Source organism: Streptomyces sp. JL2001 (genome assembly GCF_050917515.1).
Classification (GTDB): Bacteria; Actinomycetota; Actinomycetes; order Streptomycetales; family Streptomycetaceae; genus Streptomyces.
In genome coordinates, this window is the sequence record NZ_CP169421.1 from 3,739,392 (window position 1) to 3,795,112 (window position 55,721).

The following is a 55,721-nucleotide window of genomic DNA, read 5'->3' on the forward strand; positions in this document are numbered from 1 at the left end:
CCGCAACCGCACCGGCTCCCGTGTCGACGGCGGAGGCTTCGGCCTGGACAACAACGTGTCCGACTCCGTGCTCCAGTACAACCTGGCCTACGGCAACGACGGCCCGGGCTTCCTGGTGTACTCGGGCGAGCCGACCAACGCGCACAAGGACAACGTCGTCCGGTTCAACTACAGCTGGGACGACGCCCGCAAGCTGCCCTTCTACGGCGGCATCGTGGCCTACGGCACCCGCCTGCGGAACCTGGACATCCACAACAACACCGTGGTGCAGCGGTCCCCCGAGGGCGGCGAGCGGCCTCCGGCGCTGCGCCTGCGGGCCGGCATCAGCAACATCGGCGTCCGCAACAACATCTTCGTCACCGACGGCGCCGCGGTGGTGGACTCCGACACCCCGTTCACCCAGACCAAGGTCCGGCTCCAGGGGAACGACTACTTCACCACCGGCGACTGGAAGCTCGTCTGGGGCGACGCGTCGTACACCAGCCTGGCCGACTGGCGGCGCAGGGCCGGGCAGGAGCAGCACGCCTCCGCTCCCACCGGCACCAGCGCCGACCCCTGCCTCGTCGACCTGGCGGCCCCGGTCACCGACCGGGCCGGAGCCGCCAATCTCGTCTCGACCTGCGCCGACATGGCGGGCGCCCTCCCGCTGCGCTCCGTCGGCGTCGACCCGGGTCCGGTCGACTACTTCGGTGAGCGGCTGAGCACCGCGCCCTCGGTGGGCGCCGCCGCCCCGCCGCGGTCGGCACCCTGACCCAGACCGCCCCGCTGGGGTCCGGGCACCAGGGCGGGCGACGGCCGGCCCAGCGCCCGGACCGTCCAGCCCGACGCGCGCCACAGGCCCGCGTCGAGATGGTTGCGGGCGTCGACGAGCCGCGGGCAGCGGACCACCCGGGCCAGCTTCACCGGGTCGAGCTCGCGGTAGTCGCTCCACTCGGTCAGGTGCAGCACCACGTCCGCGCCGGTGCAGGCGGTCGCCGGCTCGGCCTCGTAGCGCAGTTCGGGGTGGGCCCGGCGGGCGTTGTGCAGGCCCTCGGGGTCGTGGACCCGTACCTCGGCCCCCTCGCGGTGGATCGCGGCGGCCACGGCGAGGGCCGGCGAGTCGCGGACGTCGTCGCTGTTCGGCTTGAAGGTGGCGCCGAGCACCGCGATCCGCCGCCCCGTGAAGTCGCCGCCGACGAGATCGCGGGCGATGTCGACGGTACGGCGCCGCTGACGCAGGTTGATCTCGTCCACCCGGCCCAGGAAGCCGACCGCCTCCTCGACGCCCAGTTCGCGGGCCCGCGCGGTGAACGCCCGGATGTCCTTGGGCAGGCACCCGCCGCCGAAGCCGAGGCCCGCGTGCAGGAAGCGGCGCCCGATGCGGGTGTCGTGGCCCAGCGCGTCGGCGAGGGTGACGACGTCGGCACCGGCCGCGTCGCAGACCTCCGCCATCGCGTTGATGAAAGAGATCTTGGTGGCGAGGAAGGAGTTGGCCGAGACCTTGACCAGCTCGGCGGTGGCCGGGTCGGTGCTGAGGTACGGGACCCCGGCCGCCAGCATCGGCGCGTACACGTCGCGCAGCGTGCGGTCGGCGCGCGGCGAGGTCACTCCCACGACGATCCGGTCCGGCCGCAGGGTGTCCTCGACGGCGAAGCCCTCGCGCAGGAACTCCGGGTTCCAGGCGATCTCGGCCTCGGCGCCGGGACGGGCGAGCGCGCGCAGGCGGGCGGCCAGGCGCGGGGTCGTGCCCACCGGGACGGTGGACTTGCCCACGATCAGGCAGGGGCTCGTCAGATGGGCGGCGAGACCGTCGACGACGGCGTCGACGTACCGCAGGTCGGCGGCGTCCGAACCGACCTGCTGCGGGGTGCCCACGCACACGAAGTGCACCTCGCCGAAGGCCGCCGCCTCGCTGAGCGAGGTGGTGAAGCGGAGCCGCCCCGAGGCCATGGCCCGGGTCAGCACCTCGTCGAGTCCGGGCTCGAAGAACGGTGGTCGCCCTTCGGCGAGAGCCCTGATCTTCTCGGCGTCGACGTCGACGCCCAGTACCTCGTGACCGATGTCGGCCATGCACGCGGCGTGCACGGCTCCGAGGTATCCCGTCCCGATGACGGTCATGCGCATGGGGGGTCTCCTGTCCTGCGAAGCTGCGAAGGGGTCGAAGGGAACGTCCGGGGGGCCGACGGGCCCGGGGGGACGGGAAGCCGGACCGGACCCGGCGGGCCGCCGCCGGGGTCGGTACGGCGAGGGTGGGGTCAGCCGGCCTCGTAGCCCGCGGGATTGAGCTCCTGGAAGCGCCAGGCGTCCTCGCACATCGCCGCCAGGTCGCGCGTCGCCGTCCAGCCCCAGGCCGCGGCCACCGCCCCGGCATCGGCGACCAGCTCGGCGACGTCGCCGGGCCGGCGTCCGGTCACCTCGTAGGGGATCGGCCGGCCGGAAGCGCGCTCGAAGGCGCGGACGAGGTCGAGGACCGAGGAGCCCACGCCCGTGCCCAGGTTGAAGACGCGCATCCCGCTCGCGTCCCCGAGGTGCTCCAGCGCTCGCCGGTGCCCCTCGGCCACGTCCACCACGTGGATGTAGTCGCGGACGCCGGTGCCGTCGGGCGTCGGGTAGTCGTCGCCGAAGACCGTCAGACCCTCGCGACGGCCCACGGCGACCTGCGCCAGGTACGGCATGATGTTGTTCGGGACGCCCCGCGGGTCCTCGCCCAGCAGCCCGGAGGGGTGCGCGCCGACCGGGTTGAAGTAGCGGAGCGCCAGCACGCTCAGCTCCGGCAGCCGGCGGCACGTGTCGGCCAGCACCTGCTCGCAGATCCACTTCGTCGTGGCGTACGGGTTGGTCGGGGCGGCCGGATCCCCTTCCGTCAGCGGCACCTTGGTCGCGTCGCCGTAGATCGAGCACGACGAGGAGAACACCAGCCGGTGCACGCCGTGCGCGTGCATGGCCGACAGCAGGGCGGTCGTCCCGCCGACGTTGATGTCGTAGTAGGCGATCGGGATCTCGACGGACTCGCCCACCGCCTTCTTCGCGGCGAAGTGGATCACCGCGTCCACCGGATGCGCCTCGAAGACGGCGTCCAGCGCGCGGCGGTCCCGCAGGTCCGCGCGGTGCACGGCCGTGAGCGGCCGCCCGGCGATCTTGGCGACCCGCTCCAGGGCCTCCGGTGAGCTGTTCGAGTGGTCGTCGACGACGACGACCTCGTAGCCGTTCTCCAGGAGTTCGACGCAGGTGTGGCTGCCGATGAAGCCGGCACCACCGGTGACCAGGACCGTCGTGGGGGGCATGAGGGGAGTCCCTTCCGTGGGTGGCTGTGGGGGTGGGGGTCTGACGGGCCGGCCGGGTCACCAGCCGAAGAGGCCCCTGGCGTAGACGGGGAAGAGGCCGACCGCCAGGGAGAGCGGCAGCAGGGCGAGCGTGCCGAGGAGGAGCGGCAGGCGCGCGGTCACCAGGGCCCTGAACCGCGACACCCCCGCGGCCCGCGCCATCCCGCCGACGTGCAGTCCGGCGACGGCCAGGGTGACCAGCGCGTACGAGCACGCGCCGAGGATGCAGAGGAAGACGTAGCCGGCCGCGGGGCCGGTGAGCTCGCCGATCACCGCGCAGGAGGACAGCGTGGTGGTGATGAGCAGGTAGGGCGCGACCAGTCGCAGCGGAAGCGGCTCCAGCCCGTCCGTCGACTTGGGCGTCACCTTGAAGACCACCGGACGGGGCCGCAGCTTCTGCCACAGCGCCGCGCCCACCCCCCAGGCGACGAAGGGCCAGCGCGCCAGGGCGAACAGCCAGCTCTCCCAGCTCAGGATGGGCGCCTTCGCCGGGCGGAGCAGACCGTGCCGGCGCACCAGCGCGATGAGCAGGATCATCCACACGGACAGTGCCCAGTAGTGGCCGAGGAACGAGGCGTAGTTGACGTTGATCCAGGGCAGGCCGGTGACGGCCGCGATCGGCGGCAGCGCGAGTCCGGCGGTCGTGGTCACGGCGAGCAGGGGGTAGTAGGACAGGGCGAACGCGAACCGCAGCCGCAGCGCCCCGTTCATCCGGCCGAGGTGGCGTGGGAGCAGGCCGAGCAGCATCACGGCGAGGCTGCGGGACCACTGGAACTCCTGGGTGGCCATGGCGGCGAAGGTGATCGGGCCGTCGCCGTGCGCCTCGGCGTCGATCGCGAACGATCCGTGCCAGCCGGCCGAGTTCATGAGGAAGGTGGTCGAGAAGTCCTCGGCGAGCTCGGGGCCGATGCCGCCGATGTCCCGGACCGCCTCGGTGCGCACCGCGTAGTGGGAGCCGATGCACATGGGGGCGAGCCCGGCGGTGTGGCCCAGCTGCACCGCCCCGTGGAAGACGGCCTCGCGGTGCAGCCGGCCGCGCACGGACCAGGAGACGTCGGCGTTGGCGTCGCACACGCTGGGGGCGGCGACGTAGCCGATGGCCGGATCGGCGAACGGTCGCACCATCTCGGTCAGATACGTCGGGGCGGGCACGTGGTCGCAGTCCAGCTGTGCGACGACGTCGTAGCGCTCGTAGCCCCAGTGGTCGTAGAAGAAGGCGAGGTTGCCCTCCTTGCAGCGGGTGCGGCGCGGCCACGTCCTGCGGTGGTAGTCGGGCCGGTCCCGCCGGCAGGAGACGCTGACGCCGTGGGCGGCGCACCAGTCGAGGATCACGTCGGTCGGATCCTCGTCGCACAGCCAGACGTCGTAGGCGTGCGGGAAGTCCTGCCGGAGCATCGCCTCCAGGGTGGTGCGGGCGACGTCCCAGGGTTCCGAGGGGGCGCGGGTGACCACGAAGGCCGTCCGCAGGGCGGGTACCGGGATGCGCGGGTTGAAGCGGCGCAGGCGGACGACCGCGAGGAAGAAGTAGAGGGGGAGCAGCGCGAGGTAGAGGAGCAGTGCGCTGTTCACGGCCAGGCCCACCCAGCCGATCCGGTGGTCGGGCTGGAGCCACCAGATCCAGAACCAGATCAGGCTTGCCACCCACGCGAGCGTGAGGAACGCGACCTTCATCCGGTCGGCCTTGCCGAACTGGCGGACGAAGCTCTCGGGGCGGGTCTTCAGCAGGCGGCGCGGGTGGGCGAACACGGGCCCGTCGGAGGGAATCTCGGCGACGCTGCCGCGGGAGAGTTCACGGATCTGGTCCTTGAGCGGGACCTGGGCTCCCGCCGGGCTCGGGATGAGCCGGTCGGGCGCGACGGCCTCGCCTACGAGCCCTGGCTCGATCGGGGTCATGTGAGCGTGCTCCGGGGTGTTCTCGGTGTGGCGGTCGCGAGGGCCTCACGACCGCCCCGGCGGGGACGGGCCGGCGGGGAAGGGGCGCCGGGGACGCCCGGTCCCCCGCCGGGGGAGAAGGGAAGGGTGGGGAAGGGGCCGGAGCGGGACGGCGCCCGGGGCGGTCTCAGGCCGGTGCGGCGGCGGGTTCCGGAGCGTCGGCACGGGTCTCCGGCCGGGTCGCCGCCCAGGTCCCGGGGAGCGCGGCGGCGGGGATGCCGGTGCGTGCCTCGTCGGCGGAGGCACGCCCGTCACCGGTGGCCGGGGCGTCGGCCCGAGTGTCGGGCACGGCGGCGAGGTACCCGCTCGGCAGCGGGGTCCCCTCCTCCTGGCCGCCGCGGATCGCCGCGGCCGCGGTGGAGAGTTCGGCGGGCCGGGAGGCGAACCAGTCGGCCGTCCTGCGCAGGCCCTCGTCGATGTCGACCTCGGGCGCCCAGCCGAGCGTGTCCCGTGCGCGGGTGATCACCGGGCGCCGGCGGCACGGGTCGTCGACCGGCAGCGGGTGGTACTGGATCTGCGACGGCGAGCCGGTGAGCTCCAGGACCCGCTCGGCCAGCTCGGTGACCGTCCGTTCCACCGGGTTGCCCAGGTTGAACGGACCGGGCTCGGCCGAGTCGATGAGCGCGACGAGGCCCCGGATCAGGTCGTCGACGTAGCAGAAACTGCGGGTCTGCTTTCCGTCGCCGTAAATGGTCAGGGGCTCTCCGGTGAGGGCCTGGGTGATGAAGCTGGACACCACCCGTCCGTCGTGCGGCCGCATGCGCGGGCCGTAGGTGTTGAAGATGCGGGCGATGCCGACGTCGACGCCGTGGGTGCGGCGGTAGGCGACGGAGATCGCCTCGGCGAACCGTTTCGCCTCGTCATAGACACTGCGCGGACCGACCGAATTGACGTTGCCCCAGTAGTCCTCGTCCTGCGGGTGGACCAGGGGGTCGCCGTAGATCTCGCTGGTCGACGCGAGAATGAACCGGGCGCCGTTCCGCAGCGCGAGACGGAGGGCGTTCTCCGTACCTCTGCTGCCGACGGCGAGCGTCTCCAGCGGCTGTCGCAGGTAGTCGGGCGGCGACGCGGGACTGGCCAGGTGGGCGACGGCGTCGACGGCGCCGGGAACCTCCACGGCGACAGTGACGTCGGCGCGAATGAATTCGAATGCCGGGTGGGTGAGCAGGTGTTCGATGTTTCTGGGGTCGCCCGTCGAGAAGTTGTCCAGACAGACCACGGAATCCCCACGTCTCAGCAGGGCTTCGCACAGGTGGGACCCGAGAAAGCCACTGCCACCGGTGACCGCAACACGCATGCGATTCTCCAGGAATCGGGAACGGAAAAGCCTCGCGCCTATTCCGGTGCGGCCGGTGAACGCGGCGGACGGAAGCGGGAAGGCTCACGGGAAAACGCATGGCAAGCATATGGAAATAGGTGGGATTTTCCGTGGATCGCAATTCGGGGCTACGCCGATCGGACGCCATTACCGGGTGCCCGCCCGGCCCCCGCCCCGGCGGCGCCGCCTCCACGCGCCGATCGGCGGGGAAGTCCGACTCACTCGCCCGTGTGACTCTCGGCCGCGCGTGCCAGGGTCGGACGGGGTGTTCGAGACCACCGAACCGGAAAAACGTGCGACGGGACCGATGAGTCGGGCGGCCGGGTCCGGTCTCCTTCACAGCGGGCCGGCACGGTACGGCCCGCCCACCGGACCAGGCCCACGAGCCCGGCCCGGCCCAGCCCAGCCCAGCCCAGCCCAGCCCAGCCGAACGAGAGGTGCCGCACATGTCCGAGGTCGTCAAGGGTCCCGCCAGCTACTTCCCCTCCATCGAGAAGAAGTACGGCCGTCCGGTCTCGGAGTGGCAGGACCTCATCCGCCACTCCCCGCTGACCAGGCACATGGAGCTCGTCGCCTGGCTGAAGACCGAGCACGGCCTGGGCCACGGGCACGCCAACGCGCTCGTCGCCCACACCCTCGCCGAGAAGAGCGGGGACTGAACGCTCCACGACGCGGAGGAGGAGCGGGCACGCGGCCCGCTCCCCCTCCTCCCCCGTACCGCGGCCGGCGGGCCGCGGATCCTCAGGCCGCCAGCGCGTGCTCCGCGCGGCGGGCGACCCGTGCCCCGAGGGCGAGCGTCCCGCCCGCGGCCAGCACCCCGCCGGCCAGCGCCGTCCACCACAGCGGCGCCGGCCCGACCGTCGTGTAGAGCGCCACGCCGAGGGTGAGCGCGCAGAAGCGGGCCACTCCCCAGGTCCAGCTGAAGGCGCCCTGGTAGCGGCCACGGGCGTGGGCGGGCGCCAGATCGGCGACGACCGCGGCGGCGATGCCCGCCACGCAGACCTCGCCCAGCGACCAGACGACCACGGAGACCGTGTAGCCGACGACACCGTCCGCGACCCCGGTCAGCGCCACGCCCACCGCGATCAGGACACTGCCCGCGGACTGCACCGGCAGGCGCGGCAGTCCGGCCAGCCGGGCCGTCGCGAACGGCTGCAGGAGGACCACCAGGAGGGCGTTGACCGCCGCCATCGCGCCGTACACCGCGGGGGACAGCCCGCTGTCGTGGATGGCGAGCGGCAGGGCGACCTCCGTCAGCGAGTAGACGAAGAGCTGGACGCCGAAGAGCGGCAGCAGCACGAGCGCCAGCCGGTCCCGGAGCACGACGCCGTAGCCGAGGCCGCCGCCCGCATCCGTCTCCTTCGCGCGGGGCGGCTCGCCGAGCCGGGTCGCGACCACGGCGGCGTACGCGACCATCGTGCCCGCGTCGACCGCGAAGAGCAGCCAGTACCCTCGCGCGGCGAGGAAGCCGCCGAGGACGCCCGCCACCGCGGTGCCGATGTTGATGCCCCAGCCGAGCAGGGCGTACGCACGCTGCCGGTGCTCCGCCCCCACGGTGTCGGCCATCAGCGCGTACGCGGCGGGCGAGACCATCATTCCGGTCGCGCTGATGAGCAGCGCCGCTGCGGCCATCGTCCACACCCCCGGCGCGGCGAACAGCGCGCCCTGGGCCCCGGCCGAGCCGAGCAGGCCGATCAGCATCGTGGGACGGCGGCCGACACGGTCGGCGAGCACCCCGCCGAGCGCCGGTCCGATCAGGTTTCCGGCGCCCAGCGCGCCGAGGACGTACGTGGTCTCGGCGCCCGTGACCCCTCGCGCGGCCAGGAAGAACACCAGGAAGGGCGTGACCATGAAGCCCAGCCGGTTGACGACGGTTCCGGCGAACACGGTCCAGACGGTGCGCGGGAGTCCGCGGAAGGTGGAGAGCATGCGAGGAGCGTGCTCCCCGTCCGCCACGGGGCTCCATTGATTAAGCTCAGACCGAATCCATCGACGACACGACGGGGGCGGCGACGTATGGAGTCCGGACTCAGCTTCTCCGCCGCCGACCTGGCGCAGACCCGCTTCGCGGTCTCCCCCATGTGGGAGGTCGTGACCAGCTTCCGCCTGTTGCGCGGCGACGACGCCGGTGTCCTCCACCGGCGTTGGACCGCCCAGGTCCGGCCGCGGATCGCCGGCGCCGGACTCGACCGCGGCTGGCTCGCCGACCTGGTCCCGGACCGCGGCTACCTCGCGGACTTCCTCAACCCCACCCCCGCCACTCCCTTCCCCACCCTCGCCGCCGAACTCGACGCGATCCGCGCCACCCCCGCCGACCGCGTCCGGACCGACCTGGCGATGCTCGGCGCCGAACGCACCACCCCGCGCCCGGCCCGGCTCCGACTGCTCGCCGAGGCGCCCGAAGCGGCCCTGGAGAAGGTCGCCGCCGAGATCGAGTACTACTGGGAACTCGCCCTCGCCCCCTACTGGGCACGCATCAGAGGACTCCTCGAAGCCGACGTCTTCCACCGGGCCCGGCAGGTCGCCGAGCACGGCTCGGCACGCGTCCTGAGCGAACTCCACGAGACCGTGCGGTGGGACGACGGCACCCTCCACCTCGTCCGCCGGCACTGCGCCCTGACCCGCGACGAGGCCGGCTCGGGGCTGCTGCTCGTCCCCTCGGTCTTCGCGTGGCCCCGGGTGATGACCCGCTCCGTGCCGCCCGAGCCACCCCAACTCGCCTACCCAGCGCGCGGTATCGGCAGCCTCTGGGAGCCGCGGCCCACCACCGCCACCGACGCGGTCGCCGCCGTCCTCGGCCGCTCCCGCGCCCTGCTCCTCGCCGAACTCGACACCCCCGCCTCGACGACCCGGCTCGCCGAGCGGTGCGGTCTGTCCGCCCCCGGCGTCTCCCAGCACCTCATCGCCCTGCGCAACGCCGGCCTCGTCACGGCCCACCGCAGCGGCCGGTCCGTCCTCTACGCCCGCACGTCCGTCGCCGACGCCCTGCTCACCCCCACCGGAGAAGCCACGTGACCCCGCCTCCCAGGACCGACGGGACCCCGACGCCCGCCGCGGCCCCCGCACCGAACCCCGTTCCGGCGGACCGCACTTCACCGGCCGCCGGCTCCCCCGCCTCCCCGGAGGCCACCGCCCCGTGGACCGCGCGCACGGTCACGCGCGACGGCGTCCGGCTCTCCTGCCGGGACTGGGGCGGCCCCGGGCGCCCCGTCGTCCTGCTGCACGGCCTCGCGGGGCACGCCGGCGAGTGGGACACGACCGCGCGCCTCCTGCACGCCGCCGGCCACCGCGTCGTCGCCGTCGACCAGCGCGGCCACGGGCACTCCGAACGCCTCCCCGAGGACACCTCCCGGGCCGCCCACGTCGCCGACGTCGTCGCCGTGCTCGACCGGCTCGGCCTCGAACGCCCCGTCCTTGCCGGTCAGTCGCTCGGCGGTCACACCGCCCTGCTCACCGCGGCCGCGCACCCCGGCCTGCTGGGCGGCCTCGTCGTGGTCGAGGCCGGTCCCGCCGGCTCGAACCCGGACGTCGTACGCGAGATCGGCGGCTGGTTCGACACGTGGCCGGTGCCGTTCGCCTCCCGGGAGGCGGCGGTGGCGTTCCTCGGCGGCGGAGCCGTCGGCGAGGGCTGGGCGGCCGGACTGGAGGAGCGGGACGGCGGCCTGTGGCCGCGGTTCGACCCCGGCGTGATGCTGCGGTCGCTGGCCGGGAGCACGGACCGCTCCTGGTGGGCCGAGTGGGAGGCGGTCGACTGCCCGACCCTCGCGGTCGTGGCCCAGCACGGGATCGTCGGGGCCGCCGAGATCGACGGGATGCTCCGCCGTCGCCCCGAGGTCCGGGCCGCGAGCGTCCCCGGCGCCGGCCACGACGTGCACCTGGAGCAGCCCCGGGTCCTCCACCGCCTCCTGACGGACTTCCTCGCTTGCCTTGGAGTCCGCTCCAACTCCTAGAGTGCGCGCCCAGGGAGGTCACCATGCGCTATCGCGTACTCGGCGGGACCGGCATCGAAGTGAGTGCCTACTGCCTCGGCACCATGATGTTCGGCTCCGTCGGCAATCCGGACCACGACGACTCCGTCCGCGTCATCCACGCCGCACTGGACCAGGGCGTCAACTTCGTGGACACGGCCGACATGTACTCCGCCGGCGAGTCGGAGGAGATCGTCGGCAAGGCGCTCCGCGGCGCCCGGCGGGACGACGTCGTCCTCGCCACCAAGGTCCACTTCCAGATGGGCGAGGGACGCGGCCGCAGCGGCAACTCCCGCCGCTGGATCACCCGCGCCGTGGAGGAGAGCCTGCGCCGGCTCGGCACGGAGTGGATCGACCTCTACCAGGTCCACCGCCCCGACCACCGCACGGACGTCGAGGAGACGCTCTCCGTCCTCGGCGACCTCATGACCCAGGGCAAGATCCGCGCGTTCGGCTGCTCCACCTTCCCCGCCGAGGAGATCGTCGAGGCGCACGCCGTCGCGGACCGGCGCGGACTGCGCCGCTTCCGGTCGGAGCAGCCCCCGTACTCGCTCCTCGCGCGCGGGATCGAGGCGTCGGTCCTCCCGGTGGCGCAGCGCTACGGCATGGGCGTGCTGACCTGGAGTCCGCTGGCGTCCGGATTCCTCACCGGCAGGTACCGCAAGGGGCAGCCGATCGACCTGACCAGCGGGCGGGCCGCGCTGACCCCGCACCGCTTCGACCCCTCGCTGCCGGTCAACGCGGCCAAGCTCGACGCCGTCGAGCGACTCGTCGCCCTGGCCGAGGAGATCGGCTGCTCACTGCCCGAGCTGGCGGTCGCCTTCGCGGCGGCGCACCCGGCCGTGACCTCGGTGATCATCGGACCGCGGACCATGGAACAGCTGGAGGGCCTGCTGAAGGGCGCGCCCCTGGTCCTCGACGACGACGTCCTCGACCGGATCGACGAGATCGTCCCGCCGGGCACCGACCTGTACCGGCCGGACGGCGTGTGGCGCCCGGCGGCCGTGACGGACGCGTCCCTGCGGCGGCGGCCGGTGGGCGAGCGGGCCGCGGGCTGACCCGTGGGGCGCCCCGCTGTCGGTACGAGGCGCGATGCTTGGCCGTATGGCTGACACGCGACGTGTGATCACGGGGGACGAGCGCAGGGCCCGGCTGGGCGTACGGCACCGCCTGGCCGCGTCGGCCCGGGCGGCGGACGCCGAGGAGGTGACCGACGCGCTGGTCGCGCTGCACGCCACCGACCCGGCGAGCGTCTTCCTGAGCGTGGGGGCGCGGCTGCGCGAGGTCGAGGGGGCCGCGGACCCCGTGACCGGCCTGGAGCGGGCCCTGTACGAGGACCGGACGCTGACCCGGATGCACGGCATGCGGCACACGATCTTCGTCTTCCCCACCGGGCTCACCCCCGCCGTCCACGCCTCGACCACCCGCGACGTCGCCGCCCGCGAACGCGCCTCGCTCGTACGGCACCTCACCGCCGGCAGCGCCTACGACGCCGCCTGGCTGAAGGAGACCGAGGAGCTGCTGCTCGCCGAACTGGCGGCCCGCGGCGAGGCGACCGGCGCCGAACTCGGCGAGGCCGTGCCGCGGCTGCGCGCCCAGTACCTCTACGGCATCGGGACCCGCCAGGAGGGCTACCAGTCCCTCTCCAGCCGGCTGCTCCGCATCCTCGGCATGGAGGGGCGGATCGCGCGCGGCCGTCCCCAGGGTTCCTGGAACTCCAGCCGGTTCCGCTGGACCCTCGCGCCCGGCCTGCCCGACCCGGCCGACGCGGACGCCCACGCCGAACTCGTACGCCGCTGGCTGGCCGCCTGCGGACCGGCGACCGAGGCCGACCTGAAGTGGTGGACCGGCTGGAAGGTCACCGACGTCCGCAAGGCGCTGGCGGCCGTCGGCGCGGAGCAGGTCGACCTCGACGAGGGCACCGGGCACGTCCTGCCGGGCGACACCGGCCCCGTGGCCGCGCCGGAGCCGTGGGCCGCGCTGCTGCCCTGCCTCGACCCGACGGCCATGGGCTGGGTCCGGCGCGACTGGTACCTCGATCCCGCCCACAGGGCCGCCCTCTTCGACCGCAGCGGGAACATCGGCCCGACCGTCTGGTGGAACGGCCGCATCGTCGGCGGCTGGGCCCAGCGCGCCGACGGCGAGATCGCCTGGCGACTGCTCGCCGACGTGGGCGCCGAGGCCGGCGCCGCCGTCGCGGCGGAGGCGACGCGGCTGTCCTCCTGGGTCGGCGCGGTCCGGGTGACACCCCGCTTCCGCACACCGCTTGAGAGGGAGCTGGCGGCCGGGGAGTGAGCCGCGGGGCCGGCACGCGTGGTTCCTGCGGGTGGATTCCCGGGCGAATCCGGAGGCGTTCCGCGAGGTGTCGAGAATCCCGGCCGGGCTCCGACGTCCCCTGTGAAGGGAAAGCCCCGGAAGGACGACCGAAGGAGCGGGTCATGAAGTACCTCGTGATGGTGCAGGGCGCCCAGGCCGACTACGAGGCCATGAGCGGCAAGGGTTCCGAGCAGAGCCCGGCGTGGAGCGAGCAGGAGCTGCGGGCGATGTTCGCCTTCATGCAGTCCGTCAACGACGACCTCGCCGAGTCCGGCGAGCTGGTCGACGCGCAGGGGCTCCTCGAACCGGCTCGCACCCGGTTCGTGACCGCCGACAAGGACGGCCGTCCGGTGGTCACGGACGGGCCGTACGGGGAGACGAAGGAAGTGCTCGCCGGGTACTGGGTCCTCGACTGCGAGAGCCTGGAGAGGGTCACCGAGATCGCGGCGCGCGTGGCGCAGTGCCCGCAGCCGGCCGGCGCCAAGGACTACCCGGTGGTGATCCGGCCGATCGACGGCGGCGGTCGCGAGGTGTGACCGCGGGAAGCGGACCCGGGGAGCCGGACATCGAGGGATCGGACATCGACGAGACCGGGGCCGGGCCGCCGGAGCCCGGGACCGAGGACCTGCTGCGCCACCACGCGCCGCAGGTCCTCGGCGCGGTCGTGCGCCGCTACGGTCACTTCGACGCCGCCGAGGACGCCGTGCAGGAGGCGCTGCTCGCCGCCGCCCGGCAGTGGCCCGAGTCGGGGACACCCGCGAACCCGCGCGGCTGGCTGATCCGGGTGGCCTCACGGCGGCTGACCGACCGGCTGCGCGCGGACGAGGCACGGGAGCGGCGCGAGCGGACGGCGGTCCGGCTCGAACCGCGGGAGACCCGGGCGGCCCCGTCCGACGACGACACGCTCACCCTGCTGTTCCTCTGCTGCGACCCGGCGCTCGCGCCGGCCGCGCGGATCGCGCTGACGCTGCGCGCGGTCGGCGGTCTGACCACCGCGGAGATCGCCCGGGCCCATCTCGTGCCGGAGGCAACGATCGCCCAGCGGATCAGCCGGGCCAAGCAGAAGCTGAAGGACCACTCCTTCCGGCCGCCCGGCCCGGGCGACCGGGACGCCCGGCTGGCGGCCGTGCTCCAGGTCCTCTACCTGATCTTCAACGAGGGGTACACCGCCACGTCCGGCCCGGCCCTCCACCGCGCCGACCTGTCCCGCGAGGCGATCCGGCTGACCCGCTCCGTGCGCCGTCTGCTCCCCCAAGAGGGCGCCGTCACGGGCCTGCTGGCGCTGATGCTGCTGACCGAGGCACGCAGCGCCGCCCGCACCGGACCGCTCGGCGAACTGGTCCCGCTCGACGCACAGGACCGCGCGCTCTGGGACTCCGCCGCGATCGCCGAGGGCACGGCCCTGGTCGAGGAGGCGCTCGGGCAGGCCCCGGTGGGCCCGTACCAGCTCCAGGCGGCGATCGCGGCGCTCCACGACGAGGCCGCGGTCGCCGGGGACACCGACTGGCCGCAGATCCTGGCCCTCTACGACCTCCTGGTCGCGGGGCCGGCCGCGGACCCGATGGCGGAACTCGGCCGCGTGGTCGCGCTGGCCATGGTCGACGGCCCGGAGGCCGGTCTGACCGAACTCACCGCGCTGGAACCCCGCCTGAAGAACCACCACCGCCTCGAAGCGGTCCGCGCCCACCTCCTGGAACGCACGGGCGCCACGGAAGCGGCCCGCCGTTCCTACGAGTCGGCGGCCCGCCACACCCTGAGCCTCCCGGAACGCCACTACCTCCTGACCCGGGCGGCGCGACTGGCGCCCTGAACATTAGTCCGACTTTCACGTATCCTCCTCACTCCCCGTGAGCGGACGCTACGGTTCCCAGGGGGCTTACACATCGGGACCGTCCGGGGGGACACGCATGCACGAGATGCCCAAGGGATCGAACGTCGGACTCGCTTCGCTGAGCGAGGACATCGGCTCCGTCTTCGTGAGCCTGAGCTGGAGCAGCGCGGCGGGCGACGGCGACGCGGACGTGTCCGTCCTCCTGCTGAACAGCGACGGCAAGGTGCGCGGCGATGCGGACTTCTACTTCTACAACCACCTCACGGCCGAAGACGGCAGCGTGCAACTCCTCGGCAAGACACCGACGGAGAACGGCAGTGAGGACCGGATCAGTCTCGACCTCACCGCGGTCCCTCCGGAGGTGACCAGCATCGTCGTCGCCGCGAGCCAGTACGGGACGGCGTGCTTCGGCGATCTGGACGACCTGCGACTCACCTTGTCCGATGGCTCCGGAGAGGCACTGCTCGTCTTCGCCATCGAGGACGCCACGGTCGAGACCGCGTTCATCTTCGGCGAGTTCTACCGGCGCCATGAGGAGTGGAAGTTCCGCGCGGTCGGTCAGGGGTACGAGACGGGGCTGGCCGGACTCGCCACCGACTTCGGCATCGCCGTCGTCGAGGACGACGACGCCGAGGGACCCGAGACGGCCACCGCGTCAGGCATCGAGTCGCCGGCCGATGGCGAGCCGGGGCCCGCGCTCGCGGCGATCCCCGCTCAGCCCCCCGCCCCCGCGGCGGAAGCCGTCGGCACGCCCGGCCCGGCGGGCGCTTCGCCCGACTCCTCCGCCCCCGAACGACGACGTGGCCCACGTACGGCCAAGAAGAAGGTCACGCTCCCCAAGGCGGCGAAGAAGTCCCTCGCGGAGAACGACGCGTGGAAGCCCGCCCGGCTGTTCCCGGTGCCGTCGTACAAGAGCGACCGCGAACGGGAGGTGCGGGCGACCTCGGTCCTGCTCTCGGTCATGGCAGAGGTGCCGGAGTTCGGCCGCAGGCTCACCGCGGCGTTCGGTGCCCCCGCGGGCCGTATGCAGACCTTCACCGAGGTGTCCCTGCCGCACGGCGAAACCCCCAAGCGCCCCGACGGTGTGATCCGGGTGGAGCGGGCGGGCAAGCTCTGGACGGCCCTCCTCGAGACCAAGACCAACGGCAATCCCCTGAAGTCCGAGCAGGTGCAGGACTACATGGACATCGCGGCGCGGCGCGGCTACGAAGCCGTCATCACGCTCTCCAACGACGTCGCTCTGGAAGGCAGTCCGCTCGTCGACGTCAAGATCGACGGCCGTCGCAAGCACAAGGTCGCGCTGTGGCACCTGTCCTGGGCCGAGGTCGCGCACCAGGCCCAGATGCTGATCCGGCACGAGGGGGTGGGCAACGGGGCGCACGCCTGGCTGCTGCAGGAGCTCCTGCACTACCTCCAGCACGAGAACTCCGGCTGTCACGGCTTCCAGAACATGGGGGCTTCCTGGGTCCCCGTCCGCAACGGCATCGACACCGAAACGCTCTGCCAGGGCGACCCCCGTGCGGTCGAGGTCGTCGAGAGCTGGGAGCGGCTGATCCGCCAGGTCTGCCTGCGCCTCGGCGGCGAGCTCGGCCAGAAGGCGCTGCCCGTGCAACGGGTGAAGCGTGGCACGGATCCCCAGTCCCGGCGCGCGGAGCTCGCCGACCGCCTCTGCGAGGAAGGGCGGCTGTCCGCCGAGATCCGCATCGACGGGGCGAACGGCATCCTCGCGGTCACCGCCGACCTGCGAACGGGCAAGCTGCGCACGTCGATCGAGGTACCGGCGCCCGAGAGCGGCTATCCCCTCACGATCGCCAAGCGCCTCGTCCGGGTCCTCGCGGAGGCCCCCGCCGACCTGCATGTGGAGACCCTCGTCGAGGGCCGGAACGGCCCGCGCGGCACGCTGGAGCGGCTCCGGCCGGAGCCCGGGGATCTGCTGCCCAAGGACGGCGCGCCCCTCACGGGCTTCCGCCTCTCGCTCTTCAAGGGCATGGGCGGCAGTCGCGGAAGTACCGAATCCGGATTCATCCGCAGCGTCGACGACGCCGTCGACCGGTTCTACGCGACCGTGGTCACGCATCTGGGACAGTTCGACCGGCGGCCCGCACGCAGCCGTTCGACCGCGGAAGCGGTCCAGGCCGACTGACCCGCCCTTGATGGGCCCCGGCCGGCCGGGGCCCATCAAGGGCGACGCCCGGGGCGGCCCCTGCGCCGCCCCGGCTCGACAGCGCTCGATGCCTCAGTCCGTCGCCAGGCCCTTCAGCCGCTTGGCGATCCTCGTCAGGCGCGCGCCCTGGTAGCGGGCGGCCTGGAGGACGTTCTCCTGCGGGGCGCCGTTCGTGCCGGGGTGCGCGGTGCCGTAGGGGTTGCCGCCCGCCGCGTAGACGGACGCGTCGGTGAAGCCGGGCGAGACGATGACCGAGCCCCAGTGGTGGAACGAGTTGTAGAGGGCGAGCAGCGTCGACTCGTTGCCGCCGTGCAGGTTGTGGGCGCTGGTGAAGGCGGTGGCCGGCTTGTCCGCCATGACGCCCTGCTGCCACAGGCCGCCCGTGGTGTCGATGAACTGCTTCAGCTGCGCGGCGACGTTGCCGAACCGGGTCGGTGAGCCGAGCGCGTACGCGTTGGCCCACTCCAGGTCCTCCAGCGTGGCGATCCCGATCTCACCGGTGGCGTCCACGTGGGCGCGCCAGGCCGGGTTCGCGTCGATGGCCGTGTCGGGGGCGAGTTCGGGCACCCGGCGCAGCCGGACCTCGGCCCCGGCCTTCTCGGCGCCTTCGGCGACCGCCTGGGCCAGTTCGTGGACGTTCCCCGTGGCCGAGTAGTAGATGACGGCGACCTTGACGGACATGGCGGACTCCTCAAACCGGATTCGTTTCCGTTTCAACGTCGAGATTAAGCGGATAGCCATCCACTTCGCAAGGGTTCTCTCGGAGAACCGGATAGCGCTCCGTTATGCTCGTGTCACGGGACGGACCGAGGGGGGCCAGGGAGAGAAGGGCAGGCGGACGCGGATGAACGCGAGGAAACCCGGGGAGACCGGCGCGGCGCACGAGCCGCGGCCGGACGGATCCCCGGCCGGAGCCCCGGCGCCGGCGGCGGCCTCACGTCCCGGCGTCCCGGCCGTCGAACTGCTCCCCACCGTGGGCAGTCCGCCCCCCGAGCGCGCCGACGCCGCCCGCAACCGGCGCAGGATCCTCGACGCCGCCGCCAGGATCGTCACCGAGGTCGGCCCCGACGCGGTCACGATGAACCAGGTCGCCCACGCCGCCGGCATGGGCGTGGGCACGGTCTACCGCCGATTCGGGGACGTGGCCCAGCTCCTGTGGGCGCTCCTCGACGACCGGGAGCGCCAGTTCCAGGAGGCGTACATGAGCGGCCCGCCGCCGCTCGGCCCGGGCGCCCCCGCGGCCGAACGGCTGCCCGCCTTCGTCGACGCGCTCGTCGACCGGGTCATCGAGCAGCGGGAACTGCTGCTCGCGGCGCAGACCGCCGCCCCCAGCGCCCGCTACACCAGCGGCGCGTACCTCGCGATGCACACCCACGTCGCAATGCTGATCGCCCGGCTCCGCCCGGAGGCCGACAGCGCGCTCCTCGCGCACCTGCTGCTCGCCCCGTTCTCACCGAGCCTCATGCACCACCTGTCGACGCAGCGGAACCTGTCCGCCGACGCGCTCAAGGCGGGCATGCGGGAGCTGCTCGGCCTGCGCGACTGACCGCCGGACCGCCGCGGCCCCCGCCCCAGAGGTGCCCGCCCCCGAGACGCCCGGCCCCGTCCGCCGCGTTCAGCCCCGCGGCAGGAGCGCGGCCAGCCCGTCCAGGACCCGCGCGAGGCCGAAGGCGTAGGCGTGGTCGGGGCTGTAGAGCCCGCCGTAGGCCACCGCCGACGCCTCGCCCACCCGTGCCGCGAGCGGGAAGCGGCTCTCATCGAACACCCGGTTCAGCAGCGGCTCGTGGGCCGCCCACCACTCCCCGTCGGACAGGGCGCTCTCCCGGTCCACGGCCCGCGCGTCCAGCTCCGTCCGGGCGGCGACCAGGACGAAGCCGAGCACGTGCGTGAGCGCGGAGTCGATCGTCACGTCGTCGAGCCCGAGGCCCTCCAGTGCGGCCAGCTCGTGCTCGTACTTGCTCATCACCCCCGGCCCGAGCGGCGGCCGGTGGACGCGCAGTTCCACCACCCAGGGGTGGCGCAGGTACAGCGCCCGGTTCTCGTCGGCGACCGCCGTCACCCGCGCCCGCCACGGCCCGCCGTCCGCGAAGCCGGCGCGCGGCATCCGCAGGAAGACGGTGTCCAGCATCAGGTCGAGCATCTCGGCCTTGCCGGGGACGTAGGTGTAGAGGGTCATCGGGGTGACGCCGAGGCGCTGGGCCACCGCGCGCATGGTGAGCGCGTCGAGACCGCCCTCGTCGGCGAGCGCGATCGCCGCGTCGACGACGGCGTCCACGGTGAGCCCCTGGCGCGGGCCGCGCCGGCTCGTCGGGGGCGTGCCGCCCTCGCGCCAGAGCAGTTCGAGGGTACGCGCCGGATCACCGGCGCCGCTGCTGTTCTTCTCCCGGCCCATGGCACCCATCCTCGCAGTTCAGGGCCCTGCACTGAAAACGTCCATGCACTTTCTACGCTGTATAGAGTACCGTGTACGGAGAATCGGGACCACCATCGGAGGGCGCACGAATGAACACCCCCGCAGCGGACAGCCACCACGTCATCCAGGTCCGCGGAGCCCGGGAGAACAACCTCAAGAACGTCTCCGTCGACCTCCCCAAGCGCCGTCTCACCGTCTTCACCGGCGTCTCGGGATCCGGGAAGTCCTCGCTCGTCTTCGGCACCATCGCCGCCGAGTCGCAGCGCCTGATCAACGAGACGTACAGCGCCTTCCTGCAGTCCTTCATGCCGGCGCAGGGCCGGCCGGACGTGGACGGGCTCCACAACCTCAGCGCCGCGATCGTCGTCGACCAGGAACGGATGGGCGCCAACTCCCGCTCCACGGTGGGCACCGCGACCGACGCGTACACGATGCTGCGGATCGTCTTCAGCCGCCTCGGCACCCCGCACATCGGCACCTCCGGCGCCTTCAGCTTCAACCTCCCCGAGGGCATGTGCCCGCGTTGCGAGGGCGTCGGCGAGGTCTCCGAGATCGACGTCGACGAGCTCGTCGACCGGACGAAGTCCCTCGACGAGGGCGCGATCACCGTGCCGGGGTACGCCGTCGACTCCTGGATGTGGCAGGTCATGGCCCAGTCCGGCTTCTACGACCCGGCCAAGAAGCTGGCGGACTTCACCGAGCAGGAATGGGAGGACTTCCTCCACCGGCCGTCCTGCAAGGTGAAGGTCGGCACCACCAACCTCACCTACGAGGGCCTGGTGGTGAAGGTCCAGCGGACGATCCTCGCCAAGGACCGGGACGCCATGCAGGCGCACATCCGCGCCTTCGTCGACCGGGCCGTCGTCTTCCGCAGCTGCCCCGAGTGTGAGGGCACCCGCCTCACCCGGGCCGCGCTCTCCTGCCGGATCGACGGGGTGAACATCGCGGAGTGCTCGGCGATGCAGATCAGCGACCTGGCGGCGTTCCTGCGCCGGGTCGAGGACCCGTCCGTGGCCCCGCTCCTCGCCGGCCTGCGCGAACTGCTCGACTCGCTCGTCGAGATCGGGCTGGGCTACCTGAGCCTGGACCGCCCCTCCGGGACGCTGTCGGGCGGGGAGGCCCAGCGGGTCAAGATGGTCCGCCACCTCGGATCCTCGCTCACCGACGTCACGTACGTCTTCGACGAGCCGACCACCGGTCTGCACCCGCACGACATCCAGCGGATGAACGACCTGCTGCTGAGACTCCGCGACAAGGGCAACACCGTCCTCGTCGTCGAGCACAAGCCGGAGGTCGTGGAGATCGCCGACCACGTGGTGGACCTCGGCCCGCGAGCCGGCTCCGCCGGCGGCGAGATCTGCTACAGCGGCGACGTGCCGGGCCTGCGGACCTCCGGGACCCTCACCGGCGACCACCTGGCACACCGGGCGAAGCTCCGCCCCGAGGTCCGCACCCCCACCGGCTCGCTCTCCGTCAAGGACGCGGACACGCACAACCTCCACAACGTCAGCGTCGAGATCCCGACCGGCGTCCTGACCGTCGTCACCGGCGTGGCCGGCTCCGGCAAGTCCTCGCTGATCCACGGGAGTCTGCCGGGCCGTGAGGGCGTCGTCGTCGCCGACCAGTCGCCGATCCGCGGCTCGCGGCGCTCCAACCCGGCGACGTACACGGGGCTGCTGAACCCGATCCGCACCGCCTTCGCCAAGGCCAACGGGGTCAAGGCCGCGCTCTTCAGCGCCAACTCCGAGGGGGCCTGCCCGCACTGCAACGGCCTGGGGCTCGTCTACACCGACCTGGCGATGATGGCCGGTGTCGCGTCGGTGTGCGAGAAGTGCGAGGGCAGGCGCTTCACCGCCGAGGTCCTCGCCTACACCCTGGACGGCAGGAACATCCACGAGGTCCTGTCGATGTCGGTCGAGGAGGCGTACGACTTCTTCACGGCGAAGGGACAGGCCCGCACGATCCTGGGCCGCCTCAAGGACGTCGGCCTCGGCTACCTGCGGCTCGGGCAGCCGCTCAACACCCTCTCGGGCGGCGAGCGCCAGCGTCTGAAGCTCGCCATCCACATGGCGGAGAAGGGCGCGACCTACGTCCTCGACGAACCCACGACGGGCCTGCACCTCGCCGACGTCGACCAGCTGCTCGCCCTGCTCGACCGCCTCGTGGACGACGGCAACACGGTCGTCGTGATCGAGCACCACCAGGCGGTCATGGCCCACGCCGACTGGCTGATCGACCTGGGCCCGGGCGCCGGCCACGACGGCGGGCGGATCGTCTTCGAGGGCACGCCGACGGAGCTGGTCGAGCGGGGCGACACCCTGACGGCGCGCCACCTGCGGGAGTACGTGAGCTGAGCCCCCGCGGCCGCGCCGGCCCCACCGGAACCCGGGGCGGGCGCGGCCTCACGGCGCCGGGCGCTCCGCCACCCGCGCCGCGTGCCCGCCGAGCACGGCGACCACCGCGGACAGCGCCGGACCGGCCTCCGCGCCCGTACGGACCGCCGCGAAGACCGTCCGGGTCGGCGGCTGCCCCGCCACCGGCCGGACGAAGACCTCCGGCCGTCCCGGGGGCTGCACCGGCCTGGGCGCCAGCGCCACTCCGAGCCCCGCGCGCCGCCCAGGGCCGCGAGCGCCTGCCAGCTGCGCCGCGATCAGGTCGGCGTGCCGCAGGACCAGCCGCGCCTGCCCGGTGAGCCGTACGCCCCGCCCCTGCCGCTCGACGAGCGGAACGCCCAACTCGCGGGCGAGCGCGGCGAGCTGCTGCGAGACGGCGGACGGGGTCAGACGGAGGGCGGCGGCCGTGCGGGCGACGCTGCCGCGGCGTTCGAGTTCCCGCAGCCCGCCCGGCCTGCGCAGATCGATCGTGAAGGTCCCGCTCACCGGATCATGCAGAGACATCGACTGGACCTGGCGCCCGCACGGTCGGACGATCTCCCCATGACGACCTTCCTCATCCTGCACGGCTTCCAGAACCACCGGCCCGAGGGCCATTGGCAGCACTGGCTCGCCGGCCGGCTCGCCGAGCGCGGCCACGAGGTCCGCTACCCCCAGCTCCCCGAGCCGGACGCGCCGGTCCTCGACGACTGGCTGACCGCGCTGGCCGAACGGCTCCACCGCCCGGCCGGCGGGGGCGAGTTCGTCGTCCTCGCCCACAGCCTCTCCGTGCTGCTCTGGCTGCACGCCGCCGCCCGCACCCCCGACGCGCTCGACGTCGACCGGGTCCTGCTGGTCGCGCCGCCGTCGCCCGCGGTCACCGCGTCCATCCCCGAGATCGCCGGCTTCGCGGAGGGGCCGGACCTCGGCGCCGTACGGCTGAAGGCCCCGACCCGGCTCGTGTACGGCGCCGACGACCCGTACTGCCCCGAGGGCGCGGCGGTGCACTACGGCGACCCGCTCGCGCTCGACCGGGACCTCGTCCTGCCCGGCGGTCACCTGGACATGCCCGCGGGGTACGGCCCCTGGCCCGCGGTCCTGGAGTGGTGCGAGGACCCCGCGGTGCGGCTGAGCGCCCGGTAGCCGGCGTCGTGCGCCCGCCGTGGGTGACGGGACAGCCCTTAGGGTCGACGGAATGTTCCCGGATCTCGAACCGTACGCGCAGGGCCATCTCGACGTGGGCGACGGCAACCTCGTCCACTGGCAGGCCGCCGGCAGTCCGACGGGGAAGCCCGCCCTCGTCGTCCACGGTGGCCCCGGTTCCGGCTCGTCGCCGTCCGCCCGCCGCCTGTTCGACCCGGAGAAGTACCGGATCGTGCAGTTCGACCAGCGCGGCTGCGGCCGGTCGCTGCCGCACGCGAGCGACCCGGCCGCCGACCTGTCCGTGAACACCACCGCGCACCTGGTCGCGGACATGGAGCGGCTGCGCGAGCACGTCGGCGTGGACCGGTGGCTGCTGTACGGCGGCTCCTGGGGCGCGACGCTGATCCTCGCGTACGCGCAGGCGCATCCGTCCCGGGTCTCCCAGATCGTCCTCGCGAGCGTGACGACCACGCGCCGCTCCGAGATCGCGTGGCTGTACGAGGGCGCCGCCCGCTTCTTCCCCGAGGCGCACGAGCGCTTCCGCGCGGGCGCGGGCCCGGACCTCACGGGCGGGGCGGACCGGGCCGGTGCCGCGGAGCTGGTGGCCGCCTACGCCCGCCTGATGACCGACCCGGACGCGTCCGTACGGGCGAAGGCGGCGGCCGACTGGTGCGCCTGGGAGGACGCGGTCGTGTCGGCGGAGGGCCAGGGCACCCCGTACACCGACCGGATCGACGACACGCGCCTCGGCTTCGTCCGGATCTGCTCGCACTACTTCGCGCACGGTGCCTGGCTGGAGGAGGGCGCCCTGCTCCGGGACGCGCACCGGCTCGCCGGGATCCCGGGCGTCCTGATCCACGGCCGGACGGACATGGCGGGCCCGCCGGACACCGCCTGGGAGCTCGCCCGGGCCTGGCCGGACGCCGAGCTGTCGATGGTCGAGGACGCGGGCCATCTGGGCGGCGGAGAAACCCGCGCCCGCGTCCTGGCGGCCCTGGAGCGCTTCGCGGACGGGTGACGGCGGCCCCGCAGCACGCGCGCGGGGCGGCCGGGCGCGGGATCATCGAGAGATGACCGAGATCCATCTCGCGCAGCAGGCCGAGGCCGACGAGCTCCTCGGACGCAGTCCGCTGGCCGCCCTGGTCGGCATGCTGCTCGACCAGCAGGTTCCCATGGAATGGGCGTTCTCCGGGCCGTACACGATCGCGCAGCGGCTCGGAGAAGACGATCTCGACGCGCACCGGATCGCCGCGTACGATCCGGACGCCTTCGCCGCGCTGCTGTCCGACAAACCCGCGGTGCACCGCTACCCGGGCTCGATGGCGAAGCGGATCCAGCAGCTGTGCGCGTTCCTGGTGGAGGAGTACGACGGCCGGGCCGAGGCCGTCTGGGCGGACGCCGCCGACGGGGCGGAGCTGCTCGGCCGGCTGCTCGCCCTGCCCGGCTTCGGGAAGCAGAAGGCGCAGATCTTCCTGGCCCTGCTCGGCAAGCAGTACGGCGTGCGGCCGCGCGGATGGCGCGAGGCGGCCGGCGCCTACGGCGACTCCGGCGCGTACCGGTCGGCCGCCGACATCACCGGGCCCGAGTCCCTGGCGAAGGTCCGCGCGTTCAAGCAGGAGGCCAAGCGTGCCGCAAAAGCCGCCAAATCTTCCGGGAATTGATCCTTCCGCATGTCAATCCTGCTAAATGTGACATGAATTGTGGCGGATCTGTTCACAGGAACCCCGGAGATCGCTAACTTCCCTTCAACCTCGTTCCGCCTGGGAAGGACCTCTGTGAACGCATCCCATCGCAGAGCCGCGGCCATTCTGGCCGCAGCCGCACTCGCGACCCCGCTCATGCTGGCCGCCGCTTCCCCTGCCACGGCCAAGGCGGACCCCGCTGCCGCCCCGGCCAAGGACGCCGCTCAGCTGGCCAAGAAGCTGGTCCGCGAGACGTCCGCAAAGGACGCCTACAAGCACCTCCAGAAGTTCCAGGCGATAGCCGACTCGGCCGGCGGCCACCGCGCGGCCGGATCGCTCGGCCACGACGCCTCCGCCGCGTACGTGTACCAGCTGCTCAAGAAGGCCGGCTACAACGTCGAGTACCAGAAGTTCGACTTCATCTACACCGAGACGCAGGCCGAGAAGCTCTCGGTCGTCTCGCCCACGCCGCGCGCCATCGAGATCAAGGCGATGACGTACACCAAGTCGACCCCGGTCGGCGGCATCAAGGCCGACCTCGCGGCCGTGCCGGTGGACGCGGACGGCACGACCGGCTGTGAGCCCGGCGACTTCGCCGCGGGTGCCTTCACCGGCAAGATCGCGCTCATCAAGCGCGGCGGCTGCACCTTCGCCGCCAAGCAGGAGAACGCCGCCGCGGCGGGCGCCGCGGGCGCGATCATCTACAACAACACCGACGGCGTGCTCTCCGGCACGCTCGGCGACCCCGCGGCCGGGAAGCTCCCGACCGGTGGTCTCACCCAGGCCGAGGGCGAGAAGCTCGCCGCCGACCTGGCCAAGGGCCCGGTGAACGTCTCCTTCGAGATCCGTCAGCTCCAGGAGAAGCGTTCCACCAACAACGTCATCGCCGAGACCAAGGGCGGCAACGCGGCCAACACCGTGATGCTCGGCTCGCACCTCGACTCCGTGACGGCCGGCCCCGGCATCAACGACAACGGCTCGGGCTCGGCCGGTCTGCTCCAGACCGCGCTGGAGCTCGCCGAGTCGAAGGCGAAGGTCCGCAACAAGGTCCGCTTCGCCTGGTGGTCGGCCGAGGAGAACGGTCTCCTCGGTTCCGAGCACTACGTGGCGAACATGAGCGAGCTCGACAAGAAGGAAGTCAAGCTCTACCTCAACTTCGACATGATCGCCTCGCCGAACTACGGCCTCTTCGTCTACGACGGCGACGACTCGGACGCGACCGGCGCCGGCGCGGGCCCGGCGGGCTCCGCCCAACTCGAGCGCGACATCACCGACTTCATGGACAAGCAGGGCCGTCCGCACGAGGGGACCGACTTCACGGGCCGCTCGGACTACGGTCCGTTCATCGAGGTCGGCATCCCGTCGGGCGGCACCTTCACCGGCGCCGAGGGCATCAAGACCCCGGCCCAGGCCGCGAAGTTCGGCGGCACGGCGGGCATCGCCTACGACGTGAACTACCACGCCGCCGGCGACAACCTGTCGAACATCAACATGACGGCCTTCGACGTCAACATCGACGTCATCGCCAACGCCGTGGGCACCTACGCCCACGACATCAGCTCCCTGCGCAAGCCGGTCGTCTCCACCCCGACCGACGGCGACGCGGGCAGCGGCGGCGGCCTGCACGACGACCACCACGAGGTCACCGAGTAGGCGGCGGGCTCCCCGACGCACCGCGGGCCCCGGGGAACACCCCGGGGCCCGCACCCTTGCCGGGCTCCGGTTCCGCCGGGGCCCGGCAAGATCGGCAGGATCGGCAAGACGCCCCTCAGCGCCGCCGGCGTGCCGTGCCGAAGATCGACCGGCTGATCTCCCGGCCCAGCTGGGTGCCGATCGACCGCGCCAGCGACGAGAACAGTCCGCTGCCCGCCATCTGCTCCGCGAGCGACTCGTCCCGCTTCGGCGGAGCCGGCTTCGCAGCCCTGGCCGCCTCCTTGGTCGCCTCCTTGGCCGCCTGCGCCTCCTCGGCCGTCTTCAGTGCCGCGGCCTCCGCCGCCGCCTGCTCGGCCGTCAGCCGCTCGTACGCCGACTCCCGGTCCACCGCCTGCGCGTACCGCCCGTGCAACGACGACCCCTTCACCGCCGCGTCCAACGCGGCCGCGTCGACGGGACCCATCAGGGACTCCGGGGCCCGCAGCCGGGTCGCCGCGACCGGTGTCGGCGCGCCCGTCTCGCTCAGCACGGTGATCACCGCCTCACCCGTCCCCAGACCCGTCAGGACCTCCTCCAGGTCGTACGCCGAGTTCGGGAACGTCCGCACCGTCGCCTTCAGCGCCTTCGCGTCGTCCGGCGTGAACGCGCGCAGCGCGTGCTGCACCCGGTTGCCCAGCTGCCCCAGCACGTCCGCCGGCACGTCCTTGGGCGTCTGGGTCACGAAGAACACCCCGACGCCCTTGGACCGGATCAGCCGCACCGTCCGCGTGATCGACTCCAGGAACGACTTCGACGCCCCGTCGAAGAGCAGGTGCGCCTCGTCGAAGAAGAAGACCAGCTTCGGCTTCTCCAGGTCGCCGACCTCCGGCAGCTCCTCGAAGAGGTCCGCCAGCATCCACATGAGGAAGGTCGGGAAGAGCTGCGGCTTGTCCTGGACGGCCGCCAGTTCCAGGATCGACACCGTCCCGCGCCCGTCCGCGGCCGTCCGCAGGAATTCCGACGTGTCGAACTCCGGCTCGCCGAAGAAGCCGCCCGCGCCCTGCTGCTCGAAGGCCGTGATCGCCCGCAGGATCACCCCGGCGGTCGCCGTCGACAGCCCGCCGATCCCCTTGAGTTCCGCCTTCCCGGTGTCCGACACCAGGAAGGCCACCACCGCCCGCAGGTCCTTCAGATCGACGAGCTCCAGGCCCTTGGCGTCGGCGTAGTGGAAGATAAGGCCGAGCGACTGCTCCTGCGTCGGGTTGAGCCGGAGCACCTTCGACAGCAGGACGGGCCCGAAACTGGTGACCGTGGCCCGTACGGGGATGCCGGGGCCTTCGCCGCCGAGCCCGTAGAACTCGCACGGGAAGCCCCTGGCGGCCCACTCCTGCCCCACCTGCCCCGCCCGTTCGCGGACCTTCCCGCCGTCGGCACCCGGCGCCGAGACACCCGAGAGGTCGCCCTTGATGTCGGCGAGGAAGACCGGCACGCCGTGCGCCGACAGCTGCTCGGCGACGAGCTGCAGCGTCTTCGTCTTCCCGGTGCCGGTGGCCCCGGCGACGAGACCGTGGCGGTTGAGCATTCCCAGCGGGATGCGGATCTGCGCCTGCGGGTGACACGTCCCGTCCCACAGCAGCGCCCCCAGATCGAGTGCCGCACCGGTGAACGCGTACCCGGCGGCGATCTCGGCGGCGGGCCCCTCCAGGGGACCGCCCACGGTGGCCGGCGGCTGGTCGCTCACGCTCATGACGGGACCCCGATTTCGGTTTTGGGATGATTTGCCCCAGCATCCCACTGCGCCTGCCTGGCTGCGCCGGGAGCCGCTTGACCGGTAGGCTCTCCGTGTGATCTTCAAGCGCATCGGAAACGGCCGGCCGTATCCCGACCACGGCCGGGAAAGCACCCGGCAGTGGGCGGACGTCGCGCCGCGCCCGGTCCGCCTCGATCAGCTGGTGACCACCAAGGGCCAGCTGGACCTGGAGACGCTGCTCGCCGAGGACTCGACCTTCTACGGCGACCTCTTCGCGCACGTCGTGAAGTGGCGCGGCGACCTCTACCTCGAGGACGGACTGCACCGCGCCGTCCGCGCGGCCCTCCAGCAGCGGCAGGTCCTGCACGCCCGCGTGCTGGAGATGGACTAGCCCCTTCCGGGCGGTCTCCCCCGGGACCAGCCCCTTCCGGGCGGTCTCCCCGGGCCCGCGACGACGGCCGTGACACCGCGCGCCGACCTGCCGTTCTGACCCTTTCGGGGGCTCTCCCGGTCCATCCGGACGCGATCACATGATCGTCAAGTATCCAACGTCGACCAGCGGCATTACCCTGCGTTCATGAGCATGCTCACTCCCCCCGGCATGGGCGGAAAGTACCGCATCACGGGTGACAAGTACCCGCGCATGCGCCGCCCCCGGCGTCGGCGCAGGATCGTCCTCGCGGCGGCGGCCGCCGCGGTCGCGCTCGGCGCGGCCGGCTGGGGCACGCTGCAGCTCGTCGACGTCTTCTCCGGCGGCGACGGCAGGAAGACGACGGCGGGCAAGGGCCCCGACTGCAAGCCCGTCGTCAGGGCCTCCACGGCCCCCGCGCCCGCCGCCCTGCCCAAGCCCGCGCAGATCACGGTGAACGTCTACAACGCGACGCCGCGCGGCGGCCTCGCGAAGTCGACGGCCGACGAGCTCAAGAAACGCGGCTTCGTCATCGGCAAGGTCGGCAACGCCCCCGTCGCCTACGACAAGAAGGTCCCCGGCGCCGGCATCCTGCTGGCCGCCCCCGGGGCCACCAAGGGCGCGTTCTCGGTCCTGGGCACCCAGCTGAAGGGCGCCACGACCAAGACCGACACCCGGGCCACGGCGGACGTCGACCTGATCCTGGGCACCGCCTTCAAGACGCTGGACCCGAAGACGACGGCGGACGCGGCCCTGGTCGCCCTGAGCAACCCGAAGCCCGCGCCCGCGCCGTCCTGCTGACGACGACCACCCGTCGCGGGAGCGCCGTACACGCGCTCCCGCGCACGGAACAGGCCGCCCGGTCGACGACCGGGCGGCCTGTTCCGACTGTCCGTCCGCAGGGCTCAGTCGACGGTGCCGTACATGCGGTCGCCCGCGTCGCCCAGGCCCGGGACGATGTAGCCGTGCTCGTTGAGACGCTCGTCGACCGAGGCGGTCACGACGGTCACCGGGGTGCCCGCCAGCTCGCGCTCCATGAGCTCGACGCCCTCCGGGGCGGCGAGCAGCACGACCGCGGTGACGTCGTCCGCGCCGCGCTTGATCAGCTCCTGGATGGCCGCGACGAGCGTGCCGCCGGTCGCCAGCATCGGGTCCAGGACGTACACCTGGCGGCCCGAGAGGTCCTCCGGCATCCGCGTCGCGTAGGTCGACGCCTCCAGCGTCTCCTCGTTGCGGATCATGCCCAGGAAGCCGACCTCGGCGGTCGGGAGCAGCCGCACCATGCCGTCGAGCATGCCCAGGCCGGCACGCAGGATCGGGACCACCAGCGGACGCGGGTACGACAGCTTCACGCCGGTCGTGGGCGTGACGGGGGTCTCGATGTCGACCTGCTCGGTCCGCACGTCCCTGGTGGCCTCGTAGGCGAGCAGGGTGACCAGTTCGTCGGCGAGCCGGCGGAAGGTCGGGGAGTCGGTGCGCTTGTCGCGCAGAGTCGTGAGCTTGTGGGCGACCAGCGGGTGATCGACGACGTGGAGACGCATGCCCCCACACTAGCCCGCACTGGCATCAACCCACGTGCTGGAGGGAAGGTGGGGGCTACAGGGACCCATGGTGTGGGGTGGTGATGCCGATGCCCAGGGCGAAGGAGCCCGCCGAGACCGCCGCGGACGGCGGCGGCGAGCGGCCGGAGACGGACGCTGAGCGCCGGCGGCGGCGCGCCCAGTTCCTCCGCGAGCTCCACGAGGCGAAGGCCCTGCGCGATCGCGTCCAGCCGCGCCGCGCGCGAGCGGCCCGGATGCGCCAGGCCATGCGGATGAGAACCTTCCGCTGGTGACGACGGCGCGGGGCCATCCGCCCGGCGCCCGCGCCCGTACGGTCCGCCCACCGTTTGCGCCCCCTTCACGCCCCGGCCGTGCGCCGGTCGGACGGGTCGGCCGGCCCACCGTCCGGCTCGCGTCCCGATCAGACTGATGCACGACGCAACAGCCGAAGACCTCTCCTCTGGCCGCTGTTTCTGCCACGATGCCGATTGGGCGGGGCACCAGGAGCGCGCCGCCGGATCGTCACACCTCTGATCAGTGGGAGAGTCACGGTGTACTTCGCCGCACTGCTCGCGCGCACCGAAGACGGGTGGGAAGCGAGCGACACAGAGCTCGACGACGTGGAGACCCTGTCGGATCTGACCGACCTCGCCCGCGAGGCCGGGGCCGACGACGACACGGTGATCGTCTTCATCGAACAGGAGGACGCCTGGTTCGGCATCCTCCGGATCGAGGGCGAGGAGGACCCTCGCATCTACGTGTCGGACGGGGCGGCCGCCGCCCGCTCCTCGTACGGGGAGATCCTCACCCGGGAACTGCTCGGCGACGACGGGGACGACGACGCCGACGAACTGCTCGCGCTGGACCTCGACGGCACCGAGGACGGGGAGCCCGCGCACCACGAGGACGACGACGAGGAGGAGACGGGCGTGGCCGCCGACGCCGTGCCGGCCGCCCCGGTCGGCGACCGGCTGATCCTGGCCGACCTCGGCCTGTCCGAGGCGGACCTGCTGGCGCTCGACTCCGACGTGCTGGCCGAGATCGCGGACGCGCTGGGCGCCGCGGAGGTGCTGGAGACCGTTCGCTAGTGACAGAGGCAGGACAGACGGCACCCGACCCCGCACCGGGTTCGGGTGCCGGTCACCGTGCGGCGCGGGATCCGGACGGAACGGTCGGCGCGGGCGCGGCCACGTCGCCGGGCACCGCGCCCGACCCCGTACGCGACCCCTGGCGGGACACCATGCGGCGAGCGCTCGCCGAGGCGGACCTGGCCGCGCTGGCCGGCGACGTACCGGTCGGCGCCGTCGTGCTGGCCCCGGACGGCACCGTCCTCGCCACCGGCCACAACGAACGCGAGGCGACCGGCGATCCGACCGCCCACGCCGAGGTCCTGGCGCTGCGCCGGGCCGCCGCGGAGACCGGGGAGTGGCGGCTGACCGGCTGCACGCTCGTCGTGACCCTGGAGCCCTGTGTGATGTGCGCCGGGGCACTCGTACAGTCCCGGGTCGAACGGGTGGTCTTCGGCGCACCGGACGAGAAGGCGGGCGCGGCCGGTTCCCTCTGGGACCTCGTGCGGGACCGTCGCCTCAACCACCGTCCCGAGGTGATCCAGGGCGTGCTCGAAGAGGCCTGCTCGGCCCAGCTCACGACCTTCTTCCGGGACCGCTGAACCCCGCCGCGACCTGCGCGGCGATACGGATTTCATCGCAGGGGCACCTTTGGGCTAAGCTCTCTCTCGGTAGCGTGTCCGAGCGGCCGAAGGAGCTCGCCTCGAAAGCGAGTGTGGCGCAAGTCACCGAGGGTTCAAATCCCTCCGCTACCGCTTCGATCGAAGGGCCCGGCGCATCGCGCCGGGCCCTTCGGCGTGCACGGGGCCCTCAGGACATCCGGGGACCGGCGACGGGCCAGGGGGCGTACGGGCAGCCGAAAGGGCCCCGGCCGCGCACGTGTCGCGCGACCGGGGCCCTTCCCGCCGGACGGGGGAGCGGCATCGGGGGGACACGCCGCTCCCCCGGTGAGAACCGGTCCTGCAAGTCCTCGCCGCGTTCAGGGGGAAGCTCGCCGCGCGGACCCCGCAGTGAGGGCCGGTTCCTCGCCCCGCGGACTCCTGCCGGATCCGCCGGGCTCGCCGTCCATCCTGCTGCGCCGGCACCCGCCCGAGGTGCGGCAAAGGGCCTCAGTGGCCGGGCCCTTGGTCCATAAAGACCCGGTGAGGAGCCTCGGCTAGACTCACGCGCGCTCAGGGGAGACGGACAGGGGAGGGCGCGACACATGGCGCAGGCGAAGAAGATCGCGCTCTATGCGGTCGTGGTCTTTGTGCTGTACACGATCATCAATTCCCCCAGCCGGGCGGCCGATCTCGTCCAGGTAGGGTTCGAGGGCATATCCAGCGCCGCGCAGGGTGTCGGCGAGTTCATGACCGAGCTCATCAACTAGGAGTCCCCCGTGATCCGCCATCTGGTCCTCTTCAAGCTCAACGAGGGCGTCCAGCGCGACGAGCCGCGCGTGGTCGCCGGGGTCGAGGCCTTCCGGGCACTGGGCGGGACCATCCCGGAGCTGACGTTCTGGGAGTGCGACTGGAACATCACGGACCGGCCGATCGCGTACGACTTCGCCATCAACTCGGCGGTCGCGGACACCGACGCGCTGCAGCGGTACCTGGACCACCCCGCGCACCAGGCGGGCGTCGCCCAGTGGCGCGAGTTCGCCACGTGGGTGATCGCGGACTACGAGTTCTGACCCGTCCGAGCCTCTTCTTCCGGGCCCCTCGCCGTTCTCGGCGGGGGGCCTGCGGGTTTCTGACCTCCCCTTTTCATCCCTCTATGCCCCCAACACGTGCTTATGCGGTGCTTGCACACAGTGGACATGTCTTGTGATGCTATGACCGCTTTTGACGGATGAGTTGACCGTAGTTGACCAGCTAGACCAGCCAGAGGGGTGGGCGTGAACGTGCCGGCCAGTGCAGCGCCTCAGGTCCCGCCCCAGAACGAGGCCGGCGGCCCGGACACCCCGCGCCCCCGACCGCAGAGCAGCCGCGGCGCGGACACCCGCGCGCTGACCCAGGTGCTCTTCGGACAGCTCAAGAACCTCGAACCGGGCACCCCGGAGCACGACCGGGTGCGCGGGGCGCTGATCGAGGCCAACCTGCCGCTCGTGCGGTACGCGGCCGCCCGCTTCCGCTCCCGCAACGAGCCCATGGAGGACGTCGTCCAGGTCGGCACCATCGGGCTCATCAACGCCATCGACCGCTTCGACCCGGACCGCGGCGTCCAGTTCCCGACCTTCGCGATGCCCACGGTCGTCGGCGAGATCAAGCGCTACTTCCGCGACAACGTGCGGACCGTGCACGTACCGCGCCGGCTCCACGAGCTCTGGGTCCAGGTCAACGGCGCCACGGAGGACCTGACGACCGCTCACGGCCGTTCCCCCACCACCGCCGAGATCGCCGAGCGGCTGCGCATCGGCGAGGACGAGGTCCTGGCCTGCATCGAGGCCGGCCGGTCGTACCACGCGACCTCCCTGGAGGCGGCCCAGGAGGGCGACGGCCTGCCCGGACTGCTCGACCGGCTCGGCTACGAGGACCCGGCCCTCGCCGGTGTCGAACACCGCGACCTCGTACGGCACCTGCTCGTCCAGCTGCCCGAGCGCGAGCAACGGATCCTGATGCTCCGGTACTACAGCAACCTGACCCAGTCACAGATCAGTCAGGAACTCGGAGTCTCACAGATGCACGTGTCAAGGCTCCTCGCCCGCAGCTTCGCACGTCTGAGATCCGCAAACAGGATCGAAGCGTAGCCGGAACGGGTAGACCGGTTCGGAGCAGTTCCGAGGCGCCCCAAATGCCGTACACCCCTTGTTTCCTGCAGATTTCCCCCCTTGCCTTGTCGACAAGTCACTACAGCGTGTTGCCGACATGTGACATTCTGCTGGAACCGCGTTTGCCGCAGCCCCGCCTCCGGTATTCAGGTGGAGGCTGCGTTCCTCCGATGGTCGTGGCCGCCGCGACCGTCCGCGACCTCAAGGGGGTGGCATGTCCGCAGAACAGGGCAGCTCGAAGGTGCTCACGCTCACGCCCGTGCTCGCGCACACGCCGGTACAGGCCCACGTGCCGGCGCAGCAGCAGGTGCCGGCCCCCGCGCCCGCACCGGACACCGAGCCCGCCGCGCCGCTTGTCGTCTCGCCGGAAGCCATCGACACCCGCACCCTCTCCCGCTCCCTGTTCCTCCGGCTCCGCGCCCTGGACACCGAAGGCGCCGCCGCGGACAGCCCCGAGCGGACCTACGTCCGCGACACCCTGATCCAGCTCAACCTGCCGCTCGTGCGGTACGCGGCGGCCCGCTTCCGCTCCCGCAACGAGCCGATGGAGGACATCGTCCAGGTCGGCACCATCGGCCTGATCAAGGCGATCGACCGCTTCGACTGCGAACGCGGCGTGGAGTTCCCGACGTTCGCGATGCCCACGGTCGTCGGCGAGATCAAGCGCTTCTTCCGCGACACCTCGTGGTCGGTGCGGGTGCCGCGCCGGCTCCAGGAGCTGCGGCTCGCGCTCACCAAGGCGAGCGACGAGCTCGCGCAGAAGCTGGACCGGTCGCCGACCGTCCCCGAACTCGCCGCCGTACTGGGGGTGTCGGAGGAGGACGTCGTCGACGGCCTCGCCGTCGGCAACGCCTACACCGCCTCCTCGCTGGACTCGCCCTCGCCCGAGGACGACGGCGGCGAGGGATCGCTCGCGGACCGTCTCGGGTACGAGGACACGGCACTGGAGGGCGTCGAGTACCGCGAGTCGCTGAAGCCGCTGCTCGCCAAACTGCCGCCCAGGGAACGGCAGATCATCATGCTGCGGTTCTTCGCCAACATGACCCAGTCCCAGATCGGCGAGGAGGTCGGCATCTCCCAGATGCACGTCTCCCGCCTGCTGACGCGGACACTGGCACAGCTCCGGCAGGGCCTCATCGCGGACTGAAACCCCGCACGCGGGTTTCTTGCTGACGGATCGTCAGCCAAACTGGCGCCATGCGGCGACAGAGGTCACTCCTGACGGTGGTCGCGCTCTGCCTCGGCGGAGCGCTGACCGCGTGCGGCGGAGGGGACGGCGAGGGGTACGCGGCCGTGGGCGCGGGCTCCTCGCCGAACGGCCCGGTGGCACCGTCCGGCACGGTCACGCTGATCCCGCTGGACGGCCCGTCGGACCAGAGGACGGCCTCCGGCACGCCGCCCCCGCGCCCCGGCACGTCTCCTCCGGGCACGACCCCGGCGGCGGACGCGGGCCCCGGATCCCGGCCCGACGGGGCCACGCCCCCCGGGGGCGGGAGTACGGGTACGAGCCCGGGCACCGGAACGTCCGGGCCCGCCCCGGGGCGCCCGGGCACCACCACGCCCGCCACGACCACCCCTCCGGCCCCCGGCACGACATCCCCGGCACCCCCGCCGGCGCCGGCCGCCCTGACGCTCTCCGCGCCCACGCTGGCGGACGGGGACGAGCGGTGGTGCGAGCGGGTCACGGTCGCCTTCCACAACACCGGCGGATCCCCGGCGACCTCGGGCACGGTCACGTTCGCCACGCACGTCATCGGCGCGCTCGGCGTCGACTGGGCGACCCTCACCTCCACCCAGCCGCTCCCGGCCCCGATCGCGGCGGGCACGACACGGACGCAGACGTACACGGTGTGCGTCGACTCCTGGCGGGTGCCCCTGGGCATGCACATCGACACGAAGAAGGTCACGGCGAGCTGGGGGTGAGGGGCGGGGGGGGGCGGTGCGGGGAGCGGGCGCTTGGGGGGTGCGGGCGCTTGGGGGGTGCGGGCGCTTGGGGGGTGCGGGCGCTTGGGGGGTGCGGGCGCTTGGGGGGTGCGGGCGCTTGGGGGGTGCGGGCGCTTGGGGGGTGCGGGCGCTTGGGGGGTGCGGGCGCTTGGGGGGTGCGGGCGCTTGGGGGGTGCGGGCGCTTGGGGGGTGCGGGCGCTTGGGGGGTGCGGGTTTCGGGGACTTGGGGTGGGCCGGTCTCCGTTTGTTTCTGGTGGTTGGCCGCCCTCTCTCCGAGTGTGGCGGGTTACGGCGCCGCATCAAGGGCGCTCCTTCGTCGCGTCGCTGCGCGATGGGCTGCGCCCACCCTTGACCCGTCGCCTCCACCCGCCTTTTCACACTCGGAGGGCGGCCCGGGGAAGGGGCATCCGCTCCGGGGCCCGGTGGGCCCCGGGCGCCGTCGGCGGCCATCTGCCTTGGGGTGGCTTCCCGCACCCATTGAATGGGGTGACGCGGCGGCGCTTAGCGGCAATCCCTCGCCCATTGGCGGAGATTCATGCCCCGCTGGTCACTCTCCGGTGGGGGTGAAGCCGAATCCGAGAGCCCTTGGAGAAGTCGACGCCTCAAGCCGGCCGCCATCGAGTCCGGTGTCGATCCTTCGCCGGCAGCGGGACTCCCGAATGACGCTAGCGCGTACATTACCTGCGGTAACTCGGACGGGATAAGGGACTTCACGGGCATATCGGACTCTTGGGGGGCTTAATGTACGCCGTAGCGTCATTGAACAGCCGATCCCGGATTGCCGATGAGGCTGCTGGGGCGGATGGGATCCGTACGGCCCGCCGCCCCGCGCGACCCGTGCCCCTGACCCGAGCCAGCGATGACGGCTCCGGATTCGGCTTCACCCCCACCGGGAATGACCAGCGGGGCATGAATCTCCGCCAAGACACGACGGATTGCCGCTAAGCGCCGCCGCGTCACCCCATTCAATGGGTGCGGGAAGCCACCCCAAAAGCTGTCGGACGCCGACGGCGCCCGAGAGGGACCGGTCCCCGGAGCGGATGCCCCTCCCCCGGGCCGCCCTCCGAGTGTGAAAAGGCAGCCGGGACCGGGCGGTCAAGGGTGGGCGCAGCCCATCGCGCAGCGACGCGACGAGGAACGAGGAGCGCCCTTGAGGGCACGGACCCGACTGCCACACTCGGAGAGAGGGCGGCCAACCACCCGAAGCCAACAAGAGCCCCAGCCCCAAGAGCCAGGACCCGCACCCCAAGAGCCAGGACCCGCACCCCAAGAGCCAGGCCCCCACCCCGAGCCCCCCGAGGCGCCCCCTACCTCAGCCCAGGGCCAGCCAGGCGACTCCCGCGAGGACCGCGATCACGGCGACCACTCCCACGATGAGGCCGACGCGCGGGCCGGCCGCAGGGGCCGCCTGCTGCTGGCGCTGCGGGGCACCCTCGTCGACGAAGGCGCGGAACATCTGCGTGTTGCCGGAGGGGTCGTAGCCACCCTCGGGACCCTGACCCTGCGGTGCATGGGGATTGTGTGCCATGGAGCAGGACCCTAGCGAACCGGGGGTTCCGGCCCCAACCCCCGCCCGCCCCTCCCGCCCCTTCCGGCACGGCTCCGGCACCGCTCCCCCGCGCTTCACCCACCTTTGCCGATTCTTTAGCGCCGTTTGACCGATTTAGTTTGCCTGAAGCAACCATCGATATCTATGGTTGCCCTAAGCAACAACATGCATGGGGTGCCCGTTGGAGACGCAGAGCAGCCGCTACGAGAACCTCGCCCGCCAGGTGAGCGCCATCGGCGCCGTGAAACGCGGCATGGCGCGCGTCCTCCCCGCCGAGTGCCAGGGCGGGTCGGCCGCCGTACTGGCCTTCCTGCAGCACCACGGGGACATGCGCATGAGCCGGCTCGCCGAACTCATGGCCGTCGACATGTCGGTGTGCAGCCGTCACGTCGCCAACACCGTGGACCACGGCTGGGTCGAGCGGCTGCCCGACCCGGGCGACCGGCGCTCCCGCATCCTGCGCCTGACGGCCGCGGGCCGGTACATGCTCGACGAACTGAACCACCGGGTGACCCAGGCGTTCGCCCGCAACCTCGCGGAGTGGTCCGACGACGACGTCGAACTGCTCGCCACACTGCTGGCCCGCCTCCGGGACTCCTTCGGGGACTGCCGGGCCCTCCAGGCTTGAGACTTCGGAAACAAAGGAACTTCATGGCTACGACCACGCCCGACGTCGGCGTGCGGGACGGCGTCACCGGTCACGGGGACGGCGCTCCCATGACGCACCGGCAGATCATGGAGGCGCTGTCCGGGCTGCTGCTCGGCATGTTCGTCGCCATCCTGTCCTCGACGATCGTCTCCAACGCCCTCCCGCAGATCATCACCGACCTCGGCGGCGGCCAGTCCGCCTACACCTGGGTCGTCACCGCGGCGCTGCTCTCGATGACCGCGACCACCCCGCTGTGGGGCAAGCTCGCGGACCTCTTCTCCAAGAAGCTGCTCGTCCAGATAGCCCTGCTCATCTACGTCGGCGGCTCGGTCGTCGCCGGTCTCTCGCAGAACACCGGCATGCTCATCGCCTGCCGGGTCGTCCAGGGCATCGGCGTCGGCGGTCTGACCGCGCTGTCGCAGATCATCCTGGCCGCCATGATCGCCCCGCGTGAGCGCGGTCGGTACAGCGGCTACCTCGGCGCCACCTTCGCCGTGGCGACCGTCGGCGGCCCGCTGCTCGGCGGTGTCATCACCGACACCGACTGGCTCGGCTGGCGCTGGTGCTTCTACGTCGGTGTGCCCTTCGCGCTGATCGCGCTGCTGGTGCTCCAGAAGACCCTGAAGCTCCCCGTCGTGAAGCGCCAGGTCAAGGTCGACTGGGCCGGTGCGGCCGTCATCAGCGCCGCGGTGTCGCTGCTGCTGATCTGGGTGACGTTCGCGGGCGACAAGTACGACTGGATGTCCTGGCAGACGGCCGTCATGGTCGGCGGCGCGGTCCTGCTCGGCGCGCTCTTCGTCCTCGTCGAGTCGAAGGCCGACGAGCCGATCATCCCGCTGCGTCTCTTCCGCAACCGCACCATCACCCTGGCCTCGCTCGCCTCGCTCTTCGTGGGTGTCGCGATGTTCGCCGGCACGGTCTTCTTCAGCCAGTACTTCCAGCTGGCCCGCAACGAGTCCCCGACGATGTCCGGCGTCCTGACGATCCCGATGATCGCCGGCCTCTTCGTCTCCTCCACCGTCTCCGGCCAGATCATCACCAAGACCGGCAGGTGGAAGGCGTGGCTGGTCAGCGGCGGCGTGCTGGTGACCGGCGGCCTCGGTCTGCTCGGCACGATCCGCTACGACACGGAGTACTGGCACATCGCCGTCTTCATGGCCGTGTTGGGTCTGGGCCTCGGCATGATGATGCAGAACCTGGTGCTGTGCACGCAGAACCAGGTCTCCCCGTCCGACCTCGGCTCCGCCTCGTCCGTCGTCACCTTCTTCCGCTCGCTGGGCGGTGCGATCGGTGTCTCGGCGCTCGGCGCGGTCATGGCCCACCGGGTCACGCACTACGTCCAGGACGGCCTGACGGCGCTTGGCCCCAAGGCCGCCGCGGCCCTGGGCCAGGGCGGTTCCGGCGGCGGCATCCCGGACATGGACAAGCTGCCGGCCCCGATCCGTACGGTCATGGAGAGCGCGTACGGACACGGTGTCGCGGACGTCTTCCTCTACTCGGCGCCCTTCGCGCTGCTCGCCTTCCTGGTGACGCTGTTCATCAAGGAGGTCGCCCTGAAGAGCAGCAGCACGGTGACCGCCGCGCAGGAGGACTGAGAAGACTCCCGGCCGCGCTTCGAGCGGAGGCGCGGCCGGGTCGGGTACGGAGCGGCGGGCAGGGGACGGCCCGCCGCTCCGTCATGTCATGCCCGGGTCTCCCCGGCGTGCCGGGCGACCATGACCTCGATGCCGGCGACCAGGATGTCCAGGGCGCAGGCGAAGTCCCGCTCCCAGATGTCGCTGACGTCGCCGTGCGTGGCGCGCTCGTCGAGGATCTCCGTCATGCCTTCGAGCTGGACCGAGAACTCGGGGTCGCCGCGGAAGGCCGCGACGGACTGCGCGTAGAACTCGTCCTGGGACATGCCGGCTTCGGCCGCGCGGCGCCCGAACTGGGACTCGATCGTCCCGTAGCCGTACACGAACTGGAAGACCGCCGACATCGCGCCCGGCTGGCCGTTCAGGGGCAGTCCGGTGTCCCGGACCGCGTCCTGGATCCTGCGGGCGACGGCGAGGGCGTGCGGGCCGATGTTCATGTAGGCGCCGGCGCTGGGGGACACCCAGGGGTGGCGGACGAGCATCCGGCGGTAGGCGAGGGCGAGGGCCCGCATCCGCTCCCGCCAGCCGCCGGCGGTGTCGATCTCGTCGAGGTCGATCTCGCCGTAGACGGCGTCGAGGGCGAACTCGATGATGTCGTCCTTGGTGTCCACGTACCAGTAGAGCGACATCGCGGTGACGCCCAGTTCGGTGGCGAGCTTGCGCATCGACAGCTTGGCGAGGCCTTCCTCGTCCAGCATCGCGATCGAGGCGGCGACGATCCGGTCGCGGTCGAGGCCGGCGGGGCCGCCCCCGGCGCGGGCGGCCCTCTTCTCCAGCCAGACGCTGGAACGCGCCGGGTTGGCGGCCCGGTCTGCTGCCTTGACCATCGCGTTCCTCCGTCTGTCAGCGGTCCCCTCCCATGCTATGCAGCGGCCGTGTCCGGTTCGGCCGCCACCGCCGCGGACCGCTTCTCCGAGCGTTCGGCGCGGTGGAGCAGCGCCGCCGCGAGCAGGCCGCCCGCGAAGACGGCGATGGCGCCGACGAGTTGACTGGTCTGGAGTCCGGAGGCGAAGGCGTCGGAGATCCCGGCCCGTTCGGCGTCGGTGCCGGCCGCGGCGAGTGCCGCGGGGAGCGAGGTGGCGGTGACGGCGACCAGGGTCGCGAAGCGGGCGTTGAGTACGGCTCCGAGTACCGCGACGCCGAGGCCGTTGCCGAACTCGGCGAGCGTGCCGTTGACGCCGGCGCCGACTCCCGCCTTCTCCGGCGGGATCGCGCTCATGATGGCGTTGGCCATGGCGGGGGACGAGACGGCGATGCCGCCGCCCATCAGGAGCAGGCCGAGGAGCATCCCCCCGTAGCTGCCGTCGGTGCCGCCGCCGAGCAGCGCGATGGAGGTGAGACCGCCGGCGACCAGGGTCATGCCGAGGACGACGGTGGGCGGGGTGCCGAGCCTGGTGACGATCCTCGGGCCGATCCCGGTCAGGTTGAGGGCGACGATCGTCAGCGCGAGCGGGGCCATCCGCAGGCCGGCCTCCAGCGGCTCGTACCCGAGGACGAACTGCAGGTGCTGGGTGAGCAGGAAGAGCGAGCCGCCCATGCCGAAGACGACGAGGATCGAGCCGGCGACGGCGCCCACGAACTTCTGGTTGCGGAAGAAGTGCATGTCGAGCATGGGGTGCGGGGTGCGCAGCTCCCACAGGGCGAAGGCGCCGAGGACGAGGACCCCGACGGCGGCCGGCAGCAGCACCTCGGCGGAGGTCCAGCCGTGTTCGGGGCCGGTGATGATCGCGTAGACCGCGGCGGTCATGCCGAGGGTGGAGAGCAGGGCGCCGAGCAGGTCGGGGCGTTCGCCCTGCGGGTTCTTCGACTCGGGGACCAGTTTCAGCACGGCGACGAGTGCGACCGCCGCGACCGGGAGGTTGACGAGGAAGATCATTCCCCACCAGAAGTGGTCGAGGATCACGCCGCCGATGAGCGGTCCGCCGGCGAAGCCGAGGGAGGCCACGGTGGACCACAGCGCGATGGCCTTGACCCGCTCGGAGTCGTCGAAGATCTGCATGACGACGGCGAGCGTGGTGGTCATGAGCAGTGCGCCGCCGACGCCCATGCCGGCGCGGGCGGCGATGAGCTGGGCGGTGGTGCCGGCGAGGCCGGCGGCGAGCGAGCCGAGGCCGAAGAGCGCGAGGCCGGCGGCGAGCAGCTTCTTGCGGCCGTAGCGGTCGGCGGCGTTGCCGGCGGTGAGCAGCAGGCCGGACTGGACGAGCGAGTACGCGTTGATCATCCACTGGATGTCGGTGGTGGACGCGTGGAGTTCGGAGGTCAGCGACGGGATGGCGACGCTGAGGACGGTGTTGTCGAGCAGCACGGTGAGCTGGGCGAGGCAGATGACGCCCAGGATCAGCCAGCGCTGCGGGTGGCCGCCGGTGGTCTGTCCGGCGGTGGGTTCGGTACCGGCGGTCGTCGCCGTCACAAGGCCCCCTTGTACGGTGTACGTGAGTCGAGCTCGTACACCGTACAAGGGGGCTCTTACGCTGTATAGCGATTTACTTCCGGGCCACTCCCTCCGGGGATCCCGGCGCCGGAGATCCCGCGGCCGGAGCTACTTCTTCCGGGTCAGGTCGTAGAAGGTCGAGCCGTCGAGCGTGACCTGCTCGAAGGTGGCGGTGACCCATGCGGAGATCTCCGAGCTCGTGCCGCCGCCGGGGCCCATGCCCCCTCCGCCGCCCCCGCCGATGAAGTAGTGGATCTTCCCCTGGGCCACGTACTGCTTGAACTGCGCGAGGGTCGGGGACGGGTCGCTGCCGTTGAATCCGCCGATCGCCATGACGGGCTTCTCGGTGGCGAGCTGATAACTGGCGGCGTTCTGGGCACCGATCGCGGCGGCGGCCCAGGTGTAGTCGTCCGCGCCGTCGAGCAGCGCGGCCCTGGCCCGGGAGCCGACGCTCGCGCCGTTCAGCAGCCCGCCGGCACCGCCACCGCCCGGGCCGAAGCCTTCGAGACCACCGTCGCGCCGCCCCTGGCCGTCCTGCGCACCCTGGCCGTCCCGCGCGCCCTGCGGCGGGGTACCGCCGGGCATGCCCTGACCCTGGCCGCCGGGCATCAGGCCCGTGCCGCCGCCGGGGCCCTGACCCGCCGGGCCGCCCTGGCCGCCCGGCATGGCGCCGCCGGGGAACTGGCCGTTCCGGCCACCCTGCCCGTCGGCGGCAGCCATCCGCCCGCCACCACCCGGACCCCGGCCGCCCATGGCGCCACCCGCCGGACCGGCCGTCACGATCGAGCCCTGGTGCCCCGCGTCGACCGTCGCCAGCGTGTACGCGAACGGTCCCGCGAGCCCCGCCGCCAGACCGAGCCCGGCGACCCCGAGCCCGATCCGTCGGTCGACCCGGCCGGCGAGCAGCAGCCCGAGGGCCGCGACCACACCCGCGACCAGCACCGCCCAGCGCAGCCAGGGAAGCCAGTCCGGCGTCCGGCCGAGCAGCACCCAGCCCCACACCGCCGTGGCCGCGACCGACACCGCCAGCGCCGCCGAGGCGGCGAAACGGGTCCGCTCCTCCCACAGCACGCTCGCGCCCATGCCGACCAGCGCCGCGATGTACGGCGCCAGGGCCACCGTGTAGTACTCGTGGAAGATGCCGGCCATGAAGCTGAAGACGGCCAGCGTCATCAGCAGCGAACCTCCCCAGACCAGGAACGCGGCGCGGGCCGTGTCCGTGCGCACCGCGCGGCGCGTGACCAGCAGGCCGGCGACCAGCAGGATCAGCGCGGCCGGCAGCAGCCAGGAGATCTGGCCGCCGACGGCGTCGTCGAACATCCGCCCGATGCCGGTCTCGCCCCAGCCACCGCCACGGCCGCCGCCACCGGGCATGCCCGCCCCGGTCGGCAGCTCGGCACCCGCGAACTCGGCGCCGCCGGGGGCGCCCCCGCCGCGGGCCCCGCCGCCCACGCTCCCGGTCTCGTCGCCGTTGAGCCGGCCGAGCCCGTTGTAGCCGAAGGTGAGCTCCAGGAAGCTGTTGTTCTGCGAGCCTCCGACGTACGGCCGGGAGGACGCCGGCCACAGCTCGACCAGGGCCACCCACCAGCCGGCGGACGCCACCACCGCGAGGCCGGCGAGCGCGAGCCGGCCGATCCTGCGGCCGAGACCGCCCGGCGCGCACACCACGTACACCAGGGCCAGCGGCGGCAGGATGAGGAACGCCTGCAGCGTCTTGGCGAGGAACGCGAATCCGAAGGCCACCCCGGCCCCCACCAGCCACTTCGTCCCGCCATGCTCCAGTGCCCGCAGGACGCAGTAGACGGCGACCGTCATGAGCAACGCCAGCAGCGCGTCCGGGTTGTTGAAGCGGAACATCAGGGCGGCGACCGGCGTGAGCGCGAGGACGGCGCCCGCGATCAGCCCGGCGCCCGCGCCGAACCGGCGCCGGACCGCCGCGTACAGGACCGCCACGGTCGCCACGCCCATCAGCACCTCGGGCACCAGGATCTGCCAGGAGCCGAGCCCGAAGAGGCGGACGGACAGGGCCATCGGCCACAGCGCGGCGGGCGGCTTGTCGACGGTGATGGCGTTGGCCGCGTCGAGCGAGCCGAAGAAGAACGCCTTCCAGCTCTCGCCGCCGGCCTGCACGGCCGCGGAGTAGAAGGAGTTGGCGTAGCCGGAGGCGCTCAGGTTCCAGAGGTAGAGCGCGGCGGTCGCCAGCAGGAGCCCCAGGAAGGCCGGCCGGACCCAGGGGGCGTCGTCGGGACGTCCGCGCCAGAGCCGTACGGGCCACGGGCGGGCGGGCCGGACGTGAGTCGTCGAGGTCATCGGGAGGTCCTTGCGGTGGAGTCGGAGTCCGGGAAGACCCAGAGCCGGAAGAGGAGGAAACGCAGCACGGTCGCCGCGAGGTTGGCGGTGATCAGCACCGCCAGCTCGGTGGAGTGGGCCGGGTCGCCGCCGACCGCGCCGAGCGCGGCCAGCGAACCGCTGGTCAGGGCGAGACCGATGCCGAACACCACGAGACCCTGCGCCTGGTGGCGGACTGCGCGGTCCCGTCCCCGCACCCCGAAGGTCAGGCGCCGGTTGGCCGCGGTGTTGGCGACGGCCGAGACGAGGAGGGCGGCGGCGTTGGCGGGCTGGGGGCCGGCGCCCGTGCGGAAGAGCGAGTAGAGCGCCAGGTAGAAGAGGGTGGACAGGGCGCCGACCACACAGAAGCCGACCAGCTGGCGGGCCAGTCCGCGCGGCACCCCGGCGAGCCGGCGGTCCCGCGGGTCGTCGCCGAAGGGGCGGGCCAGCCGGTCCAGCGGCAGCGAACCCGTCGCGAGCGCCCGCCCCACCCGCCAGACGCCCTTCAGGTCCTCGCTCGCCGTCCGCACGATGTGGACGCTGGAGTCGGGGTCGTCGACCCAGTCGACGGGGACCTCGTGGATCCGCAGCCCCGCCCGTTCGGCGAGCACCAGCATCTCCGTGTCGAAGAACCAGCCGGTGTCCTCGACCATCGGCAGCAGCCGCTCGGCCACCTCCCGCCGGATCGCCTTGAACCCGCACTGGGCGTCGGAGAACCGGGCGGCGAGCGAGCCGCGCAGGATCAGGTTGTAGGCCCGGGAGATGAACTCCCGCTTCGGCCCGCGCACCACCCGCGAGGAACGCGCCAGCCGGGAGCCGATCGCCAGGTCCGAGTGACCGGAGATGAGGGGCGCGACGAGCGGCAGCAGCGCGTTGAGGTCCGTGGACAGGTCCACGTCCATGTAGGCGAGGACGGGCGCGTCCGAGTGCGACCACACCGTCCGCAGCGCACGGCCGCGCCCCTTCTGCTCCAGTCGCACGGCGCGCACCTCGGGCAGTTCGTCGGCCAGGCCCGCCGCGACCACCGGGGTGCCGTCGGTGGAGGCGTTGTCGGCGACCGTGATCCGGAAGCCGTAGGGGAAGGTGCGGGAGAGGTGCTCGTGGAGCCGCAGGATGCAGGGCTCCAGGTCCTTCTCCTCGTTGTGGACGGGAATCACCACGTCGAGGACGGGCCGCCCGGCCGCGCCCACGGGCAGGTGTTCCCGGGCGGGAAGGGTGCCGGGCGTGGGTCCCGTTGTCGATTGGGTTCGCATGGCCACGACCCTCGCCGGGGCCGCTGTCACGGCTGTGTGATGAGCCTGTGCCCTGCCTGTGAGTCGGAGGCGCCGGCCGCCGGGACGGTGTCCTCCGCGAGGCTGCCGAGGGGCAGCGACACGGCGAACACGGTCGCGCCGGGCCTGCTGCGCACGGTCACCTCGCCGCCGTGCGCCACGGCGACCGCGCGGACGATCGCCAGGCCCAGGCCCGTGCTCCCGCCGCCCGCACGGCGTGCCCGGGAGGCGTCGCCGCGCGCGAAGCGCTCGAAGACGGACGGGAGGAGGTCCGCGGGAATGCCGGGGCCGTCGTCCTCGACCTCCAGCACGGCCCGGCCGCCGTCCCCCCGCACGCGGGCGGTGACCGTCGTGCCGGGCGGGGTGTGCGTACGGGCGTTGCCCAGGAGGTTGACGAGGACCTGGTGCAGGCGGGCGTCGTCCGCCTCCACCGTCACGGCGTGCCCGGGGAGTTCGAGGCGCCAGTGGTGGTCCGGGCCGGCCGCGCGGGCGTCGGAGAGGGCGTCCACGACCAGCGGCGCGAGCTCGGTGCGCCCGCGGGACAGCGGCCGGCCGGCGTCCAGCCGGGCGAGCAGCAGCAGGTCCTCCACCAGGCCGGTCATCCGGGTGGCCTCGGACTCGATCCGCCCGAGGGCGTGCCGGGTGTCGGGACCGCACTCCTCCCGGCCGCGCCGGGTCAGTTCGGCGTAGCCGCGGATCGAGGCCAGGGGGGTGCGCAGCTCGTGGCTGGCGTCCGCGACGAACTGCCGGACCCGCGTCTCGCTCTGCTGGCGGGCGTGGAGCGCGGAGTGGACGTGGTCGAGCATCCGGTTGATGGCCGCGCCGACCTGCCCGACCTCGGTCCGCGGATCGGCCTCGGGCACCCGCTGGTCGAGCGCCACCTCGCCGCTGTGCAGGGGGAGTCCGGAGACCTGGGTGGCGGTCGCGGCGACCCGGCGGAGCGGCCGGAGGGCGATCCCCACCAAGGCGCCGCCGGCGAGCGACGCGGCGACCAGCCCGGCGCCGGTGACGCTCAACTCGACCAGGACCAGGGTGGAGAGCGAGTCCTGGACCTCGGCCAGCGGTATGCCGGTGAGGTAGTCCCCGCGGGCGCCGGAGGCGTACTCCACCCGGTAGTCGCCGAGACCCCCGGGGAGTTCGACCGTGTGCGGCTCGCCGTCGCGCGGGACGGCGGCGAGGGCGGTCCGCTGGGCCGAGTCGAGGGAGGTCGACCGGGGGCCGTCGTAGGGCTCCCCGTTGCCGTCGAAGACCTTGGCCTCCTTCAGCTCGCCGTCCACGACCTCCGCGCCGACCGTGCCCAGCGGAGTGCCGGGCCCGAGGACGAAGCCGAGGGGGCTCCGCGGGCTCTGCGGAACGTCGGGGGCGCCGGGCGGGCCGGCGGCCCGGTTCGAGACGCCGCGCAGCTGCCGGTCGGCCTGGTCGTACAGGTAGGAGCGGAAGGCGAGCGTCGTCACCGTCCCGATGACAGCCGCGACGACCGCGATCAGGGTGACGGCCGAGACCACGAGCCGGGTCCGCAGCGACCAGGGCCGGGTCCGCGGGGACCGCCGCGCGGCGCGCGGGGCGGCCGGACGGGACGAGACCGGCACGGACGGGGCGGGGCCCTGCGGGGGCGGGGCGGACATGCGGGGGCTACTCCCCCGGCTTGATGAGGTACCCGGCGCCGCGCCGGGTGTGGATCATGGGGGAGCGCCCCGCGTCGATCTTCCGGCGCAGGTAGGAGATGTACAGCTCGACGACGTTGGCCTGACCGCCGAAGTCGTACGACCACACCCGGTCGAGGATCTGCGCCTTGCTGAGCACCCGGCGGGGATTGCGCATGAGGTACCGCAGCAGCTCGAACTCGGTGGCCGTGAGGTGGATCGACTCGCCGCCGCGGGTCACCTCGTGGCTGTCCTCGTCGAGGGTGAGGTCGCCGACGGCCAGCAGCGACTCGCTGCGCGCCTGCGCGGCGCCGGAACGCCGGATCAGCCCGCGCAGCCGCGCCACGACCTCCTCCAGGCTGAACGGCTTGGTGACGTAGTCGTCGCCGCCCGCCGTGAGCCCGGCGATCCGGTCCTCGACGGCGTCCTTCGCCGTCAGGAACAGCACCGGCACCTCGGGCAGCTCGCGCCGCAGCCCGGCGAGCACGGACAGGCCGTCCATGTCGGGCAGCATCATGTCGAGGATCACCGCGTCGGGCCGGAACTCCCGCGCCACGCGCAGTGCCCCGGCGCCGTCGCCGGCACTGTGGACCTGCCAGCCCTCGTAGCGCAGGGCCATGGAGAGGAGCTCCGCCAGCGACGCCTCGTCGTCCACGACGAGGACACGGACGGCGGAGCCGTCGGGCCGGAGCATGTCGGTGCGCCGATGCGGCGTGATGGCGGTCATGCTGCCACGCTGTCCGCCGGTACTGAGATCTTCCTTGCCCTTACCTGTGAATTCCCTGAGAACCGTCCGGCTCCCCGGACCGGCCGGCGCGCGCCCCGTCCCGGCGCCGCCCCCGGGGCAGCGAGAACAGCTCGGCGGCGTTGTCGTGGAGGACCGCGCGGAACCAGTCGTCGCCGAGCCCGAGCCGTTCGAGCGCGTCCAGCTGGTGCGCGTACGGGTACGGGATGTTCGGGAAGTCCGAGCCGAGGAGGATCCGGTCGCCGAGGGCCAGCAGCCGCGGGCGCTCGTCCACGGGGAACGGCGCGAGACGTTCGCTGAAGTCCGTGAAGGCCATCGTGGTGTCCAGGTGGACGCCCTCGTACCGCTCGGCCAGGTCGAGGAAGTCGGAGTACTCGGGCATCCCCATGTGCGCGACGATCAGCCGCAGCCCGGGGTGGCGGGCCAGCAGCCGCCCGACGGGACCGGGCCCGGTGAACTTGCCGGCCGCGGGTCCCGAGCCGCAGTGCACGACCACCGGCACGCCGGCCTCGGCGAGCTCGCCCCAGCAGCCGTCGAGCAGCTCGTCGTTGGGATCGAAGCCACCGACCTGGAGGTGCACCTTGAAGACGCGCGCCCCGCCGTCCAGCGCCTGCCGGACGTAGCCGGCGACCTCCTGCTCCGGATAGAGGGTCGCCGTGTGCAGGCAGTCCGGGGTGCGGGCCGCGAAGTCGGCGGCCCAGCCGTTGAGCCACCGGGCCATCCCGGCCTTGTGCGGGTAGAGCATCGAGGTGAACGCGAGGACCCCGAACTCCCTCAGGAGGGCGACGCGGCGCTCCTCCTCCTCGCGGTAGGTGATGGGCCACTCCAGGCCGGTGAGGGGCCCGACGGCGTCGAAGTACGCCCACACCTTGTCGAGGACGTTCTTGGGCATGAAGTGGGTGTGGACGTCGACGAGTCCGGGGAGCCCGAGCCGCTCGGCGAGGGCCCGGGGGTCAGTCCCGTTCAAAGCCGTAGCTCCGCTCGACCTTGCCGATGTGGACGCTGTAGCTCTCGTACCAGTGCTCCCGCCCGTGCCGCTTGGCCGCCTGGTGCTCGGCGTTGTGCTGCCAGGCGGTGAGGGCGTCGAGGTCGCGGAAGTACGCGACGGTGATGCCGAGGCCGCCGGGGGTGCGGGCGGACTCGTAGCCGAGGTAGCCGGGGATCTCCTGGACGAGCTCCTGCATCCGGGCGGAGGTCTCCGCGTAGCCCTCGGGGTGGTCCGGCCGGACCGAGGTGAAGACAGCCGTGTAGTAGGGCGGTTCGAGGCCCGCCACCGGTTTCGGGGTCATGTGGATCACCTTGGGCCGGGGGAGGCGGGCCTGTCCACGGGCGCCGCCGAAAGGGATCCAAGTCTTTACGGTCACCGGTCGGGGCGGGCAGGTCGGGGGGCGGCACCGGGTCCGGGCGGGGCGGCCGGCGGCACCGGGTCCGCGGCGGGTCCGTTCAGGCTCCGCGGTGGCAGGTCCGCGGCGGGTCCTCGGCAGGTCCCGTGCGGGTCAGAAGAGGCCGTCCTGGCGCTGCGGCGTGTGGCCGAGGACCGGTACGGAGACGGCTTCGCCGGGGGAGGCGGAGACGAGTCCCCAGCCGCTCATCAGCCGGGTGTCGAGGGCGAGCGCCCGCCCCGCCGGGTCCAGCAGGTGCAGGTCGGGGCCGGCGGCGGCGAGCAGCCGGCCGGAGACCGCGCCGCCGTCGACGAGCTCGGCGACGGAGCCGTCGAGCGGCGGCAGCGCGTCGAGCCGGAAAGCCTCGCCGTGGTCGTGCACCCGCGGGGGAAGCGGCTCCAGCGTCTCCGCCCATCCGGCGAGCCCGACTGCCCGCCGGTGCAGCTCCTCGATCTCGCGGGCGCGCTCGGCGACGGGCGGCAGGTCGTGGCGTACGGCGCGCTTCTGCGCGTACGGGATCCGGTCGGGCACCTTCAGCGCGTGCCGCAGCAGTTCCTCGGTCCGCCGGGCGGCCATGAGCGGGCCCCGCCCGAGCCAGCCGAAGGCGACGGCCCCCTGTTCCAGCAGCCGGGCGTCACCCCGGGCCTCCGCCGTGATCCCGACCTTGACCATCCCGGGCCCGAACCAGGCGAGGTACACGCGGTACGGCCGCGGGTCGTCGGCGGTCGTGTCCGCCGCCACCGAGTGCAGCCGGTCGAGGCGGGCGCACTCGGGGCACTGGCCGCCGGTGCTGCGGGCGGGCACGGTCGCGTCGAGCGGGCAGGGGTTGCCGCGGGCCCCGGGGCACCGGCGCGGCCCCACGGCCCGGAAACCGAGCTGCTGCCCGTAACCGAGCGCGGACACCCGCCCGCCCTCCCACCGCAGTCCCGGCACGCCGCCGTTCCACCGCAACCCGGCACACCGCCACACCACGTGCTCACTCCCGTCCCACGCCTCCGGAGCGACCAGTCTGCGCCACGGGACCACGGCCGCGGCGGCCTTCGCGCCGGGGCGCCCGGGCGCGTTCGGGTCCCGGAAGCCGCACGCGCCCCCGCACACCGTGCACCCGCCCAGGGACCCGTATCCCCCTGCCGGAAGCCGGGCGTCTCACGGACGGGCCGACGCCTCCTCCGCGGGGCACAGCATGCGGTGGTCCGGAACCACCGGATCACCGAGCGCCGGCTCGATCCCCCGGACGCGCACGGCCACCAACCCGTCCTGCCCGTGCACCAGCCGCCAACGGAACCGCGGGGGGACGTCCTTGGCGGGCAGCTCGACGGTGGCCAGCATGATCCAGCGGTCGTAGTTCGTCGGGAACACCCGCACCTCGGCGCCGCACTCCCGGCAGGGCGCCGGCTCGATCCACGCCGTGTCCTCGGGATCCGGATCGGGCCGGGGCGCGGCCGTGGCGCCCTCGTCCGCGGCCAGGTCGTTGGCGGCGCGGTTCCAGCAGGCGTCGCAGAGCACGGCCATGAGACTGATCCGGCCCCGCGCCCGCACGCCGGTGCCCTCCGTCCCACACCCCTGGCAGACCGATCCCGGAAAGTCCCCTGTCGCCCCCATACGCCCGAGTGTGAGCGCCGACACACGGTCCTGACAGGTCGCGATCCGGCCGCGTTGGCGCGGTCAGGACGGTGCGGTGGCCGCCTTGAGCCGGAAACCGACGGGGACGAGCCCGGTGACGCGGTCCGCCGCGCGGCGCCGGGTCCGCGAACCGGACGGCGCCCGCCGGCCGATCACGTGGGCGGCCCTCCTGAGTCACAACACCCGGGTGAAGCTGAGTAGGTGCGCTCTGCCCGGGCACGGGCACGAGGGGCGACGCTGGGACCATGCGACAAGGACCTCGGAACCTCACCCCCCGGCTGCCGGCGACACTCACGACGGCCCTGGCGGCGCTCGCGCTGTGGGCCGCGTGGCTGGGCTGGGACCAGCACCGCGACGTGCACCCCGACGGGTCGACGACCGGCCCGTACGAGGCCTGGCAGGTGATCGGGCTGGTGCTGACGCTGCTGGTGCCGGTGTACTGGGCGGCGTTCAAGGGCTACTTCGCGGACGCGGTCCTGGGCACCTCGGCCGGCCTGACCGTCGCCGCCTTCTACGACTGGTCGGACGACTCCAGCGGCCTCTTCGTGATCGGCGTCGGCATGGTCATGATCGGAAGCCTCGCCGTGACCGCCGGCGTGACCGCCGTGGTCGCGGCCGTCCACCGGGACCGCCCGCCGACTCTCCCCCGGGGGTGAGCGGGAACCACCGCCCACGGACCCCGCACCCGCGCCGGATTGCCACCCCGTCACCGCGCCGGGACACCCCGGAAACGCGAGAGGCCCCGGACTTTCGTCCGGGGCCTCTCGGGCTGTGCACTCGGCAGGATTCGAACCTGCAACCTTCTGATCCGTAGTCAGATGCTCTATCCGTTAAGCTACGAGTGCTTGTGCTTCCCGGCTTTTTTCTTGCCGGTCGGCGTTGCGTGGACAACATTACATGACCTGCGCCGTGACGCGAAATCCATTAGCCAGACCCCCTCTGACCTGCGAAAACACCCTCTGAGAGTGGTGGCGTGTCCGCCGGACGGGTGAAGGGGACACGGGTTCCCCACGGCCGGAAGGGGCGGGGACCGGCCCGAACGGGGTCCGAGCCCGGACCGGGTGGGGCCCGGGAAGGCAAGACCCGTGCGCGCCCGGAAACGGCCGAAGCCCCGGCCGTGGGGCCGGGGCTTCGGTAGGGGCGGAGGCGGAGGGATTTGAACCCTCGATGGGCTTTAAGGCCCAAACCGCATTAGCAGTGCGGCGCCATAGACCGGACTAGGCGACGCCTCCATGCACCCCGCGCGGGCGCGGATGGTGCGTGCAGATGATGACACAGGCGAGCCGTGCGTCACCAATCGCTTCTCACCGTACTAGTCCTCCGGGGCCCAGGGCAAAGCCCCGCGGCGCACTCCGGTTGCGCAACGAACGGCAGTACGGAGCGTTAGAGGGAGTGGGGCATCAACCGCCTGCCACCCGCGTCCCTGGAGTTCGTATGCTGCGCCGCTCTGTCCTCGCGACCTTCGCGACCTTCGCGACCCTCGCCACCGCCTCGGCCGCCCCCACCGCCGGCGCCGTCGAGGCCCCGGTGCTGGGGCCGATTCCGCCGCTGTCGCTGCTTGCGGAGGCGGACGGCCTCACCGTGACCGTCTCCAAGAGCGGGCACCCCAAGGCCGACGGCACCTTCCGGCTCGAGTGCGAGGGGCGGGCCGGCGGGAACCACCCGGCCGCCAAGGACGCCTGCCGGCGGCTCGACCAGATCGCGCGGCAGGGCACGGACCCCTTCCGGCCGGTCGACAAGGACCGGCTCTGCACCCAGCAGTACGGCGGCCCGGCCCTCGCCCACATCACCGGAAAATGGCAGGGCCGCAGCGTGGACGCCCGTTTCTCCCGGGCCGACGGCTGCGAGATCGACCGCTGGGAGAACCTGGAGCCGGTGCTTCCGATCGTGCGGGGGTGACGTGAGGATGACGGTCGGATCTTGCCGGAGGCATGCGACCGTGCCCCACGCCCGCCGAGCCTGCCCTTAGACTCCCTCTCAGTGACAGGCTGCGGCCCGCGGGGCAAGATGGGCGGCCAGCCGCCAGGCAAGGTGCAGTGGGTCAGGGAGGAAGCGTCGTCGTGAGCAGCAGGCCATCCCGAGGCGCTGCTCGCCTCGCAGCGATACTCGACGCCCTCCCCGACGGCCTCGTGCTCGTCAACTGCAACGGCACGGTCGTCAACGCCAACACCATCGCCCTCGGCATGTTCGAGACCCCCGGCACCGCTCTGGTCGGCCGCGGGCTGCTCGACCTGCTGCCCACCTTCGACTCCCGGCTGATCCCCGGGTCGATGCGGCTGCCCGAGGACGCCGACGAGCGGGGCCGCACCAAGCCGACCCGGATGATCGCGCGCCGCACCGACGGCAGCGAGTTCGCCGTCGAGGTCACCAGCGCCAATCTGGAGGACGGGCGCGAGGCCTACGACTCGTACACCGGCTACACCGGCGACGAGCTGCTCATGCTCGTCGTCCGGGACCTCACCGGCACGCTCGACACCGAGGCCGAACTCGCCCGCTCGCAGCGCCAGACCGAGATGATCCTGCGTGCCGCGGCCGAGGGCGTCGTCGGCACGGACACCGACGGGCAGGTCGTCCTCGTCAACCCGGCCGCCGCGCAGATCCTCGGCTTCCGCGCCAGCGATCTCGGCGGCAAGGAGCTGCACCCGCTCATCCTGCACTCCCGTCCGGACGGCGAGCCGTTCCCGTACGAGGAGTCGCCGCTCGCCGACACGCTCAAGTCCGGGCGCAAGCACCGGGTCCGCGGGCAGGTGCTGTGGGCGAAGAACGGCGACCGGGTACCGGTCGACCTGACGACCGCGCCGGTACGGGACGGCGACCAGCTCGTCGGCGCGGTGATGACCTTCACCGACCGGCGCCCCTACGAGAAGCTCTCCGAGAAGCACGCCACGGAGGTCGCCGACCTCACGGAGAAGCACGCGGCGGAGCGGGAGCGGCAGAACGAGCGGTTCGAGGCGCTGACCGCCCGGCACGAGCAGCTGACGGCCGTCCTCGGCGAGTCGCTTCGCGGGCCGCTGGAGGAGCTGCGCGCGGAGCTGTCCACGCTCGCCGCGGACGACGCCGGCCAGCTGTGGCCGGAGGCGAACCAGCTGCTGCACCACCTGGCCGCCGGATACGCGCGGATGACGACGCTGGTCGACAACGTCCTCGGGTACCAGCGCCTGGACGCCGGTGCGGAGGAGCTCGCCAAGAGCGTGGGGCTGCTCGACGGCATCGTGGCCGCCGGCGTCGACGGGGCCGTGGAGCTCATCGGGCCGGGCCGGGCGCAGTTCGCCGTGCACGCGCCGCCCATCGAGGCCGAGGTCGACGCGGGACGGCTGGCGACGGCGCTGGCGCACCTGGTCGCGGACGTGGCCGGGGTCGACTCGACCGGCAAGGCCAAGGTCGTGGCGGGTACGGGTTACGTCGACTCCACGATCGTGGTGGCGGCGGCGCAGCGCGGAGACGTCGTACGGATCGAGGTGCGCGGGCCGTACGCCGGCGGCGACCCGGTCCACCAGCCCATCGTGCGCGGGATCGTGGCGGCGCACGGCGGTGTGGTGCAGACGCACGAGGTGCCCGGGATGAGCGGCAGCGCGTACGTCCTGGAGGTGCCGCTCGGCGCCGGCCGGGGCACGGTGGCGCCGCCGCCCGCCCCCGAACCCGAGCCTCAGCCCGTACCGCAGGACGGCTCCGTGGGCGGCGGGCAGCTCGCACTGCCCGCGCAGGCTTCGGAGACCCAGGGCGGCGGGCGGCGGCGCGCCCGGCGGGCGTCCACCGACGCGTTCCTGGAGAGCCCTGTGGCGGTCGAGGGCGGTGCGGAGCCCACCGGGCGCCGTCGTGGGCGTACGGAGGCGGCTCAGGGCCCGGCGGAGCTGATCCCGGCCCAGAACGCCGGCACGGGCACGCCCGGTGCCGGCCCTGAGGCATTGCCCGGCGACGGCACGGGCGCCGTGCCGGTCGCGGCCGAGCCCACCGGACGGCGTCGCGGCCGTCCCGCGGAGGGCGCCGTGGTGACCGCGGCCGAGGGTGCCCAGGGGCGCGCCGCGCTCGGGAACACCGTGCCGCCGCAGGGTGTGCCCGCCGAGGCACCCGCCCTGGCCCGCGCGCTGCCCGCCATCGCGGGCGCCGGGGAGTCCACCGGGGACGGCCGGCCCACCGGTCGCAGGCGGCGCGCGCTCGCCGCCGCTCAGGAGCGGGCGGCGGCGGCCGAGTCCGGTCCGCGCACGCCGTTCGCGCTGCCGCCGGCGGACGCCGACCGGGGTGACCCGGGCCAGGGCGACGCCGCGGGCCCGGCCCCCGTGTCGGCCGCGGGGTCCCCGCAGCCGTCCGGACTCGTGCCCGCCGCGGGCCCGGCGCCGATGCCCGCGCCGATGCCGATGCCGATGCCCGCGCCAATGGTGGTGAGCGACGAGGGGCGGCACGACGCCGCCCGGTCCGGCCCGGACACCGATCACACGCCTCCGCAGGCGCACCCGCTGCCCGGAGCGACCGGCCGGCGTCGTGCCGCCGTCCGGGACGGGGCCGCGCAGGAGGCGCCCGCCGACGCGCCGGCCGCCGCCCAGGGGGCCGGAGCCCCGGCCGGCGGCACCGGCTCCGTACCGCTGCCGCCCGCGCTGCCGACTCCCGCCCGGCCGACGTCCGCGCATCCGACCCCGGCACAGCCCTTGCCCGCCGAGGCTCCGACCGACGTGACGACCACGCAGAGCGGCCGGGCGTTCAGCGTGCGCACGCTCGGGCAGGGCGTCCCCTTCGCCCAGCAGATCGCCGCGCAGCAGAACGGCCAGGGCACCCCGAACGGCCAGGGCACCCAGGGCGGTCAGAACGGTGCCTCGAACGGCTCCGGGCGGCGGCGCAGGCTCGCCACCCCGCCCGACGGCGACCGCACCGCCCAGCCGGCCGCGGCGACGTCGGCCGGGACGGCGACGGAGACCGCCGCCAAGCCCCATCCGCAGCC

General features: G+C 73.0%; 51 protein-coding genes and 3 tRNA genes (2 of these 54 cut by a window edge). 31 read left to right on the forward strand and 23 right to left on the reverse strand.

Annotated elements, in window-relative coordinates; genetic code table 11:
• A protein-coding gene (locus ACE1OA_RS16590; RefSeq protein ID WP_356601200.1) for a right-handed parallel beta-helix repeat-containing protein crosses the window boundary here: on the forward strand, nt 1-751 show its 3' end. The gene continues 875 nt to the left of window position 1, outside the view; 751 of the gene's 1,626 nt are visible here — the last part of the coding sequence; its start codon lies off the left edge, out of view; its stop codon occupies nt 749-751.
• Here ACE1OA_RS16590 and ACE1OA_RS16595 read toward each other — a convergent pair.
• The 4 genes from ACE1OA_RS16595 to ACE1OA_RS16610 all read right to left on the reverse strand — a co-directional run bounded on the left by ACE1OA_RS16595 (nt 682) and on the right by ACE1OA_RS16610 (nt 6,531).
• Nucleotides 682-2,103, reverse strand: a complete 1,422-nt coding sequence (locus tag ACE1OA_RS16595) for a UDP-glucose dehydrogenase family protein (protein WP_356601201.1) — start codon at nt 2,101-2,103, stop codon at nt 682-684. The two genes, ACE1OA_RS16590 and ACE1OA_RS16595, sit on opposite strands and share 70 nt — an antisense overlap.
• A gap of 131 nt (nt 2,104-2,234) precedes the next feature.
• Nucleotides 2,235-3,263 carry a UDP-glucose 4-epimerase GalE gene (gene galE, locus ACE1OA_RS16600; RefSeq protein WP_432752969.1) on the reverse strand — a complete coding sequence of 343 codons (1,029 nt, stop codon included), beginning with the start codon at nt 3,261-3,263 and terminating at the stop codon, nt 2,235-2,237.
• A gap of 57 nt (nt 3,264-3,320) precedes the next feature.
• Nucleotides 3,321-5,195 carry a glycosyltransferase family 2 protein gene (locus ACE1OA_RS16605; RefSeq protein WP_356601203.1) on the reverse strand — a complete coding sequence of 625 codons (1,875 nt, stop codon included), beginning with the start codon at nt 5,193-5,195 and terminating at the stop codon, nt 3,321-3,323.
• Nucleotides 5,196-5,361: 166 nt separating this feature from the next.
• Nucleotides 5,362-6,531, reverse strand: a complete 1,170-nt coding sequence (locus ACE1OA_RS16610; protein ID WP_356601204.1) for a UDP-glucuronic acid decarboxylase family protein — start codon at nt 6,529-6,531, stop codon at nt 5,362-5,364.
• Between the two features lie 467 nt (nt 6,532-6,998).
• Here ACE1OA_RS16610 and ACE1OA_RS16615 point away from each other — a divergent pair, with 467 nt between their 5' ends.
• The gene (locus ACE1OA_RS16615) at nt 6,999-7,211 is read left to right on the forward strand and encodes a DUF4287 domain-containing protein (RefSeq protein ID WP_356601205.1); all 213 of its coding nucleotides are present in this window, start codon (nt 6,999-7,001) and stop codon (nt 7,209-7,211) included.
• A gap of 82 nt (nt 7,212-7,293) precedes the next feature.
• Here ACE1OA_RS16615 and ACE1OA_RS16620 read toward each other — a convergent pair whose 3' ends face one another.
• Complete coding sequence (locus ACE1OA_RS16620) at nt 7,294-8,481, reverse strand: MFS transporter (RefSeq protein ID WP_432752970.1); 1,188 nt, start codon at nt 8,479-8,481, stop codon at nt 7,294-7,296.
• A gap of 87 nt (nt 8,482-8,568) precedes the next feature.
• On the opposite strand from ACE1OA_RS16620, the gene ACE1OA_RS16625 reads away from it, so the two are divergent.
• From ACE1OA_RS16625 to ACE1OA_RS16655, 7 genes are all read left to right on the forward strand, one after another.
• A complete protein-coding gene (locus tag ACE1OA_RS16625; RefSeq protein WP_356601207.1) occupies nt 8,569-9,567 on the forward strand; it encodes an ArsR/SmtB family transcription factor in 999 nt (332 codons plus the stop codon).
• Nucleotides 9,564-10,502 (forward strand): alpha/beta fold hydrolase, encoded by a 939-nt coding sequence (locus ACE1OA_RS16630; protein WP_432752971.1) that lies wholly within the window; start codon nt 9,564-9,566, stop codon nt 10,500-10,502. Before ACE1OA_RS16625 ends, ACE1OA_RS16630 begins: the two co-directional genes overlap by 4 nt.
• A gap of 23 nt (nt 10,503-10,525) precedes the next feature.
• Complete coding sequence (locus tag ACE1OA_RS16635; protein WP_386541722.1) at nt 10,526-11,578, forward strand: aldo/keto reductase; 1,053 nt, start codon at nt 10,526-10,528, stop codon at nt 11,576-11,578.
• A gap of 46 nt (nt 11,579-11,624) precedes the next feature.
• Nucleotides 11,625-12,815 carry a winged helix DNA-binding domain-containing protein gene (locus ACE1OA_RS16640; RefSeq protein WP_386541724.1) on the forward strand — a complete coding sequence of 397 codons (1,191 nt, stop codon included), beginning with the start codon at nt 11,625-11,627 and terminating at the stop codon, nt 12,813-12,815.
• A 143-nt stretch (nt 12,816-12,958) separates the two neighbouring features.
• The gene (locus ACE1OA_RS16645) at nt 12,959-13,372 is read left to right on the forward strand and encodes a YciI family protein (protein WP_356601210.1); all 414 of its coding nucleotides are present in this window, start codon (nt 12,959-12,961) and stop codon (nt 13,370-13,372) included.
• A gap of 44 nt (nt 13,373-13,416) precedes the next feature.
• Nucleotides 13,417-14,646: an RNA polymerase sigma factor gene (locus ACE1OA_RS16650; RefSeq protein ID WP_432754071.1), complete on the forward strand. Its 1,230-nt coding sequence runs from the start codon at nt 13,417-13,419 to the stop codon at nt 14,644-14,646.
• Nucleotides 14,647-14,743: 97 nt separating this feature from the next.
• A complete protein-coding gene (locus ACE1OA_RS16655; RefSeq protein ID WP_432752972.1) occupies nt 14,744-16,810 on the forward strand; it encodes a TerD family protein in 2,067 nt (688 codons plus the stop codon).
• A 93-nt stretch (nt 16,811-16,903) separates the two neighbouring features.
• Here ACE1OA_RS16655 and wrbA read toward each other — a convergent pair whose 3' ends face one another.
• The gene (wrbA, locus tag ACE1OA_RS16660; RefSeq protein ID WP_432752973.1) at nt 16,904-17,512 is read right to left on the reverse strand and encodes an NAD(P)H:quinone oxidoreductase; all 609 of its coding nucleotides are present in this window, start codon (nt 17,510-17,512) and stop codon (nt 16,904-16,906) included.
• Nucleotides 17,513-17,675: 163 nt separating this feature from the next.
• On the opposite strand from wrbA, the gene ACE1OA_RS16665 reads away from it, so the two are divergent.
• A complete protein-coding gene (locus ACE1OA_RS16665) occupies nt 17,676-18,377 on the forward strand; it encodes a TetR/AcrR family transcriptional regulator (protein ID WP_356601212.1) in 702 nt (233 codons plus the stop codon).
• Between the two features lie 69 nt (nt 18,378-18,446).
• On the opposite strand, the gene ACE1OA_RS16670 is transcribed toward ACE1OA_RS16665, so the two are convergent.
• Nucleotides 18,447-19,223 (reverse strand): TetR/AcrR family transcriptional regulator, encoded by a 777-nt coding sequence (locus tag ACE1OA_RS16670; RefSeq protein ID WP_432752974.1) that lies wholly within the window; start codon nt 19,221-19,223, stop codon nt 18,447-18,449.
• A gap of 110 nt (nt 19,224-19,333) precedes the next feature.
• Between ACE1OA_RS16670 and ACE1OA_RS16675 the strand changes: the two genes are divergently transcribed.
• Complete coding sequence (locus ACE1OA_RS16675) at nt 19,334-21,598, forward strand: excinuclease ABC subunit UvrA (RefSeq protein WP_356779417.1); 2,265 nt, start codon at nt 19,334-19,336, stop codon at nt 21,596-21,598.
• 48 nt (nt 21,599-21,646) lie between these two features.
• On the opposite strand, the gene ACE1OA_RS16680 is transcribed toward ACE1OA_RS16675, so the two are convergent.
• Nucleotides 21,647-22,141, reverse strand: coding sequence for a LysR family transcriptional regulator (locus ACE1OA_RS16680; protein ID WP_432752975.1), 495 nt, complete (start codon nt 22,139-22,141; stop codon nt 21,647-21,649).
• 39 nt (nt 22,142-22,180) lie between these two features.
• Here ACE1OA_RS16680 and ACE1OA_RS16685 point away from each other — a divergent pair, with 39 nt between their 5' ends.
• The 4 genes from ACE1OA_RS16685 (at nt 22,181) to ACE1OA_RS16700 (ending at nt 26,094) form a co-directional block, all read left to right on the forward strand.
• Nucleotides 22,181-22,759, forward strand: a complete 579-nt coding sequence (locus tag ACE1OA_RS16685) for an RBBP9/YdeN family alpha/beta hydrolase (RefSeq protein ID WP_356779469.1) — start codon at nt 22,181-22,183, stop codon at nt 22,757-22,759.
• Between the two features lie 52 nt (nt 22,760-22,811).
• The gene (pip, locus tag ACE1OA_RS16690) at nt 22,812-23,777 is read left to right on the forward strand and encodes a prolyl aminopeptidase (RefSeq protein WP_384872682.1); all 966 of its coding nucleotides are present in this window, start codon (nt 22,812-22,814) and stop codon (nt 23,775-23,777) included.
• 52 nt (nt 23,778-23,829) lie between these two features.
• Nucleotides 23,830-24,420, forward strand: a complete 591-nt coding sequence (locus tag ACE1OA_RS16695) for an HhH-GPD-type base excision DNA repair protein (protein WP_356601218.1) — start codon at nt 23,830-23,832, stop codon at nt 24,418-24,420.
• 114 nt (nt 24,421-24,534) lie between these two features.
• Nucleotides 24,535-26,094, forward strand: a complete 1,560-nt coding sequence (locus tag ACE1OA_RS16700) for a M28 family metallopeptidase (protein WP_356601219.1) — start codon at nt 24,535-24,537, stop codon at nt 26,092-26,094.
• A 115-nt stretch (nt 26,095-26,209) separates the two neighbouring features.
• Here the strand turns inward: ACE1OA_RS16700 and ACE1OA_RS16705 are convergent, their stop codons facing one another.
• Nucleotides 26,210-27,820: a helicase HerA-like domain-containing protein gene (locus tag ACE1OA_RS16705; protein ID WP_432752976.1), complete on the reverse strand. Its 1,611-nt coding sequence runs from the start codon at nt 27,818-27,820 to the stop codon at nt 26,210-26,212.
• A 97-nt stretch (nt 27,821-27,917) separates the two neighbouring features.
• On the opposite strand from ACE1OA_RS16705, the gene ACE1OA_RS16710 reads away from it, so the two are divergent.
• Together ACE1OA_RS16710 and ACE1OA_RS16715 are read left to right on the forward strand one after the other, a co-directional pair.
• Nucleotides 27,918-28,214, forward strand: coding sequence for a type II toxin-antitoxin system VapB family antitoxin (locus ACE1OA_RS16710; protein ID WP_009067182.1), 297 nt, complete (start codon nt 27,918-27,920; stop codon nt 28,212-28,214).
• A 186-nt stretch (nt 28,215-28,400) separates the two neighbouring features.
• Nucleotides 28,401-29,033, forward strand: coding sequence for a LytR C-terminal domain-containing protein (locus ACE1OA_RS16715; protein WP_356601221.1), 633 nt, complete (start codon nt 28,401-28,403; stop codon nt 29,031-29,033).
• Between the two features lie 104 nt (nt 29,034-29,137).
• Here ACE1OA_RS16715 and upp read toward each other — a convergent pair whose 3' ends face one another.
• Nucleotides 29,138-29,773, reverse strand: coding sequence for a uracil phosphoribosyltransferase (gene upp / locus ACE1OA_RS16720; protein ID WP_147978688.1), 636 nt, complete (start codon nt 29,771-29,773; stop codon nt 29,138-29,140).
• 83 nt (nt 29,774-29,856) lie between these two features.
• Between upp and ACE1OA_RS16725 the strand changes: the two genes are divergently transcribed.
• The 9 genes from ACE1OA_RS16725 to ACE1OA_RS16765 all read left to right on the forward strand — a co-directional run bounded on the left by ACE1OA_RS16725 (nt 29,857) and on the right by ACE1OA_RS16765 (nt 35,512).
• Nucleotides 29,857-30,066: a hypothetical protein gene (locus tag ACE1OA_RS16725; protein ID WP_384872674.1), complete on the forward strand. Its 210-nt coding sequence runs from the start codon at nt 29,857-29,859 to the stop codon at nt 30,064-30,066.
• A 258-nt stretch (nt 30,067-30,324) separates the two neighbouring features.
• Nucleotides 30,325-30,861, forward strand: a complete 537-nt coding sequence (locus tag ACE1OA_RS16730; RefSeq protein WP_356601223.1) for a hypothetical protein — start codon at nt 30,325-30,327, stop codon at nt 30,859-30,861.
• 152 nt (nt 30,862-31,013) lie between these two features.
• On the forward strand, nt 31,014-31,442 hold the full coding sequence (gene tadA, locus ACE1OA_RS16735) for a tRNA adenosine(34) deaminase TadA (protein WP_356601410.1): 429 nt from the start codon (nt 31,014-31,016) through the stop codon (nt 31,440-31,442).
• 68 nt (nt 31,443-31,510) lie between these two features.
• Nucleotides 31,511-31,595: transfer RNA gene (locus tag ACE1OA_RS16740), tRNA-Ser, on the forward strand.
• Between the two features lie 449 nt (nt 31,596-32,044).
• Entirely contained in the window at nt 32,045-32,209 is a 165-nt protein-coding gene (locus ACE1OA_RS16745; protein ID WP_187282703.1) for a hypothetical protein, read from the forward strand.
• A 9-nt stretch (nt 32,210-32,218) separates the two neighbouring features.
• Nucleotides 32,219-32,512, forward strand: coding sequence for a Dabb family protein (locus ACE1OA_RS16750; RefSeq protein ID WP_356601224.1), 294 nt, complete (start codon nt 32,219-32,221; stop codon nt 32,510-32,512).
• A gap of 210 nt (nt 32,513-32,722) precedes the next feature.
• Complete coding sequence (locus tag ACE1OA_RS16755; protein ID WP_356601225.1) at nt 32,723-33,568, forward strand: RNA polymerase sigma factor SigF; 846 nt, start codon at nt 32,723-32,725, stop codon at nt 33,566-33,568.
• 235 nt (nt 33,569-33,803) lie between these two features.
• Nucleotides 33,804-34,736: an RNA polymerase sigma factor SigF gene (locus ACE1OA_RS16760; RefSeq protein WP_356601226.1), complete on the forward strand. Its 933-nt coding sequence runs from the start codon at nt 33,804-33,806 to the stop codon at nt 34,734-34,736.
• A gap of 50 nt (nt 34,737-34,786) precedes the next feature.
• The gene (locus ACE1OA_RS16765; protein ID WP_432752977.1) at nt 34,787-35,512 is read left to right on the forward strand and encodes a hypothetical protein; all 726 of its coding nucleotides are present in this window, start codon (nt 34,787-34,789) and stop codon (nt 35,510-35,512) included.
• A 1,333-nt stretch (nt 35,513-36,845) separates the two neighbouring features.
• Here the strand turns inward: ACE1OA_RS16765 and ACE1OA_RS16770 are convergent.
• Nucleotides 36,846-37,061: a hypothetical protein gene (locus ACE1OA_RS16770; RefSeq protein ID WP_356601228.1), complete on the reverse strand. Its 216-nt coding sequence runs from the start codon at nt 37,059-37,061 to the stop codon at nt 36,846-36,848.
• Nucleotides 37,062-37,263: 202 nt separating this feature from the next.
• Between ACE1OA_RS16770 and ACE1OA_RS16775 the strand changes: the two genes are divergently transcribed.
• Nucleotides 37,264-37,710 carry a MarR family winged helix-turn-helix transcriptional regulator gene (locus ACE1OA_RS16775; protein WP_432752978.1) on the forward strand — a complete coding sequence of 149 codons (447 nt, stop codon included), beginning with the start codon at nt 37,264-37,266 and terminating at the stop codon, nt 37,708-37,710.
• A 23-nt stretch (nt 37,711-37,733) separates the two neighbouring features.
• Complete coding sequence (locus tag ACE1OA_RS16780) at nt 37,734-39,326, forward strand: MDR family MFS transporter (protein WP_432752979.1); 1,593 nt, start codon at nt 37,734-37,736, stop codon at nt 39,324-39,326.
• A gap of 86 nt (nt 39,327-39,412) precedes the next feature.
• On the opposite strand, the gene ACE1OA_RS16785 is transcribed toward ACE1OA_RS16780, so the two are convergent.
• From ACE1OA_RS16785 to ACE1OA_RS16830, 10 genes are all read right to left on the reverse strand, one after another.
• On the reverse strand, nt 39,413-40,192 hold the full coding sequence (locus tag ACE1OA_RS16785; RefSeq protein WP_432752980.1) for a TetR/AcrR family transcriptional regulator: 780 nt from the start codon (nt 40,190-40,192) through the stop codon (nt 39,413-39,415).
• A 35-nt stretch (nt 40,193-40,227) separates the two neighbouring features.
• The gene (locus tag ACE1OA_RS16790; protein WP_432752981.1) at nt 40,228-41,775 is read right to left on the reverse strand and encodes an MFS transporter; all 1,548 of its coding nucleotides are present in this window, start codon (nt 41,773-41,775) and stop codon (nt 40,228-40,230) included.
• Nucleotides 41,776-41,904: 129 nt separating this feature from the next.
• Nucleotides 41,905-44,106, reverse strand: coding sequence for a glycosyltransferase family 39 protein (locus ACE1OA_RS16795; protein ID WP_432752982.1), 2,202 nt, complete (start codon nt 44,104-44,106; stop codon nt 41,905-41,907).
• Nucleotides 44,103-45,377: a glycosyltransferase gene (locus ACE1OA_RS16800; RefSeq protein ID WP_432752983.1), complete on the reverse strand. Its 1,275-nt coding sequence runs from the start codon at nt 45,375-45,377 to the stop codon at nt 44,103-44,105. Before ACE1OA_RS16800 ends, ACE1OA_RS16795 begins: the two co-directional genes overlap by 4 nt.
• A gap of 26 nt (nt 45,378-45,403) precedes the next feature.
• The gene (locus ACE1OA_RS16805; protein WP_432752984.1) at nt 45,404-47,020 is read right to left on the reverse strand and encodes a sensor histidine kinase; all 1,617 of its coding nucleotides are present in this window, start codon (nt 47,018-47,020) and stop codon (nt 45,404-45,406) included.
• A gap of 7 nt (nt 47,021-47,027) precedes the next feature.
• The gene (locus ACE1OA_RS16810) at nt 47,028-47,765 is read right to left on the reverse strand and encodes a response regulator transcription factor (protein WP_147978700.1); all 738 of its coding nucleotides are present in this window, start codon (nt 47,763-47,765) and stop codon (nt 47,028-47,030) included.
• 40 nt (nt 47,766-47,805) lie between these two features.
• Nucleotides 47,806-48,750 (reverse strand): amidohydrolase family protein, encoded by a 945-nt coding sequence (locus tag ACE1OA_RS16815; protein WP_432752985.1) that lies wholly within the window; start codon nt 48,748-48,750, stop codon nt 47,806-47,808.
• Nucleotides 48,737-49,072 carry an antibiotic biosynthesis monooxygenase family protein gene (locus ACE1OA_RS16820; protein ID WP_356601237.1) on the reverse strand — a complete coding sequence of 112 codons (336 nt, stop codon included), beginning with the start codon at nt 49,070-49,072 and terminating at the stop codon, nt 48,737-48,739. The genes ACE1OA_RS16815 and ACE1OA_RS16820 overlap by 14 nt, the downstream gene beginning before the upstream one ends.
• A 207-nt stretch (nt 49,073-49,279) precedes the next feature.
• Nucleotides 49,280-50,137 carry a DUF2797 domain-containing protein gene (locus ACE1OA_RS16825; protein WP_384867964.1) on the reverse strand — a complete coding sequence of 286 codons (858 nt, stop codon included), beginning with the start codon at nt 50,135-50,137 and terminating at the stop codon, nt 49,280-49,282.
• 174 nt (nt 50,138-50,311) lie between these two features.
• Nucleotides 50,312-50,677, reverse strand: a complete 366-nt coding sequence (locus tag ACE1OA_RS16830) for a DUF6083 domain-containing protein (protein ID WP_356601239.1) — start codon at nt 50,675-50,677, stop codon at nt 50,312-50,314.
• Nucleotides 50,678-51,033: 356 nt separating this feature from the next.
• On the opposite strand from ACE1OA_RS16830, the gene ACE1OA_RS16835 reads away from it, so the two are divergent.
• Nucleotides 51,034-51,444 (forward strand): hypothetical protein, encoded by a 411-nt coding sequence (locus tag ACE1OA_RS16835; RefSeq protein WP_356601240.1) that lies wholly within the window; start codon nt 51,034-51,036, stop codon nt 51,442-51,444.
• 116 nt (nt 51,445-51,560) lie between these two features.
• Here the strand turns inward: ACE1OA_RS16835 and ACE1OA_RS16840 are convergent.
• Nucleotides 51,561-51,633: transfer RNA gene (locus tag ACE1OA_RS16840), tRNA-Arg, on the reverse strand.
• A 296-nt stretch (nt 51,634-51,929) separates the two neighbouring features.
• Nucleotides 51,930-52,020: transfer RNA gene (locus ACE1OA_RS16845), tRNA-Ser, on the reverse strand.
• 202 nt (nt 52,021-52,222) lie between these two features.
• Between ACE1OA_RS16845 and ACE1OA_RS16850 the strand changes: the two genes are divergently transcribed.
• The gene (locus tag ACE1OA_RS16850) at nt 52,223-52,687 is read left to right on the forward strand and encodes an SSI family serine proteinase inhibitor (RefSeq protein ID WP_356601241.1); all 465 of its coding nucleotides are present in this window, start codon (nt 52,223-52,225) and stop codon (nt 52,685-52,687) included.
• A 161-nt stretch (nt 52,688-52,848) separates the two neighbouring features.
• On the forward strand, nt 52,849-55,721 hold the 5' portion of the coding sequence (locus ACE1OA_RS16855; protein WP_432752986.1) for a PAS domain-containing protein. Its footprint extends 886 nt past the window's final position; 2,873 of the gene's 3,759 nt are visible here — the first part of the coding sequence; it begins with the start codon at nt 52,849-52,851; its stop codon lies beyond the right edge, outside the window.

What these genes read in the sequence shown, in the direction of transcription:
- ACE1OA_RS16800 (WP_432752983.1), bottom strand. Translation starts at nt 45,377, where the DNA reads ATGCGAACCCAATCGACAACGGGACCCACGCCCGGCACCCTTCCCGCC.
- ACE1OA_RS16805 (WP_432752984.1), bottom strand. Translation starts at nt 47,020, where the DNA reads ATGTCCGCCCCGCCCCCGCAGGGCCCCGCCCCGTCCGTGCCGGTCTCG.
- ACE1OA_RS16595 (WP_356601201.1), bottom strand. Translation starts at nt 2,103, where the DNA reads ATGCGCATGACCGTCATCGGGACGGGATACCTCGGAGCCGTGCACGCC.
- ACE1OA_RS16725 (WP_384872674.1), top strand. Translation starts at nt 29,857, where the DNA reads ATGCCGATGCCCAGGGCGAAGGAGCCCGCCGAGACCGCCGCGGACGGC.
- ACE1OA_RS16765 (WP_432752977.1), top strand. Translation starts at nt 34,787, where the DNA reads ATGCGGCGACAGAGGTCACTCCTGACGGTGGTCGCGCTCTGCCTCGGC.
- ACE1OA_RS16665 (WP_356601212.1), top strand. Translation starts at nt 17,676, where the DNA reads ATGAACGCGAGGAAACCCGGGGAGACCGGCGCGGCGCACGAGCCGCGG.
- ACE1OA_RS16680 (WP_432752975.1), bottom strand. Translation starts at nt 22,141, where the DNA reads ATGTCTCTGCATGATCCGGTGAGCGGGACCTTCACGATCGATCTGCGC.
- upp (WP_147978688.1), bottom strand. Translation starts at nt 29,773, where the DNA reads ATGCGTCTCCACGTCGTCGATCACCCGCTGGTCGCCCACAAGCTCACG.
- ACE1OA_RS16610 (WP_356601204.1), bottom strand. Translation starts at nt 6,531, where the DNA reads ATGCGTGTTGCGGTCACCGGTGGCAGTGGCTTTCTCGGGTCCCACCTG.
- ACE1OA_RS16655 (WP_432752972.1), top strand. Translation starts at nt 14,744, where the DNA reads ATGCACGAGATGCCCAAGGGATCGAACGTCGGACTCGCTTCGCTGAGC.
- ACE1OA_RS16835 (WP_356601240.1), top strand. Translation starts at nt 51,034, where the DNA reads ATGCGACAAGGACCTCGGAACCTCACCCCCCGGCTGCCGGCGACACTC.
- ACE1OA_RS16715 (WP_356601221.1), top strand. Translation starts at nt 28,401, where the DNA reads ATGAGCATGCTCACTCCCCCCGGCATGGGCGGAAAGTACCGCATCACG.
- ACE1OA_RS16695 (WP_356601218.1), top strand. Translation starts at nt 23,830, where the DNA reads ATGACCGAGATCCATCTCGCGCAGCAGGCCGAGGCCGACGAGCTCCTC.
- ACE1OA_RS16625 (WP_356601207.1), top strand. Translation starts at nt 8,569, where the DNA reads ATGGAGTCCGGACTCAGCTTCTCCGCCGCCGACCTGGCGCAGACCCGC.
- ACE1OA_RS16640 (WP_386541724.1), top strand. Translation starts at nt 11,625, where the DNA reads ATGGCTGACACGCGACGTGTGATCACGGGGGACGAGCGCAGGGCCCGG.
- ACE1OA_RS16820 (WP_356601237.1), bottom strand. Translation starts at nt 49,072, where the DNA reads ATGACCCCGAAACCGGTGGCGGGCCTCGAACCGCCCTACTACACGGCT.
- wrbA (WP_432752973.1), bottom strand. Translation starts at nt 17,512, where the DNA reads ATGTCCGTCAAGGTCGCCGTCATCTACTACTCGGCCACGGGGAACGTC.
- ACE1OA_RS16675 (WP_356779417.1), top strand. Translation starts at nt 19,334, where the DNA reads ATGAACACCCCCGCAGCGGACAGCCACCACGTCATCCAGGTCCGCGGA.
- ACE1OA_RS16760 (WP_356601226.1), top strand. Translation starts at nt 33,804, where the DNA reads ATGTCCGCAGAACAGGGCAGCTCGAAGGTGCTCACGCTCACGCCCGTG.
- ACE1OA_RS16810 (WP_147978700.1), bottom strand. Translation starts at nt 47,765, where the DNA reads ATGACCGCCATCACGCCGCATCGGCGCACCGACATGCTCCGGCCCGAC.
- ACE1OA_RS16615 (WP_356601205.1), top strand. Translation starts at nt 6,999, where the DNA reads ATGTCCGAGGTCGTCAAGGGTCCCGCCAGCTACTTCCCCTCCATCGAG.
- ACE1OA_RS16635 (WP_386541722.1), top strand. Translation starts at nt 10,526, where the DNA reads ATGCGCTATCGCGTACTCGGCGGGACCGGCATCGAAGTGAGTGCCTAC.
- ACE1OA_RS16645 (WP_356601210.1), top strand. Translation starts at nt 12,959, where the DNA reads ATGAAGTACCTCGTGATGGTGCAGGGCGCCCAGGCCGACTACGAGGCC.
- ACE1OA_RS16620 (WP_432752970.1), bottom strand. Translation starts at nt 8,481, where the DNA reads ATGCTCTCCACCTTCCGCGGACTCCCGCGCACCGTCTGGACCGTGTTC.
- ACE1OA_RS16685 (WP_356779469.1), top strand. Translation starts at nt 22,181, where the DNA reads ATGACGACCTTCCTCATCCTGCACGGCTTCCAGAACCACCGGCCCGAG.
- ACE1OA_RS16850 (WP_356601241.1), top strand. Translation starts at nt 52,223, where the DNA reads ATGCTGCGCCGCTCTGTCCTCGCGACCTTCGCGACCTTCGCGACCCTC.
- ACE1OA_RS16780 (WP_432752979.1), top strand. Translation starts at nt 37,734, where the DNA reads ATGGCTACGACCACGCCCGACGTCGGCGTGCGGGACGGCGTCACCGGT.
- ACE1OA_RS16830 (WP_356601239.1), bottom strand. Translation starts at nt 50,677, where the DNA reads ATGGCCGTGCTCTGCGACGCCTGCTGGAACCGCGCCGCCAACGACCTG.
- ACE1OA_RS16785 (WP_432752980.1), bottom strand. Translation starts at nt 40,192, where the DNA reads ATGGTCAAGGCAGCAGACCGGGCCGCCAACCCGGCGCGTTCCAGCGTC.
- galE (WP_432752969.1), bottom strand. Translation starts at nt 3,263, where the DNA reads ATGCCCCCCACGACGGTCCTGGTCACCGGTGGTGCCGGCTTCATCGGC.
- ACE1OA_RS16770 (WP_356601228.1), bottom strand. Translation starts at nt 37,061, where the DNA reads ATGGCACACAATCCCCATGCACCGCAGGGTCAGGGTCCCGAGGGTGGC.
- ACE1OA_RS16605 (WP_356601203.1), bottom strand. Translation starts at nt 5,195, where the DNA reads ATGACCCCGATCGAGCCAGGGCTCGTAGGCGAGGCCGTCGCGCCCGAC.
- ACE1OA_RS16795 (WP_432752982.1), bottom strand. Translation starts at nt 44,106, where the DNA reads ATGACCTCGACGACTCACGTCCGGCCCGCCCGCCCGTGGCCCGTACGG.
- tadA (WP_356601410.1), top strand. Translation starts at nt 31,014, where the DNA reads ATGCGGCGAGCGCTCGCCGAGGCGGACCTGGCCGCGCTGGCCGGCGAC.
- pip (WP_384872682.1), top strand. Translation starts at nt 22,812, where the DNA reads ATGTTCCCGGATCTCGAACCGTACGCGCAGGGCCATCTCGACGTGGGC.
- ACE1OA_RS16670 (WP_432752974.1), bottom strand. Translation starts at nt 19,223, where the DNA reads ATGGGCCGGGAGAAGAACAGCAGCGGCGCCGGTGATCCGGCGCGTACC.
- ACE1OA_RS16745 (WP_187282703.1), top strand. Translation starts at nt 32,045, where the DNA reads ATGGCGCAGGCGAAGAAGATCGCGCTCTATGCGGTCGTGGTCTTTGTG.
- ACE1OA_RS16705 (WP_432752976.1), bottom strand. Translation starts at nt 27,820, where the DNA reads ATGAGCGTGAGCGACCAGCCGCCGGCCACCGTGGGCGGTCCCCTGGAG.